Origin of the sequence: Streptomyces sp. NPDC002564 (genome assembly GCF_042889645.1) — a bacterium.
In the GTDB taxonomy this organism is placed as follows: domain Bacteria; phylum Actinomycetota; class Actinomycetes; order Streptomycetales; family Streptomycetaceae; genus Streptomyces.
On sequence record NZ_JBIARE010000011.1, the window covers coordinates 178192 to 235862 of the forward strand.

47 protein-coding genes (1 of these 47 running past the window's edge) are annotated in these 57671 nt (G+C 73.9%); 22 read left to right on the forward strand and 25 right to left on the reverse strand.

Features of this window, described 5'->3' with window-relative positions; all coding sequences use genetic code 11:
* Positions 1-199: 199 nt before the first annotated feature.
* On the forward strand, positions 200-1912 hold the full coding sequence (locus tag ACFYXE_RS31600; protein WP_389318472.1) for an amidohydrolase: 1713 nt from the start codon (positions 200-202) through the stop codon (positions 1910-1912).
* Between the two features lie 53 nt (positions 1913-1965).
* Positions 1966-2742 (forward strand): response regulator transcription factor, encoded by a 777-nt coding sequence (locus tag ACFYXE_RS31605; protein WP_389318474.1) that lies wholly within the window; start codon positions 1966-1968, stop codon positions 2740-2742.
* 45 nt (positions 2743-2787) lie between these two features.
* On the opposite strand, the gene ACFYXE_RS31610 is transcribed toward ACFYXE_RS31605, so the two are convergent.
* The 5 genes from ACFYXE_RS31610 to ACFYXE_RS31630 form a co-directional block, all read right to left on the reverse strand.
* Positions 2788-3096 (reverse strand): hypothetical protein, encoded by a 309-nt coding sequence (locus ACFYXE_RS31610; RefSeq protein WP_389318476.1) that lies wholly within the window; start codon positions 3094-3096, stop codon positions 2788-2790.
* Positions 3097-3228: 132 nt separating this feature from the next.
* The gene (locus tag ACFYXE_RS31615) at positions 3229-3897 is read right to left on the reverse strand and encodes a response regulator transcription factor (RefSeq protein WP_361174546.1); all 669 of its coding nucleotides are present in this window, start codon (positions 3895-3897) and stop codon (positions 3229-3231) included.
* 531 nt (positions 3898-4428) lie between these two features.
* The gene (locus tag ACFYXE_RS31620) at positions 4429-4833 is read right to left on the reverse strand and encodes a DUF5994 family protein (protein ID WP_389318479.1); all 405 of its coding nucleotides are present in this window, start codon (positions 4831-4833) and stop codon (positions 4429-4431) included.
* A gap of 29 nt (positions 4834-4862) precedes the next feature.
* Positions 4863-5882, reverse strand: a complete 1020-nt coding sequence (locus tag ACFYXE_RS31625) for an acyl-CoA desaturase (RefSeq protein ID WP_389318481.1) — start codon at positions 5880-5882, stop codon at positions 4863-4865.
* A 362-nt stretch (positions 5883-6244) separates the two neighbouring features.
* Complete coding sequence (locus ACFYXE_RS31630) at positions 6245-6649, reverse strand: ANTAR domain-containing protein (protein WP_389318483.1); 405 nt, start codon at positions 6647-6649, stop codon at positions 6245-6247.
* Positions 6650-6986: 337 nt separating this feature from the next.
* Between ACFYXE_RS31630 and ACFYXE_RS31635 the strand changes: the two genes are divergently transcribed.
* The gene (locus ACFYXE_RS31635; RefSeq protein ID WP_389318485.1) at positions 6987-8225 is read left to right on the forward strand and encodes a cytochrome P450; all 1239 of its coding nucleotides are present in this window, start codon (positions 6987-6989) and stop codon (positions 8223-8225) included.
* A 163-nt stretch (positions 8226-8388) separates the two neighbouring features.
* Entirely contained in the window at positions 8389-9264 is an 876-nt protein-coding gene (locus ACFYXE_RS31640; protein WP_389318487.1) for an alpha/beta fold hydrolase, read from the forward strand.
* A gap of 33 nt (positions 9265-9297) precedes the next feature.
* Here ACFYXE_RS31640 and ACFYXE_RS31645 read toward each other — a convergent pair whose 3' ends face one another.
* Positions 9298-10083 (reverse strand): SAM-dependent methyltransferase, encoded by a 786-nt coding sequence (locus ACFYXE_RS31645; protein WP_389318489.1) that lies wholly within the window; start codon positions 10081-10083, stop codon positions 9298-9300.
* Between the two features lie 440 nt (positions 10084-10523).
* On the opposite strand from ACFYXE_RS31645, the gene ACFYXE_RS31650 reads away from it, so the two are divergent.
* On the forward strand, positions 10524-11147 hold the full coding sequence (locus ACFYXE_RS31650; protein WP_389318491.1) for a hypothetical protein: 624 nt from the start codon (positions 10524-10526) through the stop codon (positions 11145-11147).
* A 7-nt stretch (positions 11148-11154) separates the two neighbouring features.
* On the opposite strand, the gene ACFYXE_RS31655 is transcribed toward ACFYXE_RS31650, so the two are convergent.
* The 3 genes from ACFYXE_RS31655 to ACFYXE_RS31665 are packed head-to-tail and all read right to left on the reverse strand — an operon-like array spanning position 11155 to position 15904.
* Positions 11155-12522, reverse strand: a complete 1368-nt coding sequence (locus tag ACFYXE_RS31655; RefSeq protein WP_389318493.1) for an MFS transporter — start codon at positions 12520-12522, stop codon at positions 11155-11157.
* A complete protein-coding gene (locus ACFYXE_RS31660) occupies positions 12519-14543 on the reverse strand; it encodes a PEP/pyruvate-binding domain-containing protein (protein WP_389318495.1) in 2025 nt (674 codons plus the stop codon). Before ACFYXE_RS31660 ends, ACFYXE_RS31655 begins: the two co-directional genes overlap by 4 nt.
* Positions 14540-15904, reverse strand: a complete 1365-nt coding sequence (locus ACFYXE_RS31665; RefSeq protein WP_389318497.1) for an acetyl-CoA carboxylase biotin carboxylase subunit family protein — start codon at positions 15902-15904, stop codon at positions 14540-14542. Before ACFYXE_RS31665 ends, ACFYXE_RS31660 begins: the two co-directional genes overlap by 4 nt.
* Before the next feature lie 352 nt (positions 15905-16256).
* On the opposite strand from ACFYXE_RS31665, the gene ACFYXE_RS31670 reads away from it, so the two are divergent.
* Entirely contained in the window at positions 16257-17552 is a 1296-nt protein-coding gene (locus tag ACFYXE_RS31670) for a PAS domain S-box protein (RefSeq protein ID WP_389318499.1), read from the forward strand.
* Positions 17553-17628: 76 nt separating this feature from the next.
* Positions 17629-18282, forward strand: a complete 654-nt coding sequence (locus ACFYXE_RS31675; protein ID WP_389318501.1) for a DUF6629 family protein — start codon at positions 17629-17631, stop codon at positions 18280-18282.
* Position 18283: 1 nt separating this feature from the next.
* Here ACFYXE_RS31675 and ACFYXE_RS31680 read toward each other — a convergent pair whose 3' ends face one another.
* On the reverse strand, positions 18284-19843 hold the full coding sequence (locus tag ACFYXE_RS31680; RefSeq protein WP_389318503.1) for a diacylglycerol/lipid kinase family protein: 1560 nt from the start codon (positions 19841-19843) through the stop codon (positions 18284-18286).
* 396 nt (positions 19844-20239) lie between these two features.
* Here ACFYXE_RS31680 and ACFYXE_RS31685 point away from each other — a divergent pair, with 396 nt between their 5' ends.
* Positions 20240-20725, forward strand: a complete 486-nt coding sequence (locus tag ACFYXE_RS31685; protein ID WP_389318505.1) for an SRPBCC domain-containing protein — start codon at positions 20240-20242, stop codon at positions 20723-20725.
* Positions 20726-20855: 130 nt separating this feature from the next.
* Positions 20856-21476 (forward strand): L-threonylcarbamoyladenylate synthase, encoded by a 621-nt coding sequence (locus ACFYXE_RS31690; protein ID WP_361174510.1) that lies wholly within the window; start codon positions 20856-20858, stop codon positions 21474-21476.
* A 65-nt stretch (positions 21477-21541) separates the two neighbouring features.
* On the opposite strand, the gene ACFYXE_RS31695 is transcribed toward ACFYXE_RS31690, so the two are convergent.
* The 9 genes from ACFYXE_RS31695 to ACFYXE_RS31735 form a co-directional block, all read right to left on the reverse strand.
* Entirely contained in the window at positions 21542-24778 is a 3237-nt protein-coding gene (locus ACFYXE_RS31695) for an amidohydrolase family protein (RefSeq protein WP_389318507.1), read from the reverse strand.
* 82 nt (positions 24779-24860) lie between these two features.
* A complete protein-coding gene (locus tag ACFYXE_RS31700; protein ID WP_389318509.1) occupies positions 24861-26636 on the reverse strand; it encodes an immunity 49 family protein in 1776 nt (591 codons plus the stop codon).
* Positions 26637-26708: 72 nt separating this feature from the next.
* Positions 26709-27407, reverse strand: coding sequence for an alpha/beta hydrolase (locus ACFYXE_RS31705; protein WP_389318511.1), 699 nt, complete (start codon positions 27405-27407; stop codon positions 26709-26711).
* Between the two features lie 46 nt (positions 27408-27453).
* Positions 27454-28278, reverse strand: a complete 825-nt coding sequence (locus ACFYXE_RS31710; protein WP_389318513.1) for a DUF1295 domain-containing protein — start codon at positions 28276-28278, stop codon at positions 27454-27456.
* On the reverse strand, positions 28275-29555 hold the full coding sequence (locus tag ACFYXE_RS31715; protein WP_389318515.1) for a class I SAM-dependent methyltransferase: 1281 nt from the start codon (positions 29553-29555) through the stop codon (positions 28275-28277). Before ACFYXE_RS31715 ends, ACFYXE_RS31710 begins: the two co-directional genes overlap by 4 nt.
* Complete coding sequence (locus ACFYXE_RS31720; RefSeq protein WP_389318518.1) at positions 29552-30850, reverse strand: class I SAM-dependent methyltransferase; 1299 nt, start codon at positions 30848-30850, stop codon at positions 29552-29554. Before ACFYXE_RS31720 ends, ACFYXE_RS31715 begins: the two co-directional genes overlap by 4 nt.
* Complete coding sequence (locus ACFYXE_RS31725; protein ID WP_389318520.1) at positions 30847-31596, reverse strand: DUF1365 domain-containing protein; 750 nt, start codon at positions 31594-31596, stop codon at positions 30847-30849. The genes ACFYXE_RS31720 and ACFYXE_RS31725 overlap by 4 nt, the downstream gene beginning before the upstream one ends.
* Complete coding sequence (locus ACFYXE_RS31730; protein WP_389318522.1) at positions 31593-32864, reverse strand: NAD(P)/FAD-dependent oxidoreductase; 1272 nt, start codon at positions 32862-32864, stop codon at positions 31593-31595. The genes ACFYXE_RS31725 and ACFYXE_RS31730 overlap by 4 nt, the downstream gene beginning before the upstream one ends.
* A gap of 186 nt (positions 32865-33050) precedes the next feature.
* Complete coding sequence (locus ACFYXE_RS31735; RefSeq protein WP_389318524.1) at positions 33051-33392, reverse strand: ArsR/SmtB family transcription factor; 342 nt, start codon at positions 33390-33392, stop codon at positions 33051-33053.
* Positions 33393-33592: 200 nt separating this feature from the next.
* Between ACFYXE_RS31735 and ACFYXE_RS31740 the strand changes: the two genes are divergently transcribed.
* From ACFYXE_RS31740 to ACFYXE_RS31765, 6 genes are all read left to right on the forward strand, one after another.
* Positions 33593-34591, forward strand: a complete 999-nt coding sequence (locus ACFYXE_RS31740) for a zinc-dependent alcohol dehydrogenase family protein (RefSeq protein ID WP_389318526.1) — start codon at positions 33593-33595, stop codon at positions 34589-34591.
* 142 nt (positions 34592-34733) lie between these two features.
* Positions 34734-36080, forward strand: a complete 1347-nt coding sequence (locus ACFYXE_RS31745) for an alpha/beta hydrolase family protein (RefSeq protein WP_389318529.1) — start codon at positions 34734-34736, stop codon at positions 36078-36080.
* A gap of 90 nt (positions 36081-36170) precedes the next feature.
* Complete coding sequence (gene gndA / locus ACFYXE_RS31750; protein ID WP_389318531.1) at positions 36171-37610, forward strand: NADP-dependent phosphogluconate dehydrogenase; 1440 nt, start codon at positions 36171-36173, stop codon at positions 37608-37610.
* Between the two features lie 414 nt (positions 37611-38024).
* Positions 38025-38525: a transglycosylase SLT domain-containing protein gene (locus ACFYXE_RS31755; RefSeq protein ID WP_389318533.1), complete on the forward strand. Its 501-nt coding sequence runs from the start codon at positions 38025-38027 to the stop codon at positions 38523-38525.
* A gap of 38 nt (positions 38526-38563) precedes the next feature.
* Positions 38564-39700, forward strand: a complete 1137-nt coding sequence (locus ACFYXE_RS31760; protein WP_389318535.1) for an LCP family protein — start codon at positions 38564-38566, stop codon at positions 39698-39700.
* Positions 39701-40016: 316 nt separating this feature from the next.
* Positions 40017-41618 carry a sigma-70 family RNA polymerase sigma factor gene (locus tag ACFYXE_RS31765; RefSeq protein ID WP_389318537.1) on the forward strand — a complete coding sequence of 534 codons (1602 nt, stop codon included), beginning with the start codon at positions 40017-40019 and terminating at the stop codon, positions 41616-41618.
* A 21-nt stretch (positions 41619-41639) separates the two neighbouring features.
* Here the strand turns inward: ACFYXE_RS31765 and ACFYXE_RS31770 are convergent, their stop codons facing one another.
* From ACFYXE_RS31770 to ACFYXE_RS31780, 3 genes are all read right to left on the reverse strand, one after another.
* Positions 41640-42752 carry a hypothetical protein gene (locus ACFYXE_RS31770; protein ID WP_361180756.1) on the reverse strand — a complete coding sequence of 371 codons (1113 nt, stop codon included), beginning with the start codon at positions 42750-42752 and terminating at the stop codon, positions 41640-41642.
* 161 nt (positions 42753-42913) lie between these two features.
* Entirely contained in the window at positions 42914-43429 is a 516-nt protein-coding gene (locus ACFYXE_RS31775) for a lytic polysaccharide monooxygenase auxiliary activity family 9 protein (protein ID WP_389318540.1), read from the reverse strand.
* A gap of 207 nt (positions 43430-43636) precedes the next feature.
* Positions 43637-44680 carry a helix-turn-helix transcriptional regulator gene (locus ACFYXE_RS31780; RefSeq protein ID WP_389318542.1) on the reverse strand — a complete coding sequence of 348 codons (1044 nt, stop codon included), beginning with the start codon at positions 44678-44680 and terminating at the stop codon, positions 43637-43639.
* A gap of 114 nt (positions 44681-44794) precedes the next feature.
* Here ACFYXE_RS31780 and ACFYXE_RS31785 point away from each other — a divergent pair, with 114 nt between their 5' ends.
* The 3 genes from ACFYXE_RS31785 to ACFYXE_RS31795 all read left to right on the forward strand — a co-directional run bounded on the left by ACFYXE_RS31785 (position 44795) and on the right by ACFYXE_RS31795 (position 46989).
* Complete coding sequence (locus tag ACFYXE_RS31785) at positions 44795-45193, forward strand: VOC family protein (protein ID WP_389318544.1); 399 nt, start codon at positions 44795-44797, stop codon at positions 45191-45193.
* Positions 45194-45397: 204 nt separating this feature from the next.
* Positions 45398-46141 (forward strand): FG-GAP repeat domain-containing protein, encoded by a 744-nt coding sequence (locus ACFYXE_RS31790; RefSeq protein WP_389318546.1) that lies wholly within the window; start codon positions 45398-45400, stop codon positions 46139-46141.
* 185 nt (positions 46142-46326) lie between these two features.
* Positions 46327-46989: a response regulator transcription factor gene (locus tag ACFYXE_RS31795; protein ID WP_389318548.1), complete on the forward strand. Its 663-nt coding sequence runs from the start codon at positions 46327-46329 to the stop codon at positions 46987-46989.
* A gap of 123 nt (positions 46990-47112) precedes the next feature.
* Here the strand turns inward: ACFYXE_RS31795 and ACFYXE_RS31800 are convergent, their stop codons facing one another.
* A complete protein-coding gene (locus ACFYXE_RS31800; RefSeq protein WP_389318550.1) occupies positions 47113-48495 on the reverse strand; it encodes a hydrolase in 1383 nt (460 codons plus the stop codon).
* Positions 48496-48718: 223 nt separating this feature from the next.
* On the opposite strand from ACFYXE_RS31800, the gene ACFYXE_RS31805 reads away from it, so the two are divergent.
* Positions 48719-50371: a PucR family transcriptional regulator gene (locus ACFYXE_RS31805; protein WP_389318552.1), complete on the forward strand. Its 1653-nt coding sequence runs from the start codon at positions 48719-48721 to the stop codon at positions 50369-50371.
* A gap of 135 nt (positions 50372-50506) precedes the next feature.
* Here ACFYXE_RS31805 and ACFYXE_RS31810 read toward each other — a convergent pair whose 3' ends face one another.
* Positions 50507-51271: a hypothetical protein gene (locus ACFYXE_RS31810; protein ID WP_389318554.1), complete on the reverse strand. Its 765-nt coding sequence runs from the start codon at positions 51269-51271 to the stop codon at positions 50507-50509.
* A gap of 286 nt (positions 51272-51557) precedes the next feature.
* Here ACFYXE_RS31810 and ACFYXE_RS31815 point away from each other — a divergent pair, with 286 nt between their 5' ends.
* Positions 51558-52988, forward strand: coding sequence for an FG-GAP-like repeat-containing protein (locus ACFYXE_RS31815; protein ID WP_389318556.1), 1431 nt, complete (start codon positions 51558-51560; stop codon positions 52986-52988).
* A gap of 67 nt (positions 52989-53055) precedes the next feature.
* Here the strand turns inward: ACFYXE_RS31815 and ACFYXE_RS31820 are convergent, their stop codons facing one another.
* Positions 53056-56067, reverse strand: a complete 3012-nt coding sequence (locus ACFYXE_RS31820; protein ID WP_389318558.1) for a BTAD domain-containing putative transcriptional regulator — start codon at positions 56065-56067, stop codon at positions 53056-53058.
* Positions 56068-56503: 436 nt separating this feature from the next.
* Here ACFYXE_RS31820 and ACFYXE_RS31825 point away from each other — a divergent pair, with 436 nt between their 5' ends.
* Together ACFYXE_RS31825 and ACFYXE_RS31830 are read left to right on the forward strand one after the other, a co-directional pair.
* Entirely contained in the window at positions 56504-57376 is an 873-nt protein-coding gene (locus ACFYXE_RS31825) for a hypothetical protein (RefSeq protein WP_389318560.1), read from the forward strand.
* Positions 57377-57392: 16 nt separating this feature from the next.
* Positions 57393-57671, forward strand: partial view of a PQQ-binding-like beta-propeller repeat protein gene (locus ACFYXE_RS31830; protein ID WP_389318562.1) — the 5' portion only. 2193 nt of this gene lie beyond the right edge of the window; 279 of the gene's 2472 nt are visible here — the first part of the coding sequence; it begins with the start codon at positions 57393-57395; its stop codon lies off the right edge, out of view.

Genomic DNA, 57671 nt, shown 5'->3' on the forward strand with positions numbered 1-57671 from the left:
CCTGTGGGGGGGTCTGTCTGCGGGTTGGTGGCCCACCCCCCGGGTTTCGGGCCCCCCCCCGGCGGCGGGGGGGGGGGGGGGGCGCCGGCGGCCCCCCCCCCCCCCCCCCCCCCCGCGGGTCCGCGGACATAGTCCTCGGGAGATCGTTCGCGGGCGGCCGTGGTGCGCCCGGTCCGCCCGGTCTTCGAAGGGGACTTCTGTGAGCTCTGCGGGCACGTATGCGGATCTGGTGTTTCTCGGCGGCCAAGTGGTCACGGTCGACGCGGAGTTCTCCGTCGCGTCGGCCCTGGCCGTGACCGGCGGGATCATCACGGCCGTCGGCGGCCGGGACGACGTCGCGCCCCTCGTCGGGCCCGGCACGCGGGTGATCGACCTGCGGGGTGCGACGCTGCTGCCCGGCATCAACGACTCCCACCTGCACGGCTGCGCCTTCGGGATGGCGACGCCGCCGCTCTCCCTCGACGTCGGCCACCCCGCCGTGACGTCCCTCGCGGAGGTGGCGCAGGCGGTGGCGCGGGCCGTCGGGCGGGTTCCCGCCGGGCAGTGGATCATCGGGCACGGCTGGGATCCCGGCTATCTCGGCGAGTGCGTGGCGGATCCGTCGCGGCTGCCCTCGCGGCGCGACCTCGACAGGGCCAGCCCGAACCATCCGGTCGTCCTGTACTCCTTCTCCGGGCACGCCACCTGGGTCAACTCCAAGGCCCTCGAACTCATCGGGATCGACCGGGACACCGCCGCACCGGCCGGCGGCGCCGTCGTCGTGGACGCCGCAGGGGAGCCGACCGGACTGCTCCACGAGGGGGCCCAGGCCCTCGTGCAGCACGCGCTTCCGCCGCTGAGCAGGCAGGAGCGGACGGACGCGGTCAGGTCGGCCCTCGCGACGCTCGCCGCGCTCGGCGTGACCAGCTACACCGAGCCGGGGCTCGGCCCCGGCGGCGACGGCATCATGCGGGGCGCGCTCGGCTCGCAGACCCTGGACGTCTACCGGCAGTTGCTGGCCGACGGCGAACTGACCGCCCGTGTCGGCGTCCTGCTGCTGCCCACCGGCATGGCGGGCACCGCCGGGGAGTTCGCCCGCACCCTCGCGGGCCTGGACCGCTCCGGTGCCGCCGACCCGCGTCGCCTCGCCGTCCACGGGGTCAAGATCTTCGCCGACGGCATCGTGCCCAACAAGACGTCCTGGGTGCACGATCCGTACGTCGGCGGTGGCTGCGGCTCCCTGTGCGTCGGCGGCGCGACGGACGCCGAGCGGACCGCGGAGATCGCCGCCATGGTCCGGCACGCCCACGCCGCGGGGTACCAAGTGGGCGTGCACGTCACCGGGGACCGGGCCTGCGACGCCGTCGCGGACGCCCTCGCCGACGCCGTGGCCGCGCATCCGCGGTCCGACGCCCGCCACTACCTCATCCACGGCGACCTGCTCACCGCGCACAGCATGGAGGTGCTGGCCGCGCACGGCTTCGGCGTCAACATGAACCCGACCATCAAATGGACCGTCGCCGACATGGAGGCGGACTTCGTCGGCGCCGAACGGGCCGCTTACGCCTGGCCCTACCGCGACGCCGTCGACGCCGGTGTCCGTGTCGCGAGCGGGTCCGACGCCCCCGTCACCCACCCGGACTGGCGCCAGGGCGTCGCCACCATGGTGCTGCGCGAGTCCAAGGCCACCGGCCGGGTCAGCGGCCCCGGGCAGCGCATCGGCCTGGCGGAGGCGATCCGGACGTACACCGTCGAGGCGGCCTGGCAGGATTTCGCCGACGACTGGAAGGGCTCCCTGGAACCGGGCAAGGTCGCCGACCTGTGCGTGCTCGACGGGGATCTGCTCGGCGCCGATCCGCACGGCATACCGGAGATGCCCGTCGTCCTCACCGTCGTGGGCGGACAGGTCGTGCACGACACGCTGTCCGGCTGACGTGCTCCGGGCTCGTGGTTGACGTACCCCGGACTCATGATCATCCTTGGCCGATGAGCGCGGCAGACATCCTGGAAGCGGCCGTCCGCGTCCGTGCGGCGGCGCGGAACGCCACGAGCGGCACGGCGGGCGCCGACGCCGTCCTCACGGCGCTGTCCGGAGTCATGGAGTACGACCACGCGTCCCTGTCCCGCTGGGACCCGGTGCGCAGGCGGCACACCACCCTGGCCGGGAGCTACCCCGCCGGGGCGACGCGCTACATCGAGACCCGCCTGCACCGTGACCCGATGTTCCCCGTGCTGCACAGCCCCGCCCGGGGCGGCCTGTGGCTCGGCGACGCTCCCCGCCACCTCCTCGCGGCCTCTCCGGGCTTCCAGGACGTGCTGGACCCGCTGGGCATCGAGGACGGGGTGGCGCAGTGCCTGTTCGACCCGGAGGGCCGGTACGTCGGCATGCTGAACGTCAGTGTCCGCGGGCCGCGGCGGGCGTCCGATCCGGCCCGCGCCGTGCTCACACTGCTCACCGAGGCCCTGGCCTCGGCCGTCGCTCCCCGCACCGGCACGCGTCCCGAACGGGCCCCGGACACCGGCGCCCACGGGTCCGCCGGGCCGTCGCCGTCGCGGCGCCCCGGCGGGCTCTCCCCGCGGGAGCTCCAAGTGCTGGCCGAGCTGTCGGCCGGCCGCACCAACCGGGAGATCGCCGAACGGCTCTACGTCACGCCGCGCACCGTCGGCACGCACGTCGAGCACATCCTCGCCAAGCTGGATCTGCCCAACCGTGCGGCAGCGGCGGCTCGGGCGGCCGCGTGGGGCATCGAGCCCGCACGCTGAGACACGGCGCCGGGGCGCGCGGTCCGGGCAGTCCGGGCGGTCCGGTCAGAGGTCGCTGTCGATGCCGGTGACCGCGGGGGGACCGAGCGGGGCGTCCGACTGCGCGACGCCCGCCTCCCGCAGCGCGCTCGCGACCAGACCGGTGGCGTTCAGCTCCGCCTCGTACTGATCGGCCGCGTCGACCTCGAGGCGGATCGAGAAGGTGTTGTCGTCGTTCAGCGTCAGCAGGTCCAGGCCTTCGCTCTCGCTCACGTCGGTGTGCCGTGCGGCCAGCTTCCGTTCGATGAGCGATCGGGCCGAGTCGTCGATGCCGGTGATGAAGGTACCGGGAACGGTGATGACGAAGGTGGTCATGGCGACTCCTCACATCGGACGGCGGGTACGTCCCGTCCAGCTTCCCTCTTTCGCCGCCGCGAACCCGGCAATGACGGTGCGCGGCGCCGGATCGCTCCGGTCGGCCGCTCCCGTCGTCGCCGGGGTGCCCGGTCAGTTCAGTGACATCGGCCGCCGTCGGACGAGGCCCCACTGGTAGGCGACGGAGACGAGCTCCACCCGGTTGCGGGTGCCGAGCTTGGCCATGATGCGGCAGGCGTGGGTCTTGGCCGTGGTGCGGGAGATGAACTGCTTCTGGGCGATCTCCTCGTTGGACAGACCCGTGCCGATCAGCGCGAGCAGCTCGCGTTCGCGCGGGGTGAGGATCTCCGGGCCGGGCTCGGGCACCCGGGCCCGCAGCACGCACTCGTCGATCACCCGCTGCACGATCCGCGGCGACAGGTGGGCCTCGCCGCGGGCGACGACGCGGATCGCGCGCAGCAGTTCCTCGGGCTCGGCGTCCTCGAACAGGAATCCGGAGGCGTGGGCCGAGAGCACCTCGAAGACCTGCTCGTCCGCGGCCCCGGTGGCCATCGCGAGGACCCGTACGCCGGCCAGGTCGGGCCGCGTGGTGATCTGCCGGGTCGCCTCGACGCCGCTCAGGACCGGCAGCCGGGGGTTCATCAGGACGACGTCGGGGCGGAGCCGCCCCGCGAGCTCGACCGCCCGTGCGCCGTCCTCCGCTTCCCCCACCACGTCTATGTCCGGCTGGGCGGCGAGCAACGTGGCGCAGCAGGTGCGCAGCAGGGCGTCGGTGTCTACGAGGAGCACGGTGATGCTCATGGCGTCTACTCCCTCGGTGGGCGGCTGGAGGAGCGGAGCCGCGCTGTGGAGGCGGGTGGGCGGTACAGGGGGCAGGTCGGCCGGCCTGCCCTGGGGGTGGGCCGGCCGCGGACCTGGTGTACGTACGCGAAGGGTCGTGGTCGTGGGGGTGTGCCGGCGGGATCTGCCGCCGCGATCCGGGGTGCGGGCTCGCTCTGGTGGGGATGTCGTCTCGCTCTAATGACGAACCAGAGGGCCAAGTTGTGAGGCGGCTCCCGCGCCGGCGCCCGCGGATCGGCCGAAACGCGCCCCCCGGCGGCCCGTGCTCCTTCCCCTCCCCACCGGCTCGCCGGGGCCGTCCCGATCCGCCGCGCTCGCCGAGCATGAAGGCGTGGGGACTGGGGACCTGGTGTGCAGGGCCGGTTCGGCGGCTGCGTTTCCCTGGGGGCTTGATCGGTCCAGGCTTCCCTGGTTCGGCAGTGAGCCGGGGAGGCCGCCCGGCCTCGTCGCCGGGAGATGCCCGGGGGGGTCCCGACAGCCGTCCGGCGCGGATCAGGACGGGCCGGCCCCGGAGGCCATCGAGCCCTCGCCCGGCCGCACGGCCGCGGTCTCCTCGGCGTGCGGCGGGACGACCTGGAGGTCCCACCTGCCGCGGCCGGGAGCGAGCAGGCAGATCGTGTACGGGCGCCGGTCGGCGCTGCCGCGGTGCAGGTTGAGCACCTGGTTGGCGATCAGCATGCGCCCGGGGAAGTCGTCCCACAGCGAGCCGTTCACGGTGACGTGCGCGATCTGCGACCAGCTGCTCGGCAACGCCTGGAGCAGGCGCGGCAGTTCGGCGACCAGGTCGGTCGTCCGGGGCCGCCAGACGCCGTCGATGCGGTGGGGGCGGCCGTCGCTCGGCGCCAGGGTCAGGCGGGTGAGGGGGGTGAGGGTGGCGGGGCTTGCGGGTGTGGTCATGGGGGTTCTCCTGCGGCGAGGGCCGGGCCTCAGGTGCGGCGCGCGGCGATGCGGTCCGGGGTGGGCCAGCGCACGTCGTACACCCAGCCGAGGCGTTCGAAGAGGCGGATGACGGCGGCCGAGGGGTCGATCTGTCCGCGGTCGACACCGTGCCGGGCGCTGGTGGGGTCTGCGTGGTGGAGGTTGTGCCAGCTCTCTCCGAACGACAGCAGGGCGAGCGGCCAGAGGTTGGTCGCCCGGTCGTGGCGGCGGGTGCGGAAGGGGCGCTCGCCGATCAGGTGGCAGAGGGAGTTGACGCTCCACGTCACGTGGTGGAGCAGGGCGATGCGGACGAGTCCCGCCCACAGCAGTGCGGTCAGGGCGTGCACCCAGGTGCCGCCGATGGCCCAGCCGAGGCCGAACGGCAGGGCGAGGGTGAGCAGGCACAGGGCGGGGAAGGCGCGGGCCACCGCCCGCAGGTCGGGGTCGGCGAGCAGGTCGGGGGCGTAACGCTCGGGTGATGTCGGGTCGTTGCGGAACAGCCACCCGACGTGCGAGTGGACCAGTCCGCGCAACTGGCCGCGCAGGTGCGTTCCGTAGCGGTACGGCGAGTGCGGGTCGCCGGGGCGGTCGGTGAAGGCGTGGTGGCGGCGGTGGGTGGCGACCCAGCCGATGACGTCGCCCTGGAAGCTCATGGAGCCCGCGACGGCGAGCGCCGTCCGCAGCGGCCGGACGGCGGTGTAGCCGCCGTGGGTCAGGCCGCGGTGGAATCCGACCGTGACGCCCAGGCCGGTGAGCAGGTAGAGGACGAGGGCGAGCACGACGTCCGTGGGGCCGATCAGCCGCCCCCACAGCAGCCAGCAGGCCAGGCCGAGGGCCACGAACGGCAGGACGACGATGGTGCCGGTCAGTGCGATGTAGAGGCGGTCCGCGCCGACGCGCGCGGGAGGCGGTGGTCCTTCGACGGGAAAGGGGCCCGACCCGTCGTACGGGCGGGAGGGCGCGGGCGCGGGTGCCCCGGGCGGGGCTTCGGCCGTGGGACGCGGAAGGGGGCTGGTGCTGGTGCTCATCGGGGGCTCCTGGGCATCGGTCGGTTCGGACGACCGGGGTCAGGGGCCTGGGGCGATGACGCATGCCGCGCGCCTGGGGGCGGGCTTGCCTCCCGTCCGGAAGAAGGGCGCGCGAAACCGAGCGAATCAGCCTCGGTCCCCTCAGCCTACTCCTCTAGCGTGCACATGGCGGTGCGCCGCGGGTGTGTGCCCGGCCATGGGGAGGCCGGATCGCACGGGAACGGCGGCTCCTGAGCGGCGGTCCTCACCGGGAACGGCGGCTCGTGAGCGGCGATCCGCAAAGGACGGACGGTCCTACGGGTCCCTGTCCTACGGGCCCCTGTCCTACGGGTCCCTGAAAGACAGGCGGTCGTACGGCGTACTCAGAGGGCGGGCGGTCGTACGCCGTCCTCCGTGGCGTGCGCCCGCAGGTTCCGCCAGAGCCGCCGGAACTCCCGCCGCATGCCCTCGGGCAGCGGCCGGTCCTCGGTCGTGGCGACCAGCGCCGCGGCCACGTCACGGAGCTTGATGTTGCAGTGCTGGGAGACGTCCACCAGCAGTTCCCAGGCGCGCGCCTCGGTACAGGGCACCATGGCCATGAGCATGCCGCGGGCCTGATCGATCACGGGCCGGCCGGCCAGGGCCTGGCGCAACTGCTCGTTCTCCGTCCGCAGCCTGTGGTTGTCGGCGAGCAGTGCCGCGTCCGACGCGGACGCGCAGGTGCCGTTGAACAGCGCGCCCGGCGCGGCCGGCGGAGGCGTCGCGCAGGGGGCCCGCTGCGGGCTCATCGTCCGCGCCCCTCGTCGCGGCGGCCGTGTCCCGCCCGCCGCGCGAGGCGGCCGGTGCCGGGACCGGCGGAAGCGGTGGTGCCGGACGACTGCGGCATGCACATGGGGCGGCTCCTCAAGAGCGGACGGTTCCATGCTGCCGGGGCCACGGGCCGCGTCGTCAATGTAGCCCCGCCGCGCGAGGGCGCCAAGGGCATCCCGGACAAGCTCTGGCCATAACTCGGGGACGGTGGCTTCCCGAGCCCGAACTCGGGTGTCAGTGTGTGCCTTTGAGTCCTCGCCCCGCCCCTGCCGACGTGTCCCGCGTCCGCCCTCGCCCGCCAGCGGAAGGTGCCCCGTGAACCTCCACGCCCCGCCCGTACGCCTCGACGTGACCGCAGCCGACCTGCACGGTGAGGCCGAGCGCCTGCGCGCGATCGGCCCCGCGGTGCGGGTCGAACTCCCGGGCGGGGTGGCCGCCTGGGTGATCACCCGGCACGGTCTCCTGCAGGACCTGCTCGCCGATCCGCGGGTCGTCAAGAATCCGGCCCACTGGCAGGCGTTGCGGGACGGGCAGGTGCCGCAGGGCTGGCCGCTCATCGACTTCGTGACCAACCCCGGTATGACCACCGCGGACGGCGACGACCACCGCAGGCTGCGCGGCCTGGTCTCCCAGGCGTTCGCCCCGCCCCGCGTCCGGGCGATGCGGCAGGGCATCGAGGCCGACGTACGGTCCCTCCTCGACCGGCTCGACGCGGCGGGCCCCGGGCCGGTGGACCTGCGCCGCCACTTCGCGTACCCGCTGCCCATGAACACCGTCGGCACCCTGATGGGCGTGCCGCCGGAGCGGTTCGACGACTTCCGCGACCTGTCGGCCGCTCTGGTCAGCGCCAGCACGACGCCCGAGCAGACGCTGGCCACCCGGCAGCGCCTCCACGCGCTCCTCACCGACCTCGTCGCCGCCCGGCGCGCCCGGCCGCGCGACGATCTCACCAGCTACCTGATCGCGGCCCGCGACGACGGCGACCGGCTCAGTGAACAGGAGCTCATCGGCACCCTCGTCCTCGTCATCGTCGCAGGCCACGGCACCACTCAGAACCTGATCACCAACGCCGTGCGGGGGCTCCTCACCCATCCCGGGCAGCGGGCGGCGCTCGCCGCGGGCGCACACGAGTGGAGCGCGGTGATCGAGGAGACCCTGCGCTGGGACTCACCGGTCGCCCACTTCCCGCTGCGGTACGCCGCCGAGGACATCCCCGCGGGAGACGTGGTCATCCCGCGGGGCGAGGCGATCCTTGCGTCGTACGCGGCGGCGGGCCGGGATCCGGGCCGGTACGGCACCGACGCCGCCGAGTTCGACATCGGCCGACCGCCCGCCCGGCACCTCTCCTTCGGGCACGGGCCGCACTACTGCACGGGTGCGGCCCTGGCCCGGCTCGAAGCGGGCATCGCCCTCCCCGCCCTCTTCGCACGCTTCCCCGACCTGCGGCTGGCCACCGCACCGGAGGCGTTGGAGCCGCTGCCCTCGTTCATCAGCAACAGCGTGCGGAGTCTGCCGGTCCTGTTGCGCGCGGCGGAGGGCGACGGGCCCGGGTGAGGCGTACGAGGCGGCCGTGACGCCCGTCTTCGAGCGCCGTCCCGGCGGCGGGGCGTGGCCCGGCCGCCGGGGAGCCCCTGACGTCCTCGACGGCCCTCACCGATGACTTCTGCCGGTCCGGACGGTCCTACCGGATGAGATCGCGCACGCTGAGGAGACCGTGATGACCACGCCAGACACCCGCACGCTGTCCGCGCCCGGCGCCACCCTGACCTATGACGTCCACGCCGGCCCGGCCGGGAGCGACGTGCTGTTCCTGATCGGCTCGCCCATGGACGCGAGCGGGTTCGCCACGCTGGCGTCGTACTTCACGGACCGGACCGTCATCACCTACGACCCGCGGGGCGTGAGCCGCAGCCCGCGCACCGACGGGGCCGCCGAGACCACGGTCGAGGAGCACGCCGACGACCTGCGCCGGGTCGTCGAGGCGCTCGGCGCGGGGCCGGTCGACGTCTTCGCGAGCAGTGGCGGCGCCGTCAACGCCCTCGCGCTGGTGGAGCGGCACGGGCACCTGGTGCGGACCCTCGTCGCCCACGAGCCGCCGACGGCGCAGGTCGTCCCGGACCGGGAGGCGATGCTCGCGGTCTGCGCTGACATCCACGAGACCTATCTGCGCGGCGGGAGCGGCCCGGCCATGGCGAAGTTCATCGCGGTGACGAGCCGCAAGGGCCCCTTCCCCGCGACCTGGGCCGACGAGCCGACGCCGTCCCCGGCCGACTTCGGGCTGCCGACCGAGGACGACGGATCGCGCGACGACCCGCTGCTCGGGCAGAACATCCGCGGCTGCACCGGCTACCGGCCCGACATCGACGCGCTGCGCGCCGCGCCCACCCGCATCGTCGTCGCCGCGGGCGAGGAGTCCGAGGGCCGGTTCACGGCCCGTGCGGCGGCCGAGATCGCGAAGTCGCTGGGCACCGGCCTGACGGTGTTCCCCAGCCACCACGGCGGCTTCCTGGGCGGCGAGTTCGGCCAGCACGGCGCGCCCGAGCCCTTCGCCAAGACGCTGCGGGACGCCCTGGCGGCCCCGGCCGCCGCGTGAGGCCTCCGGGAAGGGACTGCTCGCAGTGAGGGGCTACGGCACGCGGGCGACACCCACGTAGAAGCCGCTCAGTTCCTCGGCGGGCGCCGGGGAGTCCTTGTACCACTTGGTCGCCGTGACCAGTCCGGGAGCCAGCAGGTCGAGTCCTTCGAAGAAGGGCTCGATCTCGGCCCGCGTGCGCATGCGCAGCGGAATCTCCCCCTTCTTGTACGTGGTGGTCACCGACTTGACGAGGTGCGGGTGCTCGTCGGCGGTGCCGTGCGAGAACATGAAGTAGCTGCCGGACGGCAGCGCGTCGAGGAGGGTGCGGGTGAGCCCGTAGGGGTCCTCCGCGTCGGTGATGAAGTGCATCAGCGCGATCATCGACAGCGCGACGGGCCGGTCGAAGTCCAGGAACGTGCGGGCGTGGTCGAGGATCTCCGCCGGGCGGCGCACGTCGGCCTCGATGTAGTCGGTGGCCCCCTCGGGGCTGCTGACGAGCAGCGCCTCGGCGTGCCGCAGCACGATGGGGTCGTTGTCGGCGTACGCGATCCGTGCCGACGGCACGATGCGCTGCACGATCTGGTGCAGATTGGGCTCGGTCGGTATGCCCGTGCCGACGTCCAGGAACTGGTCGATGCCCTCGCTCGCCAGCCAGGCCGCCGCCCGGTGCATGAACGCCCGGTTGCGCAGGGCGTTGAGCCGCGCCTCCCGCGGCAGCTTCTCCGCCACTTCCTGGTCGACGGGGTAGTTGTCCTTGCCGCCCAGCAACCAGTCGTAGACGCGCGCCGGGTGGGCCCTGCTCGTGTCGATACGGCTTGCGGAGGACGGTGACGTCATGGGTGACTCCAGCGTGTGCGGGATCGCTGACCGATTCACCGAGTCCGGCGTCGCGTGCTGCGGATGAAGCGGTAGAGGGCCAGGCGATTATGCCATTGGCCCTGCTGTCGCGGTCAGTCGTCGGACGGGACCGGTCAGTCGTCGGACGGGACCGGTCCGGCGTACGCGTCGGGGCCGCCGCGCGCGTCCGGCCGACGACCGCTCCCCTGTCCCGTCGCCCCGGGATGCCCTGTGACTTGAGTGCCGGGCGGTGTTCACGGGTAGAGCGCGAGGGATCGACGTACGACAGGACAGGACAGGACAGGACACGACGGCCGGGGCGGTCTGCGGACGTCGCCGGTGCCACGGGACCACCGGCGCCCGGCTGTCATGAACGGGACATCCGCGCGCCCTCGGGGGTGCGCCGGGAGAAGGGCGACAACGCCATGTACAGATCCGCCTTGAAGCGACCGGTCCGGCTGAGCCTCGCGCTCGGCGCGGCCCTGGTGTCGACCGTGCTGTGCGCGACGGCCGGTGCGGCCGTGCCCGCGCACGAGAACGGCGGCGCGGCCCGCGGCTCCGCCGGGCGGGTGGGCGTCGAACGCGCCTGCCCCGTCGTCTACTTCGACCTGGGCGAGACCCTGGTGCACACCGCGGACGACGGCGGCACCAGCTACCACCCCGGTGCCGCCGCCTATCTGCGCTCCCTGCGCGAACGCCACATCAAGGTCGGCCTGCTCACCAACGTGCCGCCCTCCTGGGGCGCGACCGACGCCGAACGGGCCGCCCGGCTGCGGACCGAGGTCGACGCCACCTGGCGGGGCTCGGCCCCCTTCGCCTGGAAGGACTTCGGCGACCGGATCCTGACGCCCCGCACGGAGGCGGAGCGCAAGCCGGCGCCGGTGCTGTGGCAGCGCGCGAAGGACGTGTCGCGGGGCTGCCGTCTCGTCTACCAGGCGGAGACGGCCGAGGAGACCGACGTCGCGGCCTCGCTCGGCTACCTGGCGTACCAGGTCGACCGGCCCCACCGGCCCGCGTACCTCCCGGTCGGGCTGATCGAGCTCCTCGGCCACCGGCCGCGCTGACGCCTGCTCAGCCGCGCCGTCCCCCGCCGGGTTCCGCTCCGGGGGCGGCGCGGACGGCCTCGTCCGGCGCCTCCCGCGCCGCCGGGAGAGAATCCGGGGCGGCGGCCTCCTGGCTGCGTTTCACCGGCCGCGTGTGCAGCACCAGCTGGAACCCGCCGAGCAGGATCGCCGTCGCCAGCGCGCTGTGCAGCAGCAGGGCGTCCAGGTGTCCGGCGGAGACGTACGCGCCCACGGCGACCGCGGCCAGCGCGCACACCGCGCGGTCCACGATGCTCTCGACCGAAAGCAGCGTGGCGCGCGGGGCGTTCGCGGGCACGGCGTCGTTCACCAGCTTGCGCTGCACCGGGTAGGCGAAGCCGGTCGCGGCGGCGAACAGGCAGAGCAGCACCACCACGGACCACGGTCCGCCGACGGTCATGCCCGCCAGGGTGCCCGCGAGCACCAGACTGAGCAGGGAGACCCAGGCCACCGGTGTCAGCCGGCGGCTCAGCCACTGCGGGCGGGCCGAGCCCACCGCCTCCGCCACCGTCATCGCCGCGAGCACACCGCCGTGCGAGGCCTCCGCGATGCCGTGGTCGAGCAGGATCGGCTGGAAGAGGTTGACCTGGCAGATGCGGGAGAGCGTGAAGACCGCCACGCCCTGCACCATGAGCAGGGCCAGCCAGCGCGAGGAGGCGACGCAGCGCAGGGCCGCGCCCGCGTCCCGCAGGAAGGCGCCGCCCCTGCGCCCCCCGCCCGACCGGTCGGCCGCCTTCCCGCCGCCGTCCGCACCGGCGAGCCGCGGCAGCGCGACGGCACAGGCCAGCGAGCCCGCCGCGCTGACGGCACTGAGCAGGTACGGCGCCGCGTGGGCGAGCGCCATCAGCGGCCCGACCAGCGGCCAGCACACCACCTTCGCCCCGAGGCCCAGGGCCCGCGCGGTCCCCTCCGCCTTCAGGTAGTGCTCGTCGCACTTCTCCGCCCGCAGCCCGTCGTACAGATAGGCGCTCGCCGCTCCCGAGGTGAGCGAGCGGCCCGCGGCGATGGCGAGGAAGTGCACGAGGAAACCGGTGTACGAGGCGCTGAGCACCGGGGCGAGGTTGGCCGCCGTCATGACCACCGCGCCCGCCCGCAGGCAGTTGCGGGTGCCGATCCGGTCGGCGATCAGTCCGGTCGGGATCTCGAACAGGCAGAACGCCACGTAGTAGATGCTCTGGATGCCGAAGATCTCGGCGTCGGTCAGGCCCGCCGTCTTCTGGTAAGCGTAGAAGACCGGCATCCACCACAGCAGGTTGAACAGCAGCTGGAAGCCGTAGTTGAGCCGGATGATGCGGCGTGCGGTGTCGGTCAGGCCGCCGTCCGCCCGGGCGGCGGGGCGGCGGATGCGCGGGCTCACAGCGCGTAGGGGCGGATCTGGACCAGCCGGAAGTCGCCCTGCTCGGTCATGAGCCACTCGATGTCCAGCGGCTTGTCGACGTCGGCCCCGCCGCACTCGGACCCGCTGAAGTGGGACTGCAGGAGCCGCCCGGTCAGGGACAGGTCGGCGAGCCGGGCCCGGGTCGCCGCGGACAGCGGTTCGCCGAAGGAGCCGAGCGCGACCGTGCGGCCGCCGCCCTCCACCGTGTTGTACAGGTACTGCTGCGGGAGCACCGAGCCGTCCACGACCTGCTCCGGTGAGCCCGGCGAGCAGTTGAGGTAGACGTTGCGGAAGTCCTCGCCGCGGGTCGGGTTGCAGGTGACCAGGACGCCGCCGAGGGAGGCGGGCACGTACTCCTGGATGATCACGCCCATGTAGGTGTCGTCCAGGGAGATGCCGACCTGGTGGCGCAGCCGCACGCTGCGGGGCGAGACCAGCGAGGCCCACACCTGGCGTACGGCGTCGAGGAGTTCGTCGGTGCCGTGCACGGTGGTGACGGAGTCGTAGACGCCCGCGGCGGAGAACCCCGGCAGGTCCTCGGCGTTGGACGAGGAGCGCACCACGAGGCGGCCGCCCGGCGTCGTGGCGGCGGGGAAGGCCTGGCTGATCTGCCGGGTGACGGACTCGGGGACGGGCGTGTGCCGGATGAGGTGCTGGAGCTGCAGGCAGAGCGCGTCCAGGACGTCGGTGGCGTCCAGTTCGAGGGCCATCTTGAGCTTGCCGATGCCCTGCTGGAGAGGGGCGGAGGAAGCGAGGAAGTTCTGCTGCAGGGCGAAGGGGAGCGCGACGCCGGCCGGGGCGCCGACCGTCGAGGCCACGAACCGGGCCGCGGCGGCGCGCAGTTCGCCCGCGGCGGGCGCGTCCAGGCCGAACCGGGCGGCGAGGTGCCCGCAGAGGTTGTCGCGCGGCGGGCGCGGCTGCCGGTAGAAGGCGGTCAGGTCCGCGGTGCGGCTGTCGAGCACGTGGTGCAGCTCGCCGAGGTTGGCCGCCTTGGTGCCGTAGCGGTCCCGGTCGGTGCCGCGGAGCCGGTGCAGGGCGAGGACGGGGGTGTCCGCGAGCAGGGGCGGCTCCAGACGGATGCGCTGCTGGTGCCAGGACGGGGCCCGCAGGGCCGGTTCGTGGTCCAGGCGCTCCAGGGAGATCTCGTCCTCGCGCACCCGGTAGCTCACCCACGCCCCGTCCAGGGCGTCCCGCTCGACGAGCTGTTCCAGGTCGCGCACGATCGCGTTGGGTATCCCCCAGCCGGAGGCCAGGACGTTGGTGTGCGAGAGCGGCGTGATCGGCGCGGTGTTGAGGAAGCCGGCCACCCGGGGCACGTCGTCCGGCAGGCACGGCATGGCGACGATGTCGGCCCAGCCGAGTCCGGCCTCGGCCGCCGCGTACTCCTCGTGCGTACGGAAGTAGCGCAGCCGCCCGGTGGCCTCACCGGAGTTGAGCGGCGTCCTGGTCCTGTTGCCGAACAGTTCGTGGCTCAGGATGCGCGGCACGCGCTGTTCGCTGACCGCCGCGAGCTCCTCCTCCTGCCCGTGGTTGGCGGGCTTGAGGAGGACCGGCAGCCGGCCGTCGACCCGGACGCGTACGTACTCGTAGAACCAGGCGAGGAGGTCACCGTGCATGGTGTCGGCCTCGGTGGTCTCCAGGACGAGGAAGGGGCGTTCGCGGCCCTCTGCGTCCTGTTCGGCGTGCAGGGACAGCACACCGAGCAGGAAGCGGCGCCGGGGGTCCGTGTAGACGGAGGCGTTGAACGCGTCCAGTTCGGCGTCCAGCGCGCCGAGTTCCATGCCCAGGACACGGGTGGCGACGTAGTTGACGTGGAAGGGATGGGCCGCGGTGTCGAGCAGGTGCCAGGTGTCCTCGGAGCGGTCGACGACGACTTTGAGGTACTGGTGGCCGGCCAGGACGCCCGAGAGGGTGCGGAAGAGCGGCAGGGAGAGGTTCTCCCCGACGACCGTGCGGTCGGTGGCCGGTTCGGGCGCGCCGGTGAGCAGGGGGGCGGTCATCGGGAGACCTCCTCGGGCTGTGCGGCGGGCAGGACCCGGGGCAGGGCGTCCACCAGGGTCTCGAAGTCGCGGAGCACGGTGCGCGGGTCGGTGGCGGAGAGCAGGCACAGGGCCGCCATGGTGTTGGCGCCCGCGGCCGGGTCGTAGACCGGGACGGTGCTGCCGTCCGCGAGGGAGCTCTCGGCGACGACCGACAGGCGGCTGTCCCGGCTCAGCGGCACGCGGTCGGCGACCGCGGGGAAGTCCCAGGTCCTGCGGTCCTGCCAGGCCTCGCCCGCGCCGTCGACGGCGAGGACGACCAGGGAGCCCGCCGCCCCGCGCGCCTGCGCCGGGGCGAGGGCGCGCTCGGGCCAGTGGACCGGCCGGCCGAGGAGGTGGTCGACGAGCATGCCGATCAGGTCGAGGTCGAAGACCTCCTCGATCTGCGGCACCGTCATCGCGCCGCCGAAGCGGGCGGCCGTCTCGATCAGCCACATGCGGCCGTCCGCCCCGAGCTTGATCTCGGTGTGGATGCCGCAGTCGCGCAGGCCGAGCGCGTCGACGGACTCCCTGGCCAGGGCCACGACCCGGTTCTGGGCGTCCGGGGACAACTGCGCGGGGGTGATGCCCGCGCGCTCCGTGAACGGTTCGACGGTGGGCATCCGGCCGCTGACGCACACCGGGTGGAACACGCCCCGCGCCACGACGCCCTCGACGCTGACGTAGTCGCCCCAGCCGGCGTCGTCGAACCACTCCGCGGCGGTGCCGGTGACGATCTGCTCGACCACGAAGTCCGCGTCGGCCTCGGCCACGTGCAGTTCCGCGTAGCCCAACTGGGCCGATTCGGCCATCACGTCGCGCGACCGGCGCCAGGCGGCGGACACCTCGTGCGGGGCGCGGATGATCTGGTGGGCGGTGGAGCCCGCGCTCCAGGCCGCCTTGAGGAGGAGCGGGAAGGGCAGGAGGGTGGCCGCCTCGTGGAGGTCCGCCTCCGTGGCGACCGGCCGGAACGCGGGCTGGGGCAGGCCGTGTTCGTGCCAGGTGCGCCGCATCAGGCGCTTGTCGCGGGCGAGCGCGGCGGCACCGCCCGCGCCCGGCAGGCCGAGCGCCTCGCACGCCTCGGCGACGGCGACGACGGCGTACTCGGAGCAGGTGAACACCGCGTCGGCGCCGACGGCCCGGGCCCGCGCGACGATCAGGGACACCAGGTCACCGCGCTCCGCGTCGGTGGGCGTCACCACCGAGGCGCAGAGTCTGCGGGCGTCACCTGCCACGGCGGGAGGAAGAGCGCTGAGCGCCAGGAGGTGCACCTGCGCCTTCGCGGCCGCCCGGGAGAGGACGTGACCGAGCGGCGGACCACCCTTGGCATGCACTAACAGCACCTTGCTCACTGAAGTTCGTCTCCGTTTCGTCCAGTTGGTACGGGTCGCCGTACGGATCGGTGTCACGCGCCGGGCGCGGAGGGACACCGGGGATGAGGGCGGGGCGTGTTCACCCGCTCTTCCAAGGGGAACAGGCGTCGCACGCCCGTCGCCCCGCCACGGCGGCCCGGCGTTCAGGCAAATGCCTGAGTCCGACCGCGGGCACGTGCCGCGCGCACCTGCGGCCGCCCACGAACTCCCCCGCCCCGCCGGGCCACTTCGGCCGAGAACCAGGCATGCGCGAGCGGAGGACGGGATACGCATCGCGTGGTGACTGTGCGTCAACCACACGTATACGGACGGAGAAACAACTGTGGACGATTCCAGCCTCAAGGCTCTCCTCGAGGATCTGCCGGTGTTCTGGTGGGAGGTCGACCAGCCGTGGCAGGTGCGGGAGAGGGGCGGCGGCGCCTTCGCCGACACCGGCACGGCACAGCGGTTCCTGGACCGGATCCGGCAGGAGATCGCGGACCCGGGCCGGCCGCCGCGGGACGGCCGCTGGCTGGCCCGGTTCGACGGCCGGACCTTCGACGTGAGCTGTCCGCCGGACGCGACGCGCGCGCACCGCCGCACCCGCGGCCTCGCGGTGGAGGTCGACGTCCACCCCGAGGCCCCGCGCCGGTACGCCGCCTTCGCCGACCTGGTCGACCTGGCCCCGGCCGCCGCGTTCATACGGGACCGGCACGGCCGGTACCTGTGGGCCAACCACGCCTACGCGCACCTCTACGGCACCACCGCGCAGGAGCTCACCGGCCGGCGCATCGAGGACTTCGACGCCCCCGAGGAGGCCGTGCAGTTCCGCGCGCTCGACCAGGAGATCCTGCGCCGCGGCACGCCGGTCCGCCACACCCTGGACTACCGCCGCCCGGACGGCAGCGCGGGCCACGCCGTCGGCCACCGCTTCCCCGTCCGGGAGAACGCGCAGACCTGCGTCGCCGGGATCTACGTGGACATCACGGACCACCTGCGCGCCATGGTCCAGCGGCAGGAGGCCGAGGAGCATCTGCAGGCGCTGCGCGACCACACGGGACTGCCCTGCGCGCTGCTCTCGGCCGGCGGCCGCGTGATCGAGGCGAGCGCGGCGGCGGCCGAGCTGTTCGACCTCGCCCTGCCCGACCTGGTCGGGCGCCGGGGGCACACGCTGCTGGCGCCCGCCCCGGGCCTCGACCGGCTGCACCGCAGATGGCGGGGGCTGATAGCCCGGCGCACCAGACGGGTGGAGGCCTCGGTGCTGCTGGGCGGTACCCCGGGGCTGCAGCGCCGTGCCCGGCTGCACCTGACGACGGTGGGCCACACCGCCGACCGGGCCCGGCACGTCTGGGCCGTCGTCACGCACCAGAGCCTCGCCCACGAGGCCCGGCCCGCGCTGACCGCCGCGCAGATCCGCATCCTCACCCTCCTGGCAGAGGGCAGCAGCAACAGCGACATCGCCACCTCGCTGAAGCTGTCCCGGCAGACCGTCGACTACCACCTCGGCCGGCTGCGCCACCTCCTGGGCGCCGCGACCCGCCCCGCGCTGGTGGCCCGCGCCTACGTCCTCGGCATCCTCTCCCCCGGCGCCTGGCCGCCGCGCTCGGCCACGGCGGCCCATCCCCTGAGCACGGTCTGACGCGTCTGCCGCAGGGGCGTGCGCCGGAGCCCGATTCCGGGCGACGTGCCGCTCCGGGGGCCGTACCGTGGCCGCCATGTGCTGGAGTGCGACGGCCGACCTGATCGCGGGCGCGGGCATCGCGGCCGTCGGGGCCGCATCGGTGACCCTGGCGGCCCGCCGCCCCCGTGACCTTCCGCTGGCCGCGCTGCCGCTCCTGCTGGGCGCCCACCAGATGGTCGAGGCCGCCGTCTGGCATCAGGACGGCGGCACCGGGCCCGCCACCGTGGCCTGGGCGGTCATCGCGCTGCCGCTGCTGGCGCTGTGGGTCCCGGCGGCCGTGCTGTGCGCGGCGCCACCGGGCGCCCGGCGCAGACTGCTGGTCCCGCTCGCCGTGGGGGCCGCGACGGCGGCGGTACTCGCGTACGCCCTGGCCACCCGTACCGTGACGGCTGAGATCCGCGGGCACACCGTCGGCTACTCGCTGGGACTGCCGCAGGCGGAGCTGGTCGTCGCCGGCTACCTCTTCGCCACGATCGGCTCCCTGCTCCTGTCCGGCGACCGGGGCCTGGTCCTGTTCGGCGTCCTGGTCGCCGTCGGGGCGGCGGTGTCGTTCGCGCTGTGGCGGCAGGAGTACATCTCGACCTGGTGCGCGGCCGCCGCCGTCTGCTCGGTGGTCCTGCTGCTGTGGGTGGCGCGGCGCCGCCCGCCGGTCCCCCGGTCCCGGCGGACGGCTCCCGCGGCCCGGTGAGTCAGCGCAGCCACTGGTCCTGGTCGGCGGGCCGGTACAGGGTGAGCGCCTTGGGGAGCTTGTCGAGGACGAGACGCCGGTAGGTGGCGTCGGTCACCTCTCCGTCGTAGGCGAGGTGCGGGTCGCCCTCCAGCACCTCCAGCTCCAGCCTGCGCACCTGGGCGGTGGTCAGGACGCGGGAGTTGTGCAGGGTGCCCGTCAGGACGGCCAGCAGCAGCCGGGTGCGGGCCAGCGGGGTGCCGGCCTCGACCGCGCGGACGTCGAGGAGCCCGTCGTCGAGCTGGGTGCGGTAGGTCGGGGCGAAACCGGCCGGGTGGTAGATCCCGTTGCCCGCGAAGAGCAGCCAGATGCGGCGCGGACGGCCGTTGATGACCACCGAGAGGGGGCTGCCGGTCGCCAGGACGTTGGCCAGGCCGATGACCAGCGCGGGCCACTTCCCGATGCGCTTCTCCAGCCGCTCCCTGGCATGCACCAGGTCCGAGTACACGCCGATGCTGAAGGTGTTGAGGAAGAGCCGCCGCTCGCCGTCGCCGACGGTCGCGCCGGCGGGAGCCGCCCCGACGGCGTCGTCCTGCGGGCCGTCGGGCCGCTGGTACGCGGAGGCCCGCCCCACGTCGGCCGTGACGGCGTCGCCCGCCGCTATGGCCCGCGCGACGTCCTCCAGCGTCAGGTTGCCGAGGTCCACGGCGAAGTGGTTGAACGTGCCGCCGGGGAAGACCGCCAGCGGCACCTGATGGCGTGCCGCCGTCTCGCTGCCCGCGTTGACCGTGCCGTCGCCGCCGCACACCCCGAGCGCCCCGCCGTCGGCGACGGCCCGCTGGGCGGCGGCGTCGAGCAGCGCCACCAGGTCGTCGCCCTGCTCGAACACCGTGATCTTCGCCTCGGGCAGCAGGGTGCGCAGGGTCTCTGCGGTGTCCCGGCTCCAGGCGACGCCGGAGGACGGGTTGACGACCAGGTGCAGGCCCTGGCCGTCCTTGAGGGTGGGGGCGGGCCTGCGCGGCGGGGCCGCGGCGGCGGCCGCCGAGGGCTTCACGGGCCACCAGCGGGCCGTGAGCAGGGCCGCTCCGACGCCGATCGCCGCTCCCGCGGCGGCCCGGCCGCGGTGGTCCAGGCCCTTCTGGCCGCGTACGTAGGCCAGTCCCGCCGCGAACGGCAGGACGCCCAGGCCGTGCCGGGGCGACTCCATGACGACGGCCGAGGTGAAGGCCGTCGCCGCGGCGATCGGGCTCGCGGGCAGGGAGGCGGTGCTCGGGCGCGGGAACACCGAGGGCAGGCCGTCCAGGACGGGGCGGGCGCTGCGGGCGGCCGGCTTGGCCAGGGCGTGGTTGACGGCCGTGACGATCGCCACCGATCCGATGCCGCGCAGGGCCGCCCGGCGGGCGGTCCGGTCGCCCGAGAGCGCCAGCGCGGTCGCGACCCCCAGCCATACCGCCTCGTGCTCGGCCGCGGCCCGCAGCACCCGCGCCGTGGCGCTGCCGCGAGCCGGGCGCACCATGGCAAGGGAGGCGGTCAGCCGCTTGCCCGGTCCCGGTACCTTCCACCGACGATCAGGTCGCTTCATGCGCTCGCCACACCTCTGCACTTGTTAAGAATTCGCAGCGCGCGGCCGGAGTGGACCGCAGTAGAGCCTCACCCTACCCGCGTCCGCACCCGGTATTCGGTGGGGCGGAGCGGGGGCCCGCAAGAGGGCTCCGACCTGCGGATTCGCGGCAGTCTCGGGCGGGCTCGCGGCCCGGTCGCCGACCCGGGCGGGCCGCGTTAACGTGCAACCACATGCTGGTGGGTGAGGTGGGCGACGAACGGGACGACGCGGTGGACGGCCGGCAGGCAGCGGCGCGGGCGCGAGCGGGCCGTCCGCGCCCACGGTGACGGCCTGCCGCGGGCGCGGCGGCCGCGCGACCGGACCGGCCCTGCGCCCGCCCCCGCAGAGGACACGCCCCGCAAGGAGAGACGACCCATGAGCGTCATCACCATCGACAAGGATCTCGACAGTCACACGCTGACGCTGACCGCCGACTTCGCCGCCGCGGTCGAGCAGGTGTGGCAGCTGTGGGCCGACCCGCGGCAGCTGGAGCGCTGGTGGGGTCCGCCGAGCTTCCCGGCGACCTTCGAGGCGTTCGACCTGACGCCCGGTGGCGACGTCACGTACTACATGACCAGCCCCGAGGGCGAGCTGCACCGCGGGTGGTGGCGGGTGGCCGCCGTGCGGGCGCCGACGGGCCTGGACTTCACGGACGGGTTCGCCGACCAGGACGGGCAGCCGGACGTCGGCCAGCCGGTGACGACCATGCAGCTGCGCCTCACCGAGCACGACGGCGGGACCCGCATGGAGCTGCTCTCCGCCTTCGACTCGCGCGAGCAGATGGAGAAGCTGCTGCACATGGGCATGGCGGACGGCCTGAACGAGGCCGTGGGGCAGATGGACGCCCTGCTCGTCCACTGAGCAGGCGGGGGACGCGGTTGCCGGGGCAGCTTCCGTGCCGTGCCCCCGGGCGCCCGGTCTCAGCAGGCCGGCCGGGGCGCCGGGCGGCCTGCTGCCGGGCGTCCCCGCCCAGGTCACCTAGACTCGACCAATGGCCAAGTACTTCGACGTGCACCCCGACAACCCCCAGCGGCGCAGCATCGCCAGCGTGGTCGACGGCATCCGTTCCGGCTCGCTCGTCGCCTATCCGACGGACTCCTGCTACGCGCTCGGGTGCCAGCTCGGCAGCCGTGACGGCATGGACCGCATCCGGTCGATCCGTCAGCTCGACGACCGCCATCACTTCACCCTGATGTGCGAGAGCTTCGCGCAGATGGGGCAGTTCGTGCACCTCGACAACGACGTGTTCCGTGCCATCAAGGCGGCCACGCCCGGCAGTTACACCTTCATCCTGCCCGCCACCAAAGAGGTGCCGCGGCAGATGATGCACCCCAAGAAGCGCACGGTCGGTGTCCGCATCCCGGACCACACCGTGACGCAGGCCCTGCTGGCCGAGCTCGGCGAGCCGCTGCTCTCCAGCACGCTGCTCCTGCCCGACCAGGAGGAACCGCTCACCCAGGGCTGGGACATCAAGGAGCGCCTGGACCACCTGGTGGACGCGGTGATCGACTCCGGTGACTGCGGTACGGAGCCCACCACCGTCATCGACTTCTCCGACGGCGAGGCGGAGATCGTGCGGCGCGGGGCGGGCGACACCTCGCGCTTCGAGTAGCGGACCTTCGCGGGGGGGCGGACCCGCGGGGAGCGGACCTTCGCGGGGAGCGGGCCGTCGCCGGTTCAGGCCGGCGGCGCGCAGCACCCGTCCCTGCGCATCAGCCGGCCGACCTCCAGCCAGTGCCGTTCGTCGGCCCCCGCGCCGCCGGCCCCCGGCGTGCCGGGACCGCGGCCGGTCCGCTTCCCGAACGCGTCGGTGATGTCCTTCGTCGCGTACGGGGTGCCGCCCCTGAGCACCGACACCGTCCGCACCATGTCGGCGAAGTCCGTGAACGGGTCCCCGTCGACCACCGTCACGTCGGCGATCTTGCCGGGTTCCAGCGTGCCCAGGTCCCGCTCGAGGCCGAACATTCGGGCCGGCAGTACCGTCGCGGTGCGCAGGGCCGCCGCCGGGGAGAGGCCGCCCAGGTGCAGGGCGCGCAGTCCCAGGTGCAGGGCGAGGCCGACCGGGACGAGGGGCTGGTCGGTGCCGAGGGCCACCAGGCCGCCCGCGGCCAGGACGCGCCGGTAGATGTCGGTCTCCCTGCGGAGGGTGGCCAGTTGGGCGACGCTCGGCGGCCGTCGCGCCCCGGCCCTGACCGCGGCGGCGTCCCACGGCGGCATCACCGCGGTGACCCGCGGGTCGTCCGCGAGCCCCGGCTCGGCCCCGAGGAGCGGCGCCGAGGTGAACGGGGTGGCGATCAGCGAGAAGCGGGCGCCGTCCGCGCCGTAGATCTCGATGACGTCGTCCCAGGCACGTCCGGTGGCGGTCGTGGCGTGGCCGTACTCGGCGCGCTGGGTGGCCTGCAGATGGGTCGTCAGGTCCTGGCCGAGCTGGATCCCGGGCGAGAGCAGATGGCTGCCCGCGCGCACCCCGAGCCGCTCGTGCGCGAAGCGCGCCGCCTCCTCCATCACCCAGCCGGGAGCACGCACATAGGTCTTGACGAAGTCCCAGTCGAGGGCCGCCCCGCGCTCCAGGGAACGCCTGAGCGCCGCCCTGCCGCGGTGTGCGCGGCCCATGCTGTACGCGACGCGGGAGCCGTCCAGGAGTTCGCCGGTCGTGAGCAGGCGGGGCCCGGCGAGTTCGCCCGCCGCCACCGCCTCGCGGATCCGGGCCTGTTCGTAGGCGAAGCCGCCGAGGGACACGGCCGTGGTGATCCCGTAGGTGAGCTGGCCTGCCGTCTGGCGGCCGCCGTACGTGGTCTGCCACGGGTGCGTGTGCGTGTCCCACAGGCCGGGGACGACCGTGTGCCGTGCGGCGTCGATCCTGCGGACGGCGGGGGTGGCGCGCGCCGGGCGGTGCGGTCGTACGGACGCGATGCGACCGCCGCGGACCACGAGGTCGACGTCCTCGCGGGCCTCGTCGCCGGTGCCGTCCCACAGGCGTCCCGCGTGCACCACGGTGTCGGCGGGCGTTGGCCTGCGTCCGTCCACCGGCATGGGCACCGTCCGCGGGCTCGCGCCGTCGACGTCGATCAGGCGCAGTCGGCCGCTCGACAGGTAGAGGAGATGGGCCGCGTCGCCCGACCACGACGGGTGGTCGGCGGGTTCGGCGGTGAGCCGGCGCAGTGTGCCGGTCGGGGTGCCGTCCGCGTCCACGGGGAGCAGGCACAGCGCCGACTCGACGATGACGGCGAGGTGGCGGCCGTCCGGTGACCAGACGGGTCCCGAGTCGTACCGGTCGGAGAGCGAGGCGTGCGGTGCCACGGCGTGCAGGCGGTCCGCGCCCGTGGTGCTGTCGACGATCCGGATGAGGTTGTAGCCCTCGCGGAAGCGGAGGTTGAGGCGGTTGCGGTCGCAGAGCGCGAGGTGGCGGCCGTCCGGCGACCAGCTGGGTCTGCCGGGCAGCCCGCCGCCGCCGAGCGGGGCGGCCAGGGCGCGTTCGGTGCCGGACGCCAGGTCGCGCACCATCAGCCGGCCGGTCATGTCCAGGGTGGCGAGGCGTGCGCCGTCGGGCGAGAGCGCCGGGTGGACCCGGCCGCCGGTCGCCAGGGCGGTCTCGGCCCCGGTGGCGAGGTCGTGGCGGTAGACGCCGAGCAGACCGTCGCGGTCGTCGGCGTACACGAGCGAGGCGCCGTCCGGTGCCCAGGCCGGTCCGAGCAGGTAGCCGGTGGCCGCCGCCCGGCGCAGCCGTCGCGGTGGCCGGCCGCCCGAGGCCGCGCCCAGCCAGAGGGAGTTGAGGGCGGCGAAGGCGATCCGCCGTCCGTCCGGGGAGAGCGCGGGCAGGTGGATGCCGCGGGTGGGGCGGGCACGGCCGAGCCCCAGGTCGTACTCCTTGGTCCGGTGGCGCGGGCGCTCCACCGGCAGGGTGGCGGCGAACGGGATCACCTCGGCCGCCCCGGTGTCCTGCCCGCTCGGGCCCGGCGGGCGTACGAGCGTCGGGCGGCCGTCCAGCGTGAGCAGCAGTTCCCCGTCCCGGGTCCAGCGTGGCGGCACGGGCGCCAGGTCGCCGCCGTCGAGGGCCACCGGCTCGCCGTCGACGACGAGGGCGCAGGAGGCGCTGGGGGCCGGTGTGGTGCGCAGGTAGGCGAGGCGTCGGCCGTCCGGGGCCAGGGCGGGGGTCATGACCTGCGCGGTGCCGGTCTCGGTGTGGGCGACGGTGACGGCGCCCGCTCCCCCGGCGGGCACGGCGGCGACGGTCCGGGAGTCGAGCGTCGTGCCCTGCGGTGTGGTGACGGGCGTGCCCCGGACGAACAGGATCCGTGTGCCGTCCGGCGACCAGGTCGGGTCGAAGTCCTCCCAGGGTCCGTCCTGCAGCGGCCCGTCCTGTCCGGGCCTGCCGGTCACGCGGGTGAGCCGGCCGCTCTCGAGGTGCAGGACGTGGATGCGGTACGAGGCGCCGCGCACCGGGTCGCCGCCGCGCTCGGAGGCGAAGGCGAGCCGGGAGCCGTCGGGCGACCAGGCGGGCCCTCGGTCGTCCCAGGGCCCGTCGGTGAGCTGTCGCAGCCCCGACCCGTCGGGGCGGATCGTCCAGAGGTGGAAGCCGCCGCCCTGGTACGCGCAGAAGGCGACCGACCTGCCGTCGGGGGCGTGGACCGGCCGGTTCGGTTCGAGTCCGGCCGGCGTGAGCGGCGTGGCCTCGCCGCCGGTGCGGGGCAGGGACCACAGCGTGGCCTGCGCCTCGACGATCAGTCGGTCCGCGGCGGGCGAGAGCGTCGCCGAGCCGTTGGTGACGCGGGTGAAGGAGAGGGGCACCGTGGTGCGGGGCCCGGCCGGCGCCGGGGCGGTGCCCAGTGCGGCGACCGCTCCGGACGCGCCCGCGGCGACGAACAGCTGACGTCGGGACAGAGGCAACACGGTGTCGTGCCGGTCACGGTCCATGACACAGCACACTCGCCCATCGCGGCCGTCGTGGACAACACCACTCCACGTCAACACGCGGGTTTACCCCGATGCCGTATCCCTACGTCGGGAACTCCCCGAGCCAGGCGCGTGCGACCAGGTGCTTGGGCAGGGACGGCGCCGTCGTGTCGACCGGGAACTCCGAGTCGTGTCCCAGGCAGGCCATCGCGAGCGGGCCGAGCGCGGCGCGGCCGTGGCGGGTGGCGTCCCCGGAGGCGGCCGTCCGGGCGGCCCAGTAGCTGTCGTGGTGGGAGAGGGCCTCGGCGAGCGCTTCGGCGAAGGCCGGCCGGTCGCCCGCGATCAGCCGGTGGAAGACGGCGATCGGCTGATAGTCGATCAGGTTGAGGAAGTCGCTCGGGGTGCCGGTCGCGACGTGCGGGTGGGAGGCCTCCATGGTGGCGATCAGGTGCTGGACGACGTCGTCCATGGGCCGCCTCAGCCAGAAGGCGCGCAGTGTCTCGATCCAGTGGAAGACGTAGGCGTCGCAGGACGCTGCCCGGCGCAGGTCGTCCATGGGCACGTTGCAGAGCATCGTCAGGCGGTCCTGCTCCCGGCAGACGACGGCCAGGTAGAAGGCGTCGAGCCAGGCGCGGGCGTCGGCGCCCGGCATGGGGCGGGTCACGGGCAGGCTCAGGACCTCGTCGGCGACGCGGCAGTCCACCGTGCCCGCCGGGGAGGCCGCGGCGGCGAAGAGCGCCGACCCGGTCTGCATCGCCCACACCCACGCCTCCCAGGTCTCCAGGGCCCCGGCGTCGGGGTCGGCGGCGAGGCGCGCGTCGCTGAGCCGCTTCGTGGCGGCGAACGTGGCGGCGAGGGCGCCCGGACGCCCGGCGAGGCGGGCGACGTGTTCGGCCGTGGTGTCGCTGCCCAGTTCGTCGGTGGCGCCGTGCGCCGTGGCGGTCGGGGCGGCGGGCGGCGGGGCCTGCGGCGCGGGCGGGCTCTGCGCGTGCAGCCTCTTCATCACGTCCATCAGCTCGGGCGGCGGCACCACGGAGAAGGAGCGGGTCTCGTCGTCGATGACGGTGAGCGAGGTCAACTGCCCCTGGTACCACCAGTACAGCCGGGGGGACAGGGCGCCGGGCCCGTCCTCGTAGGCGCCCAGCGCGTACGCGCTGAGGTCGTTCACGGCGTCCACCACCGTGCCGTCCTCGATCGGGTGGAACGCCAGCAGGTTCCGGCCGGGCAGGGCGACCAGCGCGCCGGCGTCCGGCAGGTCGTTGCCGGTGGTGGCGCGGGCCAGTTCGGGCAGCACGAGTGCCTTGCTCGCCACGAACGGGGAGTCGCCGTAGACGGACCACAGCCGCGCGCCCTGCGGGCCGGTGACCTCCTCGTGCTCCACGAGTTCACGGATCAGGTTCTCGTGGCCGGCCGCCCAGAGCCGGTCCAGGCCGGCGCGCGCCACGTCGTGGTCGTCGAGGATGCGCACGGAGACGGGGGTGTCGAGGGCGAGCGCCAGGAGCAGCCCGTCGGCGACCGGCCGCGTGTAGCGGAAGGAGTCCGCCGCGTCGCCGGGGAAGGCGTCGGCGGGCAGCAGGCGCAGGTAGGCACCGGCCAGCAGTTCCGCCGGGCTCTCGTCGCCCCGCGAGGCGTTGTCGAGCGCGGTGAAGTGCTGCTGGACCAGGTCGGGCCAGTGCGCGTCGGACACTCCGCGGCACTGGTGCGCGAGGTTGGACAGCGGGTAGCGGCGGCCGTCCGCCGAGACGACGGCGTCGCCCTCAAGCCGCGGGGGTATCCCGAGCCGGGCGAGGAAGTGATCGGCTGTCAGGTTTCGCAGGTGTTCGGCCTGCGGGAAGGTCAGCATCGGCAGGTGCGGGTCGGATGCGTGGTGTTCGTTCACACCGCGACTCTACGAACCATGACCGCCGGACGGAAAAACCGGGCGACGGCCGACCGCCCGGTGCCCCGCGCCTCAGGGTTCCTGCGGGTGTTCCTGCGCGACCCGGCCGCGTTCGACGGCGTCGGGCAGCGGCGCGAGGCCCAACAGCCCGCCCACGGTGTCCGTGGTGAGGGAGTGCCAGGCGCCCGCCCTGCGCAGCATCGTGTGGCCGGTTCCGTGCAGCCGGAGCAGGCGCGCGGTGGCGCCCGCTGCCACCGCCCGTGACACGAAGTCCTCGGAGGCCGCCGGGTCGGTCGTGCGGTCCTGGTCGCCGTGCAGCACGACGACGGTGCGTTCCCGCAGGTGCGCGACCGGCTCTCCCTTCGGGCACCAGGGGGCGAGGCCCACCACGGCGCGGACCGACGGGTGCCCGGCCGCGCGCAGGGCGGCGCGGCCGCCCATGGAGTGGCCGACCAGGACGACCGGCACGTCCGGGTACCGCGCCGCCAGGTCGTCCACGGCGCGCCGGGCGTCCTGGGCGGCGTCCGCCCGCTCGCCGTTCCAGCCCCGGCAGCGGTAGCGGACCCGGCCCACCAGCACGCCCCGCGCCCCGTACGCCCGCCGGACCCGGCGCGCGAAGGGCCGCATCCGCAGGCCCGGCAGATTCCATCCGGGAGGCTCCGTGAGCCCGGACTCCCGGCCGCCGTGCAGGAACAGCACGGCGGCCGCGGGCGAGCCGGGGCCGCGCGGAAGAACCAGCGGCGACCGGATGCGGTCGGCGGACTCGGGCACGAGTTCTCCTCTGGACGTCAGGGCGTCGGTTCGGCCGGACCGGCCATCATGACGCATTCCGGTCGGGGCGGTCCGTGCGGGGCGGCAGGGGGAAGAAGCCGCTGGTGCGCCTGCGGTAGGCGGCGTAACCGGGCCGCTCCGCCATGTGGCGTTCCAGGAGCGCCTTACCGCTGCCGCGGGTCAGCAGCAGGCTCATCACCAGGGGTGCGACGACGGTGGCCGCCGCGGCGGCCGGTGCGTCACAGGTGATCAGGAAGAGACCCCACCAGACGCAGAAGTCCCCGAAGTAGTTCGGGTGCCGGGTCCAGGACCACAGCCCGCGGTCCATGACCAGGCCCCGGTGGCTCGGGTCCGCCTTGAAGCGGGCGAGCTGCCAGTCGCCGACGCCCTCGAAGACGAGGCCGACGAGCCAGAGCGCCGTGCCGACCGCGGCGAGGACGGACATCGGGCCGCTGATGTAGTAGGCGGCCTGGACGGGCAGCGACACCAGCCACACCAGGGCGGCCTGCAGGAGGTAGACCTTGCGGAAGGCGTACGCGGCGCGGCTGCCCGGCGCCTTCGCCAGCATCTGTTCGTAGCGCGGGTCCTCGCCGTGGCCGCGCCCGCGCCGGGCGATGTGCCCGGCCAGGCGCAGCCCCCATACGCAGGTGAGCACGGTCACCAGGACCTGCCGTGCGCCGTCGCCCTGCCCGGCGGCCACGGCCAGGCTCGTCAGGGCCACGGCGGCGAAGGCGAGCCCCCAGGCGACGTCGACGATCCGGTGCAGGCCCTTGCGCAGGGCCACCGCGAAGGTGACGAGCAGGACGGCCAGGGCAGCGCCCGCCGCGGCGGCGAGGTTCAGGGCGAAGTCGCCCCAGGCGAAGCCGTTCACGTGGCACCGCCGGGGGTGCGGTACCAGTCGGCGGGAGTGGGCGGCAGTCCCGAGCCGCCGCGCAGGTCGGGGCGGACCGCGAGGATCTGGTCGACGCCCATGCGCCGGGCCTCGAAGGCGAGGCCGCCGCCGACCAGGTAGAGCCGCCAGACCCGGGCCGTCTCCTCGCCGACCAGGGCGACGAAGGAGCTCCAGTTGTCCTCCAGCGTGCGGTGCCAGGCGGCGACGGTGCGGACGTAGTGCTCGCGCAGGGACTGGACGGAGCCGATTTCGAGGCCGGTGGCCTCCAGCAGCGACACCGTCTGGCCCAGGGGCCGCATGTGCATGTCGGGCGCGATGTAGGACTCGATGAAGGCGCCGCCGCCGGGCGCCACCGCGCCGCGGGACATCTGCTGCACGAGGACGCGTCCGCGCGGGCGCAGCGAGCGGTACAGCTGGGCCGCGAAGGCCTCGTACTCCTCGTCGCCGACGTGTTCGCCCATCTCGATCGTGGACACCGCCTCGTACTCGCCGCCCTCGATGTCGCGGTAGTGCCGCAGTTGCACGTCGACCAGTGCGTGCAGGCCGCGCTCGCGGGCCCGGGCACGCACCGCGTCGCGCTGTTCACCGGACAGCGTCACCGCGGTGACCTGGACCTTGTGCTGCTCTGCCGCGTACAGGGCGAGTGCGCCCCAGCCGCAGCCGATGTCGAGCAGCCGGGCGCCGGGCCGCAGGTCGAGCTTGCGGCAGACGAGTTCGAGTTTGTCGCGCTGGGCGTCGGCCACCGTGTAGTCCGGGTCCTCGCGGGTCCAGTAGGCGCAGGAGTACGCCATGGTCGGGTCGAGGAGCCGTTCGTAGAAGGTGTTGGAGAGGTCGTAGTGGTGGCTGATCGCGGCCCGGTCGCGCGAGCGGGTGTGCCGGGCGCCGTGCAGTGCGGCGCGCGAGGCGGGCGGGACGGGGCGCGGACCCACGGCGCCGAGGCGGGCCGCCGTGGCGCCCGCCCTGAGCAGGTGGCGTGCGGTGGGCCTGGGCCGTTCGACCGGGCTCTCCCACAGGGCGCGCAGGCCGTCCGCGAGGTCGCCCTCGATGTCGAGGTCGCCGGTGATGTACGCCTCGGCCAGGCCCAGTTCACCGGGCTGCCACAGGAGTCGGCGCAGGGCGCGGCGGGAGCGCAGGATCACCAACGGGGCGTCGGGCGGGCCGCTCTCGCTGCCGTCCCAGGCGCGCAGCCGCACCGGGGGCGGCCCGCCGAGCACCTCGTGCAGGAGGGCGGTCAGCCGCTGTGCCGTCGTGGTCATCGCTGGGCTCCGTTCCGTGCCGCGCCGGGTGCGTCGTCGGCGGGCGTGTCGTCGGCGTGGGTGAGCAGGAACTGGTGGACGTCCAGGTACCGCGAGCGGAAGCCGGCCTCGGAGTAGGCCAGGTAGAAGGTCCACATCCGCCGGAACGTGGCGTCGAAGCCCAGCTGCCGCACCTCGTCGGCTCGTTCCCCGAAACGTTCCCGCCAGAGGCGCAGGGTCTCCGCGTAGTGCGGCCCGTATCCCTCGCACGCCGCGACGCGCAGGCCGGTCCGTGTGGTGACGGTGTCCTGCACCGCTTGCACGGAGGGGATGAGGCCGCCGGGGAAGATGTACTTCTGGATCCAGGTGTGGGTGCCCGCGGAGGCGAGCATGCGGTCGTGCGGCATGGTGATGGCCTGCAGGGCGATCCGGCCGCCGGGCGCGGTCAGGGCGTCGAGGCGGCGGAAGTAGGCGGGCCAGTACTCGGCGCCGACCGCCTCGATCATCTCGACGCTGACGACCGCGTCGTAGCGTCCCGTGACCTGCCGGTAGTCGCACAGGTCGATGTCGACGCGGCTCTGCAGCCCGGCTTCCCGTACCCGTCGGCGGGCCAGGGCGAGCTGTTCGGCGGAGAGCGTCACGGAGCGGACGCGGGCGCCCCGCTCGGCGGCCCGTACCGCCAGCTCGCCCCAGCCGGTGCCGATCTCCAGCAGGTGCGTGCCCGGGCCCACCCGGGCCAGGTCGAGGAGCCGGTCGATCTTGCGGTGCTGGGCGGCGGGCAGGTCGTCCCAGCCGGCCGGCAGCGTCTCGAAGAGGGCGGAGGAGTAGGTGAGCGTGTCGTCGAGGAAGAGCTTGAAGAGGTCGTTGGACAGGTCGTAGTGGCGGTGGATGTTGGTGCGCGATCCGTTGAGCGTGTTGCGCTGGGCGTCCGGCTGGCGGGGCGCCCACAGGCCGCGCAGCCGCTGCAGCGGCGCGGGCACGAGGGTCGAGGCGTTCCCCGCGAGGACGGTCAGGACGCCGACGAGGTCGTCGGCGTCCCACTCGCGGGCCATGTAGGACTCGCCGAAGCCGATCAGGCCCTGGTCGGCGATCCGCCGCACGAAGGCGTCCGGGTCGTGCACGCGCAGCAGCGGCCCGCCCTGGCCCAGGCGTTCGCCGCCGGCCGTGACCACGCTCAGCGGCAGCCGCCGGAACGCCTGCGTGAGGATCGCCCGGGCCGCCGTCCGCCGCCAGGCCGGCACCTGCGGCACGGTCGTCACGTCGGTCCACCGCGCGGCGTCCGACGCGCTGTTGGATGCGGATACGGAAGTGGTCACTGCATTCCTTTCTGCGGGCGATGGCCCGGTCTGGGGACGACGGGCTGTCCGCGCAGCCACAGCCGGATGCCGTGCCGGCGGATGGCGAGACTCACGGCGAGGGTCGCGAAGGGGCGCCGGGCGACCGCGCGCAGCAGCGAGCGGGGGGTCGCGGCGTGGCGCTCGCCCCGCACGGTGGCGGTGAAGGGGCGGGCCCCGGACTGCTCCAGGTGCACGGTGAGGGAGAGGCGTTCGCCCGGCACGGGCAGTCGCATCCGGTAGGCGCCGTCGACGGCGAAGAAGGGGGAGACGTAGAAGTCCTTGCCGGTGTCGGCCCGTCCCCCGGCGTCCGGGTACAGCAGGTAGCAGTGGCGCTCGCCGTAGGTGTTGTGGACCTCGGCCACCACGCAGCGCAGCGTGCCGTCGGGGTCGTGGCACCAGAAGACCGTCAGCGGGTTGAAGACGTGCCCGAGCACGCGCGCGTTGCCGAGCATCAGCACCTGCCCGCCGTCCAGGTCGATGTCGTGCGCCCGCAGATAGCGTTCGAGACCGGTCCGGATGCCGGGGTCCCGTCCGGCGAAGTGGTCGCGGCCCAGGAAGCGGGCCAGCGGGCGCAGCACGGCGGGCAGCGCCGGGAGCCGGTCCAGGTCGACGAGCCACAGGTAGGTGCGGTGGGTGAGCGCGTAACGGCGCGGCAGGGTGCGGACGTGGGTGATCTCGCTCGGGTACAGGGCGGGAGCCGTGGGATGCCGTGCGGGCGGGGTCATCGCCACTCCACCCCCAGCGCCTGGGCCGCCCGGACACCGGAGCGGCAGCCGTCCTCGTGGAATCCCCAGCCGTGGTACGCCCCGGCGTAAGCGGTGACCGGGGTGTTGAGCGCGGGCAGTCGGTCCTGGGCGGCCACCGACTCCTCGGTGTAGACGGGGTGTTCGTAGCGCATGCGGGCCAGGATCCGGTCCTGGGGCACGTGCCCGTCGTCGCCGAGGGTGACCACGTAGGTCTCCGGCGCGTCCAGGTGCTGGAGCCGGTTCATGTCGTAGCTGACCCGCACCCGGTCCTCGGTGGAGGCGCAGGACGGCAGCAGGTAGTTCCAGGCGGCCCGCGCGCCCCGGCTGCGCGGCAGCACGGTGGTGTCGGTGTGCAGCAGCGTCGGGTTGGCGGAGTAGCGGAAGGCGCCCAGGGTACCGGTCTCGGCCTCGGTGGGGTCGGTGAGCAGGCGCAGGGCCTGGTCCGGGTGGGTGGCGATCACGACGGAGTCGTACGTCGTGACCGTGCCGTCGTCCGTGGTGATCTCCGCGCGGCCCCCGGTCCTGCGCAGGGCCCGCACCGGCGTCGACGTGTGGACCGCGGCGAGCTGCTTCCCGATCGGGTTCACGTACTCGCGGGAGCCGCCGGTCACCGTGCGCCAGGTCGGCGAGCCGGTCACGCTGAGCATGCCGTGGTGGTCGAGGAAGCGGAACAGGTAGCGGGCGGGGTATTGCAGGGCGGTGCCCGGCGGGCAGGACCAGACGGCCGCGACCACGGGGATCGCGAAGTGCCGTACGAAGTAGTCGGAGAAGCGGTGCCGGGCGAGGAACTCCCCCAGCGTGCCGCCGGTGGCGTGGTCGGGTGCGGCGAGCAGGGTCCGCGCCGCCCGGTGGAAGCGCGGGACCTCGGCGAGCATGCGCAGGTAGGCGGGGCGCAGGGCGTTGCGCGGCTGGGCGAACAGGCCGCGCGGGCCGCGGGCGCCCGCGTATTCGAGGCCGCAGCCCTGGCACCGGACCGACATGCTCATCTCGGTCGGCTGGGTGGCCACGTCGAGTTCGCGGAAGAGGCGAAGGAGCTGGGGGTAGGTCCGTTCGTTGTGCACGATGAACCCGGAGTCGACCTGGCGCACCAGTCCGTCGGCCGCCGATATGTCGTGCGTGTGGGCGTGGCCGCCGGTCCTGTCGTCGGACTCGTACAGCGTGACGTCGTGTGCCCGGCGCAGGATGTGGGCCGCCGTCAGTCCGGCGATCCCGCTGCCGATCACCGCTGTACGCGGTCGTCGCTCCATGCCGCTCCCCTCCTCGATGCGGGCGCGAACGCCCCTCGTGGAGTAATTCGGAGCCGAGGCTGGTGCGGTTTGGTGCCAACTCGGTGACCGGGGTGAAGCCCTGTGACCTGGGTGTACGGGAGGGGCGTGGGCGTCCGTGACGCGGTGGCGGTGCCCGGGTGGCGACGGTCGTGCGCGGCGGGCGCGTCACGCGCGCGGGTGCCGCCCCACGAGGGCCGTGAGGAGGCCCGGGAACGCCGCGTCCATCTCGTCGCGGCGCAGGGCGTTCATGCGGGAGGTACCCACGTAGTACTGGCGGATCAGGCCCGCCTCGCGCAGCACGTGGAAGTGGTGCGTGGCGGTGGACCTGCTCACCGGGAGGTCGATCGTGCCGCAGGCCAGGTCCTGGTCACCGGCGTACAGCTCGCCGACGATGTGGCGGCGGACCGGATCGACCAGGGCCTCGAGCACTTGCTGGAGGCCGATGGAGTCGAGGTCGGGGTGGGCGGGGACGCGGTCGCTCCCGCCCCTGGACCGTGTGCTGGCCATGCGTCGCCGACCTCCTGCCGTGGGGTGCGTGGTGCGGCTGTCCGCCGGGAGCGACGGCCGCGTCGTGCGACTGCGGTCAAAGTATCACCGCCGCCGAACTTTGACCGACATCGAACTTTGACAGCCGTCGAACTGTGCGCTTGGGTGAGGTCGGCGACGCGGTCCACGCGCAGCCGTCATCGGTCGGAGGGGGATGCGTGATGGCCACAACGGTGCGGTTCCACGAGCACGGCGGGCCCGAGGTACTGCGGCTCGAAGAGGTTCCGGTCGGCGATCCCGGCCCCGGGGAGCTGCGCATCCGGGTGGACGCGATCGGGATCAACCGCGCCGAGGTGCTGCTCCGCGGCGGGCACTACATCGAGCCGGTCAAGGAGTTCCCGGCCCGGCTCGGCACCGAGGCCGCGGGCGTGGTGGAGGCCGTCGGGCCGCGGGTGACCGGGTTCGAGGTCGGCGGGCCGGTCAGCGTGGTGCCGGCGTTCTCGATGAACGACTACGCGGTGTACGCACAGCAGGCGATCGTGCCCGCGGCGGCGGTGCTGCACCGCCCGGAAGGCGTCGGCGCGGTCGACGGCGCGGCCGTCTGGATGCCCCATGTCACCGCCTACGGCGCACTGGTCGAGGTCGGCGGCCTGCGGGCCGGGGACACCGTCGTCCTCACCGCCGCGTCGAGCAGCGTGGGCCTGGCCGCGATCCAGCTCGCCCGGCGCGTCGGCGCGGTGCCCATCGCCACCACGCGCGGCCGGGCCAAACGGGACGCGCTGCTGGCGGCGGGGGCGGCCGCGGTAATCGTCACGGACGAGGAGGACGTCGCCGACCGGGTGCGGGAGCTGACGGGGGGCCGTGGTGCGGAGTTCGTCTTCGACGCCGTGGCCGGACCCGGCGTCGTGGACCTGGCCCGCGTGGTCGCCCCCGGCGGCACGCTGTTCCTGTACGGCGCGGTGAGCGGCCGGCCGACGCCGTACCCGGGGTTCGAACTCGGCATGCCCGCCCTGAACATGCGCACCTACACCCTGCACGAGACGACCCGCGACGCACGGCGCCTGCGGCGTGCCGAGGCCTTCGTCTCCTCCGGGCTGAGCACCGGGGCGTTCCGGCCCGTCGTGGACCGCACCTTCCGCCTCGACGAGATCGTGGAGGCCCACCGCTACATGGAGGCGGGCGCGCAGGTCGGCAAGATCGTCGTCACGGTCGACCACTGAGCAACCGACGACCTGGCCGGTCGGGGCGGCCGACGTCATACCAGAAGCTGACGTCGGCACCGCGCATACGTCCACGGTCTGGCGGCACGCGATACCGAGGGCCGACGTGACGTCAACACGCCCTGTTCTAGCGTCACTTGACATGACGAAGACGCACGGGACGACAGGGCCGACAGAGCCGATGGACGCGACGACGAGGGGCGGCGGCGCGGTGAGAGGCGGCGGGGCGGTGCGAGGCGGCGGGGCGGCGACGGGCACCGGGGCGGACCACGTGCGGGTCCCGCGGACGCCGGGGCTCCGCGCCACCCGACCCCGGCGGGGCCCGGTCACCGCCCTCTCCCTCGCCGTCGTCCTCTCCCTCGCGGGCGGCGCCACCGCCTTCGCCGCGGGAGCGGACGACACGACCGGCGGGACGTCGGTGCGCGACGCCCCGCGGGAGAAGCTCCGCCTGCCCCGCCCCACCGGCCCGTTCGCGGTCGGCCGCGACACGCTCCACCTGGTCGACCGGGACCGTCGCGACCCCTGGGTGCCGTCGGCCGGCGCGCGGGAGCTGATGGTGGACCTCTCCTACCCGGGACGGCACGGCGGCGGCCGCCCCACCGCGTACACCTCCCGGCGGGAGGCCGAGCTCCTCCTGGCGTACGGCGGGCTCGACCGGCGCATCCCCGCCGCCGCGTACAGCGCCACCCGCACCTTCGCGCGCGCCGGGATCCGACCCGCGCCGGGCCGCTTCCCCCTGATCGTCCTCTCCCCCGGCTTCACCGCGCCCCGCTCCACGCTGACGCACCTCGCCGAGGACCTGGCGAGCCGCGGCTTCGTCGTGGCCACCGTCGACCACGCGTACGAGTCCATCGGCACGGCCTTCCCCGGCGGGCGCATCCTGACCTGCGAGGCCTGCGAACCGGCGGCGGAGCCCGGCGGGGGCCGGCGCGTCACCGAGGGGCGGGCCGAGGACCTCTCGTACGTCATCGACCGGCTCACCGGCCGCGGTGCCGCCTGGCAGCGCTCCGGGATGATCGACGCGACCCGGATCGGGGCGGGCGGCCACTCCATCGGCGGGGCCGCCGCGCTCGCCACCATGACCGCCGACCGCCGGGTGCGGGCCGGCGTGAACATGGACGGCAGCTTCCACACGGGCCCCGCCGGGATCGACGGCCGCCCCTTCCTGATGCTGGGCACCGAGGTCCAGCACACCCCCGGCATCGAGGACGGCAAGAACTGGGACGAGACCTGGCGGGAGCTGGACGGCTGGAAGCGCTGGCTCACCGTCGCGGGCTCCGGGCACTACTCGTTCACCGACGTGCCCGTGCTGGCCGGGCAGGCCGGTGTGGTCGACCCCCAGGTGCCGCTGTCCGGCGAGCGCTCGGCTCAGATACCGCGGGCGTACGTGGGGGCGTTCTTCGCACGGCACCTGCGCGGCGTGCCGCAGCCCCTGCTCGACGGGCCCACCCCCGGGAATCCCGAGATCACCTTCCGCCACCACGCATAAGACACGCCGCCCGGGAAGCAGACTCGATGCGCGGCATCCCGCCGCACTGAACAATGGGGAAACCACCTCTTCTTCTCAGGAGCGTCAGGCATGAGCACTACAGCCCAGATCGGCGTCACGGGCCTCGCTGTCATGGGGCGCAATCTCGCCCGCAACTTCGCCCGCAACGGCTACGCGGTCGCCCTGCACAACCGGACCGCGTCCCGGACGCACGACCTGGTGACGGAATTCGGCGAGGAGGGCATCTTCGTCCCTACCGAGACCGCCGAGGAGTTCGTGGCGGCTCTCGAGCGCCCGCGACGACTGGTGATCATGGTGAAGGCGGGCGAGCCGACGGACGCGGTGATCAAGGAGTTCGCGCCGCTCCTCGAACCCGGCGACATGATCGTCGACGGCGGCAACGCGCACTTCGCGGACACCCGCCGCCGGGAGAAGGAGCTGCGCGAGCAGGGCATCCACTTCGTGGGCACCGGCGTCTCCGGCGGCGAGGAGGGCGCGCTCCACGGCCCGAGCATCATGCCCGGCGGCAGCGCCGAGTCGTACGCGTCGCTGGGCCCGATGCTGGAGAAGATCTCCGCGAAGGCGAAGGACGGCGCCCCCTGCGTGACGCACTGCGGTCCGGACGGCGCGGGCCACTTCGTCAAGATGGTGCACAACGGCATCGAGTACGCCGACATGCAACTGATCGGCGAGGCCTACCAGTTGCTGCGGGACGTGGCCGGGTACTCCCCCGCGCGGATCGCGGACATCTTCCGTACGTGGAACACGGGCCGCCTGGACTCGTACCTGATCGAGATCACGGCCGAGGTCCTGTCCCATGTGGACGCGGCCACCGGCAAGCCCTTCGTGGACGTCGTCCAGGACCAGGCGGAGCAGAAGGGCACAGGGCGCTGGACGGTGCAGATCGCCCTCGACCTGGGCGTGCCGGTGTCGGGGATCGCGGAGGCGGTGTTCGCGCGCTCGCTGTCCGGGCACGCGGGGCTGCGCGCCGCGTCCAAGGGGCTCGCGGGTCCGGCGGCCGGCACGCTGGACGAGTCGGCGGCCGCCGCCTTCGCCGATCAGGTCGAGCAGGCGCTGTACGCCTCGAAGATCGTGTCGTACACGCAGGGCTTCCACGAGATCGCCGCGGGCAGCGAGGAGTACGACTGGCACATCGACCTCGGCGCGGTGGCCCGCATCTGGCGCGGCGGCTGCATCATCCGGGCGGCCTTCCTCGACCGGATCACCGCCGCGTACGAGGCCGACGCCGAGCTGGTCTCGCTCCTGTCGGACAAGGGCTTCGCCGACGAGATCGGGGCGGCGCAGGACGACTGGCGGGCGGTCCTGGTCGCGGCGACCACGCAGGGCGTGCCCACGCCGGGCTTCGCCGCAGCCCTCGCCTACTACGACGCGCTGCGCTCCGAGCGGCTGCCCGCCGCGCTCACCCAGGGCCAGCGGGACTTCTTCGGCGCGCACACCTACCGGCGGGTCGACCGCGAGGGCTCGTTCCACACGCTCTGGGGCGGTGACCGCTCCGAGGTCGACGCCTAGGAGGACACACGCAGGAGGGCAGCGGCCCGGGCTCCGACGACCGACGTCGGGACCCGGGCCGTTCCCTGTGCCCCGTGCCTGCGTCCCCGTGGGTCCGACACGGCGGGGTCAGCGGTGGCCGAGCGGCGTGACGCGGGCCACGCCGGGCGCTCCGGGCCTGTGAGCCCACTCATAGGGGCCACGTCACATGCTAAGGACGGTAGTAGTGGCCTGCGGGCCGCGCCCGGGGGCCGGGAGGCAGATCCGCGGCCCCACCTGCGGCTCCCTCTGCGTAAGCGGGTAGTACGTCACACCTTTGCGCCCCCGACCGGCGGGCGCTAACCCTGGCTGAAGTCTTCGGCTCGCCGGGATCGCACCGGGCATCGCAGCCCGCACCGAGCGAGCCACCACACACCCCAGAGGAGTGACACCCGCATGCGCAGCACCCGGACCTCGACCCGCACGACCCGACTCCGCCGGATCTCCTTCGCGGGCCTGGCCACCACCGGTGCGGCGGCCGCCGCCCTCACGCTGGTCCCCACCGCCGCCCACGCGGCCGAGCCGGCCAAGGCGGCCGCCGCGGCGCCGCAGGCCCAGGCCGGCGACAAGTCCTACGCCAACAACCTCGACGGCTGGATCCGCCAGTCCCTGGACATCATGAAGTCCAAGGGCATCCCGGGCTCCTACGAGGGTCTGCACCGCAACATCATGCGCGAGTCCGCCGGCAACCCGAACGCCCAGAACGGCTGGGACGTCAACGCCCAGAACGGCACCCCGTCCAAGGGCCTGCTCCAGGTCATCCAGCCCACGTTCGACGCCTACCACGTCGACGGCACGGCGAACAGCCTGACCGACCCGGTCGCCAACATCACCGCGGCCGCCAACTACGCCGCCGACAAGTACGGCTCCATCGACAACGTCGACTCCGCCTACTGAGTCACCGCTTCACCCAGCTTCACGAAGAGAGGCAGCGCATGCCGCACCAGAGCGGGAACGAGTACCCCGCGCACCAGGTCGCAGGCCCCGCGGTGCCCGACTACGGGCCCGCGCGCGTCCGCGGCTCCCGGCGCAAGCCCCGGAAGAAGGCCCTGCGGTACACCGCCTGGGCCGCCCTGGGCACGGTCCTCGTCGCCGGCGGAGGAGTGGCCTACGCCTGGCAGCACCTCAACGGCAACATCCAGGGCACCGACGTGAACGCCGCCCTCGGGCACGACCGCCCCGCCGAGCAGGCGGACGGGTCGATGAACATCCTGCTGCTCGGCTCCGACTCGCGGGCCGGGACGCACGGCCAGTACGGCGAGGGCGTGAGCGGGGCGCGGGCCGACACGGCGATGGTCCTGCACGTCGACAAGACCCACAAGAAGGCTTCGGTCGTCAGCATTCCGCGCGACACGATGGTCGAGCGGCCGCAGTGCGCGCAGTCCCACGGCGGCAGCGCGTCCGGCGCGCAGCAGGCCATGTTCAACTCGTCGTACCAGGTGGGCGGGCCGGCGTGCACGGTCAAGACGGTCGAGAAGATGTCCGGCCTGCGCATGGACCACTACCTTGAGGTCGACTTCAAGGGCTTCCAGAAGCTCATCGACGAGCTCGGCGGCGTGGATATCACCACCCACAAGGCCATCAAGGACCACAACAGCGGCCTCGCGCTGACCGCGGGCAAGCACACGCTCAAGGGCAAGCAGGCCCTGGCGCTCGTGCGGACCCGGCACGGCGTGGGTGACGGCAGCGACCTGGGGCGGATCCAGCTCCAGCAGGCCTTCATCAAGGCGCTCATCCACCGCGCCAACGCCGTCGACCCGCTCAGCAGCCCCGCCAAGTCCTACGACCTCGCGGACACCGCGACCAAGACCATCAGTGCCGACTCGGACCTGGCCTCGGCCGACAAGCTGATCGGCCTCGCCAAGGAGCTGAAGGGCATCAGCCCCGACCGCACCGACATGGTGACGATGCCGGTCACCTACGACGCGCAGGACTCGGGGCGGGTGCTGCCCCTGGACAAGGCCTCGCACCAGGTGTGGAGCGCGCTGCGACACGACCGGTCCATCCCGAAGGACGCCACCCGGCAGTCGGTGGGCGACCGGACCGAGTCGCCGGTCTCGGCGGGCTCCTGAGGTCCGCGGCCGGCCGGGCCGACGACTCCCGGCCGGCCGCGCCGCACGGCAGGCCACGGCGATGACGTCCAGGAACCCGGTGAGCCTCCGGGCGGACGGCCCGACCTGACTTCTCACCCTCACGTAGAGGGTCAGACTTCACTCGATACGGTCAGCAGACCCGCTCCCCGGACGGCACCCCTGTCGTCGGGAGCCGGGCCCCCGGGCATAGTGGACCGTCGCCGACAGAAATCGCGCGGTTTCTGTTATCGAGGTGGGCGCAGGGCGTCTCCCCTGTGTCGGAGGAGAAACCCCCCACACAGAAAGTGGACACAGCGTGAGCAGCGAACGCCACATCGCGATGATCAGGGCAGCTCAGGACGGGGACCAGCGGGCGCAGGACGCGCTGGTGGCGGAGTACCTGCCGCTGGTCTACAACATCGTCGGGCGGGCCCTGAACGGCCATACGGACGTGGACGACGTCGTGCAGGAGACCATGCTCCGCGTGCTGGGCGGCCTGGACGGTCTGCGCGACCCCGGGCAGTTCCGCAGCTGGCTCGTCGCCATCACCATGAACCAGATACGCGGCCACTGGCGGGAGCGCGCGACGGGCGCGATACCCGCCGGCGGCGGTCTCGGGGACGGCTACGACGTGGTGGACCCGGGCGCCGACTTCGTGGACCTGACCATCACCCGGCTCGGCCTCTCCGGGCAGCGGCGGGAGACCGCCGAGGCCACCCGCTGGCTCGACGAGGACGACCGGGCGCTGCTGTCCCTGTGGTGGCTGGAGTCCGCGGGCGAGCTCACCCGGGCCGAGGTCGCCGACGCGCTGGAGCTGACCCCGCAGCACGCCGCCGTGCGGGTGCAGCGGATGAAGGCGCAGCTGGAGACGGCCCGCGTCGTCGTCCGCGCGCTGTCGGCGCAGCCGCCCTGCACGGGTCTGCGGCAGATGACCGCGGGTTGGGACGGGATACCGTCCGCGCTCTGGCGCAAGCGACTGGCCCGCCACGCCCGCGACTGCGGGGCCTGCGAGGGCCACTGGTCCAACCTCGTGCCCGCCGAGGGCCTTCTGGTGGGTCTCGGCCTGGTCCCGGTGGGTGCCGCGCTCACCGGCATGACCGCGGTGCCCGATCTCGGCGAGGTCGGCGCGACCGCTCCTTACGCCGCCCACGGCGCCGCTCCGGTCTCGGCCCGGACGCAGGCCCGCCGCGATCGCGCCAAGCGCCGCCGCAGAGCCACCGGCGTGGCCGCCGCGGTCGTCGCCCTCGGCATCGGCGGCACCGCCGTGCACCTGCTCACCGGCCCGGACGCGGACGAGACGTCGCCGTCGACCGCCGCCGCGCCCGCCTCCCCCACCCCGCGGGAGCCGTCGAAGAGCGCCTCGCCCTCGTCCGAGCGCTCGGCGTCCCCCAGCGCCAAGCCCTCCCCCAGCAAGTCGAAGGCGAAGAACAAGAAGAAGAAGCCCGAGCCCGGTCCGTCGCGGACCAGGACCAAGCCCGCCGAGCCGAAGCCGACCGCGAAGCCCCGGCAGCCCGACCCCGCGCCGCCGAAGCCGAGCGGCACCGCCGAGCAGGTCGTCGCCCTGGTCAACACCGAGCGCGCCAAGGCGGGCTGCGGTCCGGTCGGTTCCAACGCGAAGCTGGCGACGGCCGCCACCAAGCACTCCGCTGACATGGCCGCCCGCGACTACTTCGACCACACCAGCCCTGACGGCAAGGACCCCGGCGACCGCATCACCGCGGCCGGCTACCGCTGGAGCACGTACGGCGAGAACATCGCCCGCGGGCAGCAGACCCCGGCGTCCGTGATGGATTCGTGGATGAACAGCCCCGGCCACCGCGCCAACATCCTCAACTGCGACTTCAAGGAGCTGGGCGTGGGCATCCACAACGGCTCGGGCGGCCCGTGGTGGACGCAGGCGTTCGGCACGGCGCGCTGACCTGATGGCCGGGCGGTCCGCTCAGCCGACCTGCTGGGTGTGGAACTGTTCCAGGCGTCGCTGGGCGAGCAGCAGCGTGCCGCGCTGACGGCCGGGCACCTGGCGGCGCAGGGTGACCAGGGCGGGGCCGAGCGCGCGGACCGCCTCGGGGTCGCGGATGCGGTCCCAGAGGTGATGGGCACGGTCGGCCGCGGCCTCCACCTCGGCGGAGTCGAGTGCCTGTCCCGCCGTGATGCGGGCGGCGGCCACCGCGAGCCAGGTCTCGCAGCTGCGCGCCGGATCACCGGCGAACCGCGCGAGGTCCGCCCGCACCTCCATCCAGTGGATGACCTCCTTGGAGCCCGGGCCGTGCATGCGCAGCGCGCTCTGCTCCCACGACGCGGCCAGCGACGCCGCCTCACCGTGCCGGCCCGCCTCGACGGCCGCGGTGATCGCGGCGTGCGGGTCCATGCCGTTGTCCTCGGCCCGGGGGCGCGGCGGGACGGGTGCGGCGGTGGGCGCGGCGGCCGGGTCGTGGGCGAGCAGCAGGTCCTGGGCGTCGTCGGCGACGCTCTGGGCGGCGGCGTGCTGGTGGAGCTGGGGCAGCGGCGGGCGGTGACCGCTGCGCAGGATCGTCGCGAGGGCCTTCATGTACGCGGGGGTCGCGGGCGTCCGACGCCGGGCCGGCGGGGCGATGCGGCCGTAGAGCGCGACGCCCGGGCCCGCGTCGAGCGGCTGCGCGGTGAGCGCCTGCCAGCTCTCCTGGTCCGTGTGCAGGTCGGCGAGGACGCTGGTGCTGCCCGCCGGGCGCAGCCGCAGTTCCTGCGTGATCCAGTGCCAGGGGAATCCGGTGTAGCGCACGGTGGCCGTGGTGGTCCGGGCGAGCCCGACGTGCAACTGCCGCTGGCGTCGGTCGAGATGGACCTGTCCGACGAGGTACACCGTCAGGGGCCCCGGTGTCATGGCCGCCGCCCTGAGGCGGGTCAGGAGCGTCTGCGGATCCAGCGGGTCCGCGAGTTCCACGATGCTCGCGGTCGGCGTGCCCGCGAGCGTCTCCGGGGGCACCGCCGCGAGGACGGGAAGCACGGAGGCGGCGTCCACGAGGCGTCCCCTGCCCACCGGGGCAGCCGCGATGAGCAGCACGGTTCCAGGCATGGGCGCCTCCCTCTCGATCATCACGTCAGCACCGTATCCGCATCTCCCGTCCGGCGCCCCCATCGGGCGGTCTTCGGGCGGGCTCGGGCGGAGTTCACGGCTGCCCCGGACACGGGGCGGCGGGCGGGACGGGGAGAGGGAGGCCTCCCTGCCGGGCGGACTCAGCGGATGTTCACGTCGATGCAGGCGTAGAAGGCGTTGGAGGTGTCGCCGATGTTCCACACGGCGAGGACCTTGTGGCGGCCGGTGGCGCTGCCGAGGTTCACCTGGTGCGAAACGGTCTGCGGGGGCTGCTGGTTGCCGCCGTCGATGGTGGCGACCTTGGTGCCGTCGACGAAGTACTCGTAGTTCGCCGTCCGGTGCCGGGCGGTGAACGTCCAGGTGAACGTCTGCGTCCGGCTGACGTCGCTGACCCGCCAGCCCTTGCCGTCGTTGTCGAGCTCGGCGAACCTGGCATTGCCTCCGCTGCAGCTGCGCAGGCCCTTGGGGCCCTCCACGCTCTGCGGCTCGTACTTGATCTCGCCGCACTGCACGGTGCCGGCGGCGCACTGCGCCTGGCGGCTTGCGGGCGCGTTGACGTATCCGTGCGCGCTCGCGGAACCGGTCGGCAGGGTGAGGGCGAGCACCGGTGCGAGACCGGCACCGATGGCGGCGGCTGTCTTGCGTTTCTTGTCCATTCCTACTCCTTCACGGCATGTCTTCATGGGGGTGTGCGGCGTGAAGTGCTCTCGTGGGGCGGGCCTGAGGGTGGAGTGTCGTGCGGGGTGTGGCCGGTCGGTGGGGCCAGATGGTCGCGACGGCCACTTGGTCCGGACCATAGACTTTGGCGCGGCCCGGTCAAGGTCGGTTTCGCGCCAGGCCTTACGCGGAGGGCGTCCCAGGCCTTACGCGGAGGGCGTCCGCCGGGCGCGGGACGCGAGACGGTCGGCGAGCTCGCCGATGAGTCGGCGCAGCTCGTCGGGGCGCTCGACGACGAACGGCCGGTCGAGCGCGGCCAGTACGGGCGGCAGCCAGTCCAGGCGTTCCGCCCGCACCTCGGCCCGCCACCAGCGCTCGCCGCCCGCCTCTCCCGTCGCATCCGCCCCTTCCGCCTCGACCGCCACCGCCGCCTCTTCCTCGGACTCCCCCGCCTCCTCGTGCAACACGGCGACAGCGGCCGGAAGATGGGCGCGGAGGTGCCGGGCCGTCGCCCTGATCCGCAGGGTCACCTCGTGCCGGTACCCGGCCGTGGCGAAGCCCGCCAGGACGCGGTCCCGCGGGCTGCGGCCGACGGGCGCCTCGAAGGAGCCGGGCAGGGTGCGTGCCTCCGTGACGCGGTCCAGGCGGAAGGTCCGCTCCTCGCCGGTCACGGGCTCCGCGCCGGTGACGTACCAGCGGCCCGCGTGCGCGACGATCCCGTACGCGTGCAGCACGCGTCGGCTGCGGCGGCCCTCGCGGTCGGTGTAGCCGATCGAGACCGGCCTGCCGTGGCGCACCGCGTCGGCGACGGTGAGCAGGGTGTCGGCGTCGGGGGCGGGGAGCTCGCGGGGTTCCCCGGTGTGGGCGACGGTCTCCAGGAGCGCGTCGAGGCGGTGGGCGAGATGCCGGGGCAGCACCCGCCGGATCTTGGCCGCCGCCGTCTCGCCGGCCGTGGGAAGTCCCGTCACCGGCCCCGCGCGCCGGACCGCCGCGAGGCCCAGGAGGACGGCCAGCGCCTCCTCCTCGCCCAGCATGAGCGGCGGCAGCCGGTAGCCGGAGCCGAGCCGGTAGCCGCCGTGGCGTCCGCGCACCGATTCCACGGGCACGTCGAGGTCGATCAACTGCTCCACGTACCGCCGTACCGTGCGCCCTTCGACGCCCAGCCGGTCGGCGAGCTCGGCCACGGTGCGGATGCCGCCGGACTGCAGCAGCTCCAGGAGGGTCAGCACGCGGCCGGTCGGTCGGGACATGGTCACCAACCTAGCGCGGATACCGGACCGATTCCGTCCGCTATTTTCCCTAGCCTGCGGAGTGCATCGACCAGCACGACGACTTGGGCGGCCGCGGCCGCCGGGGAGATCTCCATGGACTTCGTCTCGATCCGCATCATCACCGGCGACGTGCCGCGCCTCGTCGGCTTCTACGAGCGGGCCACCGGCGTGCGGGCGCGGTGGGCCACCGACGACTTCGCCGAAATCGTCACGCCCACCGCCACGCTCGCCCTCGCGAGCACCCGCACCGTTCCGCTGTTCGCCCCGGGTTCGGCCCGTCCCGCGGACAACCACAGCGTCATCACCGAGTTCCTGGTGGACGACGTGGACCGTGTCCACCGGGAGCTCGCCGACCGGGTGACCGACGTCGTCGCGGGGCCCACCACCATGCCCTGGGGCAATCGGTCGCTGCTGTTCCGCGACCCCGACGGGAACCTCGTCAACTTCTTCACCCCGGTGACCGAAGCGGCGAGGGAGCGGGTCGCCCGGTGACGTCGCACGCCGTCGCGCGTTCCAGTCACGCATTCCAGGCACCCGGCATTCCAGCAGGTCAGAGGGCATTCTCGCGTTCCAGCGTCCCTAACTGACCGGCATTCATGGCCTGCGGAGCACGGCACCCCGCAAGCTCGGACCGTGCCCGTCCGCCGGCCTGGCCCACGGGCACGGATCAGCGGTATCGACTTTGGGAGTTCGTACATGCTTCGCAAGCGCTCATGCCTGATCGCCGCGCCCGTCGCGGCGGTCGCCCTGACCCTGACCGTGGCCGGCCACCAGGCCAGTGCGGCCGGAGCGCCCGCCTCGGGCGGCGCGGACCGGTCCGGGACGGCGGCCGCGGCGGCCCCGTGCCTGTCCGGCACCACGACGCTGCTCGGCGACCTGGACGGGGACAGCTATCCGGACAAGATCATCAACCCCGGTCACACCGGCACCAGGATGACGGTCCAGTGGGGCACCGCGACCGGCGCGTTCGGCGAGAAGCAGTCCGTCGGCAAGCTGGTCGGCGCCAAGCCGGGCGAGGTCGCCACCGCCGCGGTCGCCGACTTCCAGAAGGACGGCAAGCTCGACATCGTCGTCAACATCGTCAAGCCCTCGGGCGTGGACGACCCGAACACCGCCCGCGTCTCCGACTTCCGGCCGGGGCCCCTGAAGCGGACGAACCTTGGTTCCACCCGCACCCGGCACCTCGATATCGGCGACGTCCGCGAGGCGAAGGAGCTGCGCGTCGCCAACTACGGCGGCGACGTCTACCCGGACCTCGCCATCCTCAACAACGCCGGCGACGGCGTGCTGGAGCGCGAGGTGCGGCTCTCCAAGGCCACCACCGGCCCGGGCGCGTACGACGCGGACCAGAACAGCAGGTACGGCGACTCGGGCACCCCGGCCGAGCCGCCGACCATGCCCACCGACGGCTGGAAGCACTTCTACACGTCCTGCTCCTGACGTCCCCCGGGTGCCGCCCCCGGCCGTCCGGAGCCCGGCGGCGCCCGGCCGGCCGGCTCCCGGGGCGCACCCGTAGCCCCCGTTCTCCCCTGCCGGGTCCCGCCCGCGCCCCCGTCGGGCGGGACCCGGCACGGTGGCACGCCGCTGTCGCGCACCGTGCCGCCACAGACAGTGAGGAAGATCGCTTGTCCACCTCGCCCCTGGCCCTCGTGGGCCCGCCCACCGCCCTGCCGTCACCGCACCGGGTACGGGTCGCCGTGAGCGCCCCCGACCCGATCAGCCGGGAGGGCGTGCGCAGCCAGTTGCGCCGTCACCCCGAGGTCGAACTGTGCGAGGGCCCGGGCTCCGCCGACGTCGCCCTGCTCATCGAGGACACCCTGGACGAGGCCGCCTTCACCCGGCTGCGGCGTGCCGTGCGCAGCGAGGGTGCGCGGGGCGTCCTCGTCGCGGGCACGGTCCGCGAGCACGAGCTCCTCGACGTCATCGAGTGCGGGGTCAGGGCCGTCGTCTGGCGCCGGGAGGCGACCGCGCAGCGGCTCGTGCAGGCGGTGGTGACCGCCGCCAAGGGGGACGGCGATCTGCCCGCGGACCTCCTGGGGCAGCTCATCGGCCAGGTGCGGCGCCTGCACCGGGGCGACGAGCAGCCGAACGTCCTGTCGAGCTTCACCAAACGCGAGCTGGACGTGGTGCGCCTGGTGGCCGAGGGCTTCGACACGTCGGAGATCGCCACGAAGCTGTCGTACTCCGAACGCACCGTCAAGAACGTGATGTACGGCCTCACCACGCGCCTGCACCTGCGCAACCGCGCGCACGTGGTGGCGTACGCCGTGCGCGAGGGCTATATCTGAGGGCCGCCGCGTGTGAGGGCCGCCGCACCGCGTGCCGGGACGGGCGGGCAGGACTGGACACCTGGTCCCGGTGGCCCGCTCCCCCCACGGCGCGGGCCACCGGACCGAGGTGCCGGAGTCCGGTCACACCGTGAAGCGGACCGACTCCAGCTGTTGGTACTGCTCGATGGGGCTGCCGTGGTACTTCCAGTTCCCCGGATCGGTGCACACCTCGCCCATCCAGTCCCGGCCCTGCACGAAGGCGTCGCTGCACGCCGAGCCGTCGACGACCTTGAAGGTGTAGGCCTCCAGGGCGGGGTCGTCGCTCTTGGTGCTGCCGAAGACCATGTCCTTGCCGTCCTCGGCGTTCGACCAGGGGATCCCGGTGCGCCAGCCCTCCCCCACGAACGCCCCGGTGCCGCTGACCCCCCGGGTGCCGGACACCGCGATGTTGAGCGCCTTGATCGGGGTGCCCCCACCGGCCGCCCCCGCCTCCTCGCCGTCGCAGACGGGGGCCTGCCAGGCGTCGCCGACGTAGGCGCGGTAGCAGATGTGCCGGCCCTCGCCGAGCTCCCCGACCGCGTCGGCCGCCGTCCGCTCCGCGGGCTCCTCGTCCCCGCCGCCACCGCCGCCCCCGCCCTCGGGTTCCTCGGGTCCCTCGTCGCCGGACGTGTCCGGCTTCTCCTCGGGCTCCTTCGGGGGTTCTGAGGGCGCGGCGCCGGCCGGGGGCGAGGGGCTGTTCGGCACGACCTTGCCCGCCTCCTGCGGCTTCTCCTGGGCCATCGTCTGCATCTGGGGCCGGTAGGTCAGCCAGACGGTCACGAACGCGATCGTCACCGCGAGGACCAGGCCGAGGCAGGCGGCCGGCCAGCCCGGCAGGACCCCGCGCTGCACGAAGGTGCCCGGCACGTCCATCGGCTCGGTGCCGGAACGGCGCACGGCCAGGGAGTAGGGCAGTTCCTGCCGGGACCCGAACCAGGTGACCTGCCGGGGCCGCAGCGTCGCCCGCACGAAGGCGGCCCGGCCCGGCTCGATCTGGAGGGTGCTCGGCTCGATGTCGTACGACAGCCGGTCGCCGGTGTCGTTGCCGCTGAGCGAGGCGGTCACGCCGGTATTGCCCAGGTTGTCCACGGCGAGCTGCGGCCGCCCCCGGAACCATCCCTTCACCGTGGGCGGCACCATCTCGGCGCGCACCTCGGTGAAGGGGGTGACCGTGAGCTGTCCCTCGGGGACGGAGACCTCGCCCGGGTGCTGGGCCGGGGTGATCCGCAGGGCGAAGGGATGCGGGCCCGCGAGCACGTCCGATGTCCTGGGCGGCGCGAACGTCACCTCCGCCGTGCCGATCGTCCCTGGATAGAGCCGCAGCACCGACGGCTCCACCGTGGTCCAGGGCGCGAGGTCGCCGACCGGGTCGAGACGGTATGCGTCGACGACGTCGCCGGTGTTGCGCACCCGCAGCCGCACGGTGGTGCTGCTCCCGGGGTCGACGGTCGCGGAAACAGGTTCCAGGGAGGTCCAAAGGCTCACCCCATGACGCTAGGAGACCCCACCGCACACGTCAGGAGCCCACCGGGCAGACCCGGCTGCCCCGACGGGCAGCCCGCATGCCCTCCGGTCCGCCCGGGGCGGAGGGCATGCGGGCCCCTTCGTCCAGGGCTGCGGAAACCGCCGCGTAGCCTCGTACTCGCGTACGAAAACACTCGACCTCACCGGCCTTCACCGGCCCTCACCTGCGGAGATGATCAGGCACATGTCCACGCACCCCGCCCGCGGCCTGAGCCGGGTGCTCGAGGACTTCGGCTCGGCCCTCCTCGACCTGCTGCACGGCGACCCGGCGACCGCCGGGGAGCTCGGCGGCGTCGGCATCCACGATCCGTACGACGAGCAGCACTACCCGGAGCGGGCGATCGTGCTCGGCGTCGGCGTGCACGGGCCGGAGCAGATCGCCCGGCTGCTGCGCGAGCTGCGCGACGCGGGGGCCGCCGCGCTGGTCGTGCGCGGGCCCGTCGACACCACGGAGCTCGAGGCCGTCGCCGCGGAGACGGGGATCGCCCTCCTGGCGCTGACCCGCGGAGCGTCCTGGGCCCAGCTTGCGGCGATGCTGCGGACCCTGCTGGCCGAGGGGGACGTGGGCGAGCTCGGCGAGGGGCACACGCTGGGCGGGGTGCCGTCCGGGGACCTGTTCGCCCTGGCCAACGCGATCGCGACGCTTCTGGACGCGCCGATCACCATCGAGGACCGGCGCTCCCGCATCCTGGCGTTCTCCGGGCGGCAGGACGAGGCCGATCCCGCGCGGGTGGCGAGCATCCTCGCCCGGCGGGTGCCCGAGCGCTATCGGCGCATCCACGAGGAGCACGGCGTCTTCAAGGAGCTCTACCGCAGTCCGGGCCCGGTGCACATCCCGCCGCCCGCGCTCGGCGACGAGGTGGCGCTGCCCCGCACCGCGATCGCCGTGCGGGCCGGTGACGAGATCCTCGGCTCGGTCTGGGCGGCGCTGCGCGAGCCGCTCACCCCGGAGCGGGAGCGGGCGTTCCGGGAGGCGGCCAAGCTGGTCGCCCTGCACATGCTGCGCTACCGGGCGGGCGCCGACGCGGAGAACCGGCTGCGCGCCGACCTGGTGACGACCGCGCTGGAGGGCGGGCCCGGGGCGGTCCGGGCGCTGGGCGGGCTGGGGCTCGCCGACGAACCCCTCCTGGTCCTCGCGATGGGCCTCGCCCCCTCCGCCGACGGCGACCACGCCCAGGTGGCGGCCGAGCGGCAGCGTCTGACCACCGCGCTGGCCGTCCATCTGACGGCCGTGCGGCCACGCTCGGCGGTGGCCCTGCTGGGGGACGTCGCCTATGCCCTGTTCCCCGTGCCGGACGGCTCGGTGGCCGCGCGCGAGCGCGCCGAGCAGGTGGCGGAGAACTTCCTGCGGCGCACCGGGGACCGTCCCGGCGCGGTCGTCGGCATCGGCTCGGTGGCGCCCGAACCGGCCGCCCTGGCCCGCTCCCGGACGAACGCGGACCGCGCCCTGCGCGTGCTGCTCGACGGCCGGGGCGCGCGGCGGGTGGCGTCCATCGCGGACGTCTCCGTCGACGCGCTGCTGCTGGAGATGCGGGACCTCGCGCTCGCCAACCGCGACGAACTCTCGGGGCCGCTGGCCCGGTTGGCGGCCTACGACCGTCGGCACAACGCCCATCTGGTCGAGACGCTGCGGGCGTGGCTGGACGCGTTCGGCGACGTGATCGCCGCGTCGGCGAGCGTGTTCGTCCACCCGAACACCTTCCGCTACCGCATCCGCCGGGTCGCCGAGGTGGGCCAGATCGACCTGCGCGACCCCTCCGAGCGGTTCGCCGCGATGCTGCAGCTGCGGCTGATGGGGCGGTACGAGGGGGGCGCGGGCTCGTCCGACACCGCATGACCGGCGCCGGGCCCTGTCCGTACGCCCCCCGGTCCTGCCCCAAGACGCCCGGAGACGCCCGGAGACCGCTCGACGCGACACGGCGGGCGGAAGGGGGACCGGCTGCCCGGCGGGACGCGAGGCAGCCGGGGAGATTCAGCGCACCACGACGTTGTCGCCGGTCGAGGTCGACGGCCCCGTGGTGGTGTTGCCGTAGTACACCCAGCGCCACATGCCCGTCTTGGCGGCCTTCACGGTCGTCCGCAGGGTCCCTGAACCGTTCGCGTGCACCTTCTTCACCGTGGTGTAGGAGGTGGCTCCGGCGGGCTTGAACTGCAAGGTCACCAGGCGGTCCGCGTAGGAGCCGTACTTCCTGGTCTCCCAGTTGGCCCGGGTGACCTTCCCGGTCACCGTGATGGTGCTGCCCTTGGCCGCCGGCTCGGGTGAGGCGTTGACGGTCAGGCGGGAGTTGCGCTTGACGTAGGCCGTGAGTCCCTCGTCGTCGACGTCACCGCCTCCGCTCCGGAAGGACACCTCGCCCGCGACCTTCCAGGCCCCTGCCTCGCTGTTGACCATGTCCCACACGCTCGGGTCGAAGTACATCGTCTCCTTCATGTCGCAGGCGCCCGAGCCGTCCTGCACGCAGTCGTTCGTACTGATGGAGTGCCACAACCGATCGATCGTGTTGCCGCGGTACAGGAACACATCGGTCCACTTCACCTTGTGGGCGGCCGTCACCCTGAAGGAAGCGGGAACCGCGACCTCGTTGGACACCCCGATCACGATCGGCTTGCCGCCGTTCACCTGGACGCGGGTGAACGAGGCACCGCCCTCGGCCGCGCCGGCCGGAACTGCGGCCATGCCGGTGAACAGTGCGGTCGCGCCACCGGCCACGACAGCTCTCCAGAGCTTCTTTCCCACGTGTTTTCCGATCTCTGTATCGCAAGCGCCGGAGACTCGTTCCCCGGCGCGTTTCTCAGACATCCGGGATCAACGCAGGGTTGTCCCCCCGTGGATCACGATCAGGCATCGTCGCGGCGTCGCCTCGTGGCATCGCCAGGCGGCGCGGCGACGGCCCCTCGGGGCGCAGGGTGGTTCGGCGGCCTCCGAACGTCCGGATCATGTAACGGAGTTCGTAGAACGCACAACCATCACCCTCAGGGGCCTGTCACCTCCTGCGTCACACCCGTTCCCGACAGGAGGACCCGTGCCCCGCCGCACCCTCATCAGTGCCATCGCCGTCGTCGCACTGACCGCGCCCCTGGCCGTTTCCGTCACCACCGGCACCGCGGCCGCGGCCCCGCAGCCGCCCCGCACCCCGGTCACCGACTTCAACCACGACGGATACGCCGACCTCGCCGTCGCCGCGCCGAACGGAACCGTCGACGGTGTCGAGAACGCCGGCTACCTCTCCCTCGTGTACGGCACCGCTTCCGGGCCCGGCACCGCACGCCACCAGCGCATCAGCCGCGCCACCCCGGGCGTTCCCGGCGAGCTCCAGGGCTCGTTCGCCTTCGGCTACCAGACGGTGCCCGCCGACCTGAACGCCGACGGCTACACCGATCTGCTCGTGACCGGCGGCGACGACAACGGCAACAAGGCGACCGTCCTGTGGGGCTCCGCCTCCGGGCTGACCGGCGCGGACACCCTCCTGCCCCACGCGAACTCCGAGTTCGCCACGGGCGACTTCAACGGCGACGGCAAGCGCGACCTGGTCGTCAACGACGTGCCGAGCGATGACCCCGACGTCTCCGGCATGACCATCGAGTACGGCCCGTTCACCCGCGCGGGGAAGCCCGCGTCCAAGGACAGCATCGTCACGAGCGACGGGCCCACCGGGCTGCGCTCCTTCATCACGGGCGACCTGACCGGCGACGGCGTCGACGACATCGTCAGCACGCACGGCTTCGAGGAGATGACACACGACGCCCGCTTCTTCAAGGGGAGCCGCACCGGCGTCAGCCACAGCTCCACCAAGCTCGGCACGGCCTACAGCGGGACCGTCGGAGACGTCGACGGCGACGGGTACGGCGACCTGATCACCCGCGACATCGGCAGCGTCACCGAGGTGATCGACTCCGCCCCGGGCAGCATCACCATCCAGTACGGCAGCGCGGCGGGACCGACCGACGCGCGCAAGAAGGTCATCACGCAGGCCACCGCGGGCGTCCCCGGGGCCAGCGAGGACGACGACGCGTTCGGCGCCTCCCTCAGCGCGGGCGACGTGAACGGCGACGGCCGGGCGGAGGTCGCCGTCGGTGTCCCCGGCGAGAGCCTGGACGCGAGTACCGGTACCGGTGCGGTCGTCCTGCTCAAGGGCGCGTCCAAGGCCGACGGCGGCATGAGCGGCAAGGGCGCCGTCGCCTACAACCAGACCACCGCCGGAGTACCCGGCGTCTCCGAGAGCGGCGACGACTTCGGCCGCCAGGTACGCCTCACCGACCTCGACAAGGACGGCCACGCCGACCTCACCGCGACGGCCCCCGGCGAGGACGGCACCTTCACCGACTCAGGCGCCCTGTGGAACCTGTACGGCGCCCCGGGCGGCCTGACCACCACCGGCGCGACCACGCTCGCGCCGGCGAAGCTCGGCGACCCCGAGAAGGACGCCAAGTTCGGTCAGCAGCTCGCCGGCTGACCCTCGCGCAGTCGGACTGTTCCGGCCGGGTCGCGCCAGGAGTCGTGGGGATACGCACCAACCTCGGCTACGCCGACCCGGCCAGGGACCGGGCGATGCGGAACTGCCGCTCGGCGTCGGCCGGACGGCCCGCCGCCTCGTAGGTGCGTGCGAGCCTGCGGCGGACCTCCATCTCCAGAGGCCTGCTGGTGTGCTCGGTCAGTGTCGCCAGGGCTTCCAGCTGGAGGGCGATGGCCACCGGCAGGTCTCCGCGACCGTGTTCCGCCGCACCGAGCAGGGACAGGCTCGTCGCGTGCAGCTGCAGATCGCCGACCTCCCGGGCCAGCTCCGCCGCGCGCCGCGTCAGGTCCCTGACCTCGGCATGCCGGCCGAGGGCCAGGTGCGCCTCGGCCGTGAAGCACAGGGTCTTGCTGATCATCCGGGGACGACCGATCTTCTCGGCGAAGGCGAGCGAGGTGGCGTAGTACGTGAGCGCCTTCTCGTGCCGCCCCTCCTGGTCGTGCAGGGCGCCGAGCTGGCAGCTGGACATTCCCGCGAGCCAGTCGTCGTCCAGCCGGGACGCCAGCCCCATGACCTCGCTCAGATGGGCGGCCGCCTCCGGAAGGCGTCCCAGCGCCCGCGCCGCGGCACCCATGACGGCCATCGCCCGGGCCTGTTCGCGCAGGTCGCCCCGCGGGCGGGCGATGCTCAGCGCGTCGGCGCACCAGGCGTACGCCTGCCGGAAGCGCCCCTGATAGATGTCCGCTATGGCCAGGCAGTTGCGCAGGGAGGACGGCATCCGCCGGTCCTCGGCCAGGTCGGCGCCGGGCAGCGCGAGCTCCAGGGCGGCGCGGCACTCGTGGAAGCGGCCCTGGCGCACCAGCGGGTCGACCAGCGACTCGGCGATCCAGCAGGCCTGGTCGCGCTGCCCGGTGGCCGCCGCGAAGGCCACCACGTCGAGCAGTTGGCCTCCGGCGGCCTCCAGCCACGCGTCGGCCTCCCGCCAGTCCGCGAAGGGAGCGCCGGAGACGTCGGGGCCGGTCGGGTAGCCCTCGGGCCCCCAGTCGCTGGCGATGCGCCCGGCGGCGATGTAGAGGTGCAGTACCGCGGCGCGGTCCGCCGCGGCCTCCTCGGGCACGTCGGTCGCGAGACGGCGCGTGTGGTCGCGTACGAGATCGTGCAACCGGTAGCGGCCAGGTCTCGGCTGCTGCAACAGGTTCGCGTCGACCAGCCGTTCCAGCACGTCCTCGGCGTCCCGGAGCGGGCGGCCCAGCATGGCGGCGGGGGCCAGCCCGTCGAACTCGGCGGTCGGGGCCTGGGCCAACGCGCGGAAGCCACGGCGCAGTTCAGGGGCCAGCAGGTCGTAGGACATCCGGAAGGCGGCCTCCACGCTGCGGTCCTCCGCCCGGAGCTCGCCGAGTCGGCTCTCGCCGTCCGACAGCCGGCCGACCAGGTGGGCCACGGTCCACGACGGCCGGTTCTGCAGCCTGGCCCCGGCGATCCGCAGCGCCAGCGGGAGGCCGCCGCAGCGGCGGGCGAGGTCCTGCGCGGCCGCCGGCTCCTGTCCGGCGCGCTCCTCACCGAGGAGACACGTGAGCAGGGCGACCGCGTCACCGGTCCCCAGCGGCTCCACGGTCAGCCGACGGTCGGCGTCGAGGCCGGACAGGCGCTGGCGGCCCGCCACGAGAACACGGCTGCCCGGTCCCGCGGGCAACAGGGGACGTACCTGCTGCGCGCTGTGGGCGTCGTCCACGACGAGCAGCAGCCGGAGGGAGCTGGTGGCCGCACGCCATGCGGTCACCAAGTCGTCTAGTTCATCCGGGAGTTCGTCATCGACACCGTTGACGGAGCGGAGCAGTTGGTGCAGGGCGCGCTGCGGGCGCAGCCTCTCGTGCGGGGCGCCGTGCGTGTGCAGGTCCACGAACAGGCAGCCGTCCGGATACTGGTCGTGCAGCGTCCAGGCGGCGCGGACCAGCAGCGCGGTCTTGCCCACGCCTGCGGTGCCGTCCACGGCGGCCACGGAGACGGCGCCGGCGGGCACCGGTGCGGTGAGCCGGGCGAGTTCCGCCTCCCGGGCGACGAGCCAGGCGGTGTCGCCGGGGAGCTCGTTGCGGCGGGGCCGCTGCGGGGGAAGGGGGCCTCCGGAGGGCAGTGCGGGGGCGGGGGTCGGTAGGGCAGCAGATGCGGGTGTCAGTAGGGCTGCAGGTGTGGGTGTCGGTGTCGGTGCCAGGGGTGGGAACCCCGCGGTGGGGGTGCTTGCGGAGCGCGGCTGCGCGGACGCGCCGAGCAGCAGTCGATCGTCCCGGCGCAGCACGCCCTGATGCACGCGGCGCAGCTCCTCGCCGGGCTCCACGCCCAGTTCGTCGCGGAGCCGGTCCCGCGTCGCCCGGTAGGCCGCGAGCGCTTCGGCCTGCCGCCCGCCTCCGTACAGGGCGCGCATGCGCAGGGCGGCGAGCGGTTCGTCGTGCGGGTGCGCCATGGGCGTGGCCAGCAGCTCGTCCAGGGCCTCCGCGTACCGGCCCAGGAGCACCAGGCACTCCACGCGCTCCTGGTGCAGGGTGCGCCGCTGCCGGGCAAGGCGTTGCCGCTCGGCGTCGGCCAGCGGGCCGGGCAGACCGGCCAGCGGCTCCCCGCGGAACAGGTGCAGCGCCCGCGTGCAGGCTTCCAGGGCGGCGCCGAGATCGCCCGACGCCCTCGCTCCGCGCACCGCACCGTTCCGGTCCGCCAACTCCCGCAGATCCGTGCGGACTTCGCGGGGCACGAAGCGGTAGCCGCCGCGCTCCCCGCGGATGACGGAGGCGGTGGGTGCGGTACCGGGCGCGTCCAGCGCCTTGCGCAGGGGGTAGACGTAACTGGGCAAAACCCGGCGGCCGGTGCCCGGCGGTTCGAGTCCCCAGACGTCGTCGAGGAGTTGCTGGTGGGTGACCAGCGTCTCCGCGCGCAGGATCAGCGCGGCGAGGACCGCCTGCCGCCGTACGGGTCCCAGGTCGAGCAGCGTCCCGTCGCGATGAGCGGCGACCGGGCCGAGCAGGGCCAGCCGCAGCGGCCACCCCGCGCCGCCGGGGTCCTCAGCTCCGGCCGCACCGGATACACCAGGCACACCGGACGCACCGGTCACATCCGCAGCACCGCCCCCACCGGCCGGACGCCCGAGCCCTCTGCCGGAGCCGCCCACGTCCGGCGCGGCTGACGCGCTCGGTATGCCTGGCACCGCTGGTGCGTCTGGTGTCGCCGGTACGTCCGGCCCCCCTGGTGCGCCCGGCTCGCGCACGCGCGTGTGCGCCGTCGGCGGTGTGCTCGTCTCGTTCGTCTCGTCCATCGTGAACTCCCCCGTGATGTCCGTGCGTTGCCGCGGTTCCCCGTATTCCCCGCGGCGGCCGTGCCCTCTCCTTCATCAGGATTTCATCGGCATTGCAGTGTCTCGCGAGAGGGTTCGGCGCGTCGTGTCCGGTCCCGGTCGATCTCCGCTCCGGCCTGCCCCGGGACGGGTTCCTGCCGGTCCCGGGGGTGTGAATCGTAGGAAAGCGAGTTGCCCCGTGAGTGAGAACCCGCAGGTGGATCCCCGGCAGGGCTTCGCCGAGCCCTATCAGGGCCCCGGCCAGGCGCCGCATCCGGTCGCCGGCCAGGTACCGCCGCCCCCGCCCGGCCACGCGCCGCCGCCCGTCCCGCCGCAGGCGCCGGGCGCGCCCTCGGCCTGGTCGCAGCCGGTCCCGCCCGGCGGCCCCGGCACCTCCGGCCCCGGCGGCGGCCGTTCGCGCGCCTGGCTGATCGGTGGCGCCGTGGCGCTCGTCGCCGCCGTGGTCGTCGGCGTGGTCGTCGTCACGTCGGGGGACGACGCCAAGGACACCGCGTCGGGCAAGCCTGCCGGGGTGCCGGGCGGCGCCGCCAAGCCGAAGGGGCCGTCGGACGAGGCGCCCGCCGGGGGCAAGGCGTACTCCAAGGCACCCAAGGGATGCGAGCTGATCAAGGCGTCGACCATCGCGAAGATCGCGCCCGGCGGGCAGTGCACGCCCGGCCTGATGGACGACAAGGATCTGGCCTCGATGATCACGAGGATGCCGAGCTGGGAACCCGCGGGAACCGGCGACTTTCAGAGCCTGGACGTGAGCCTCACGGTCGGGACCTCGGCCAAGACCCTGTACGACATGGACAAGAAGGTCGCCATGAAGGAGATCGGGCCCACGCACAAGGTCACGGACTCGGGGCCGGTCGACGGGCTCGGCGAGGAGGCCTTCGTCGTCCACTCCGTCGACGACTCGCTGGTCTGGGTGAAGGTGATCGTCCGCGACGGCAACGCGAAGGTCCGCACCGAATTCGTCTACAGCACGACGAGCTCCGACAGGACGCAGGAGCAGACCGAGGACGACGCCATCACCGCGGCCCGTGACGTGCTCGGCTCGCTGAGCTGACCGCCGCGGCGACGACGTGTACACCCACCCGCACGACGGCGGCGAAGGCGGCGAAGGCGGCGAAGGCGGCGCTCCCGGGGTCACGCCCGCGTCCGCGCACCCGGAGCACTCGGCGCTCCCCGGGAGCCCCGGGAGCCCCGGGAGCCACGAGAGCCCCGGGCACCCCCTGCACCCGCCTGGGCCGCAGCCGCCCGCCGCCCCGACCCGCCCGCACACCACCGTCCAGCGCCCTCCGGCCACGCCGACCCGCCCGCTCACCGCCCACCCGCAGCCGCAGTCGCAGTCGCAGTCGCAG

Excerpts from the sequence above, each read along its gene's own strand:
- gndA (WP_389318531.1), top strand. The coding sequence starts at position 36,171 with ATGAGCACTACAGCCCAGATCGGCGTCACGGGCCTCGCTGTCATGGGG.
- ACFYXE_RS31775 (WP_389318540.1), bottom strand. The coding sequence starts at position 43,429 with ATGGACAAGAAACGCAAGACAGCCGCCGCCATCGGTGCCGGTCTCGCA.
- ACFYXE_RS31755 (WP_389318533.1), top strand. The coding sequence starts at position 38,025 with ATGCGCAGCACCCGGACCTCGACCCGCACGACCCGACTCCGCCGGATC.
- ACFYXE_RS31695 (WP_389318507.1), bottom strand. The coding sequence starts at position 24,778 with ATGGACCGTGACCGGCACGACACCGTGTTGCCTCTGTCCCGACGTCAG.
- ACFYXE_RS31680 (WP_389318503.1), bottom strand. The coding sequence starts at position 19,843 with ATGAAGCGACCTGATCGTCGGTGGAAGGTACCGGGACCGGGCAAGCGG.
- ACFYXE_RS31790 (WP_389318546.1), top strand. The coding sequence starts at position 45,398 with ATGCTTCGCAAGCGCTCATGCCTGATCGCCGCGCCCGTCGCGGCGGTC.
- ACFYXE_RS31805 (WP_389318552.1), top strand. The coding sequence starts at position 48,719 with ATGTCCACGCACCCCGCCCGCGGCCTGAGCCGGGTGCTCGAGGACTTC.
- ACFYXE_RS31725 (WP_389318520.1), bottom strand. The coding sequence starts at position 31,596 with ATGACCCCGCCCGCACGGCATCCCACGGCTCCCGCCCTGTACCCGAGC.
- ACFYXE_RS31740 (WP_389318526.1), top strand. The coding sequence starts at position 33,593 with ATGGCCACAACGGTGCGGTTCCACGAGCACGGCGGGCCCGAGGTACTG.
- ACFYXE_RS31625 (WP_389318481.1), bottom strand. The coding sequence starts at position 5,882 with ATGAGCACCAGCACCAGCCCCCTTCCGCGTCCCACGGCCGAAGCCCCG.
- ACFYXE_RS31615 (WP_361174546.1), bottom strand. The coding sequence starts at position 3,897 with ATGAGCATCACCGTGCTCCTCGTAGACACCGACGCCCTGCTGCGCACC.
- ACFYXE_RS31760 (WP_389318535.1), top strand. The coding sequence starts at position 38,564 with ATGCCGCACCAGAGCGGGAACGAGTACCCCGCGCACCAGGTCGCAGGC.
- ACFYXE_RS31780 (WP_389318542.1), bottom strand. The coding sequence starts at position 44,680 with ATGTCCCGACCGACCGGCCGCGTGCTGACCCTCCTGGAGCTGCTGCAG.
- ACFYXE_RS31645 (WP_389318489.1), bottom strand. The coding sequence starts at position 10,083 with ATGACGTCACCGTCCTCCGCAAGCCGTATCGACACGAGCAGGGCCCAC.
- ACFYXE_RS31610 (WP_389318476.1), bottom strand. The coding sequence starts at position 3,096 with ATGACCACCTTCGTCATCACCGTTCCCGGTACCTTCATCACCGGCATC.
- ACFYXE_RS31630 (WP_389318483.1), bottom strand. The coding sequence starts at position 6,649 with ATGAGCCCGCAGCGGGCCCCCTGCGCGACGCCTCCGCCGGCCGCGCCG.
- ACFYXE_RS31730 (WP_389318522.1), bottom strand. The coding sequence starts at position 32,864 with ATGGAGCGACGACCGCGTACAGCGGTGATCGGCAGCGGGATCGCCGGA.
- ACFYXE_RS31735 (WP_389318524.1), bottom strand. The coding sequence starts at position 33,392 with ATGGCCAGCACACGGTCCAGGGGCGGGAGCGACCGCGTCCCCGCCCAC.
- ACFYXE_RS31640 (WP_389318487.1), top strand. The coding sequence starts at position 8,389 with ATGACCACGCCAGACACCCGCACGCTGTCCGCGCCCGGCGCCACCCTG.
- ACFYXE_RS31785 (WP_389318544.1), top strand. The coding sequence starts at position 44,795 with ATGGACTTCGTCTCGATCCGCATCATCACCGGCGACGTGCCGCGCCTC.
- ACFYXE_RS31745 (WP_389318529.1), top strand. The coding sequence starts at position 34,734 with ATGACGAAGACGCACGGGACGACAGGGCCGACAGAGCCGATGGACGCG.
- ACFYXE_RS31620 (WP_389318479.1), bottom strand. The coding sequence starts at position 4,833 with ATGACCACACCCGCAAGCCCCGCCACCCTCACCCCCCTCACCCGCCTG.
- ACFYXE_RS31690 (WP_361174510.1), top strand. The coding sequence starts at position 20,856 with ATGGCCAAGTACTTCGACGTGCACCCCGACAACCCCCAGCGGCGCAGC.
- ACFYXE_RS31675 (WP_389318501.1), top strand. The coding sequence starts at position 17,629 with ATGTGCTGGAGTGCGACGGCCGACCTGATCGCGGGCGCGGGCATCGCG.
- ACFYXE_RS31685 (WP_389318505.1), top strand. The coding sequence starts at position 20,240 with ATGAGCGTCATCACCATCGACAAGGATCTCGACAGTCACACGCTGACG.
- ACFYXE_RS31660 (WP_389318495.1), bottom strand. The coding sequence starts at position 14,543 with ATGACCGCCCCCCTGCTCACCGGCGCGCCCGAACCGGCCACCGACCGC.
- ACFYXE_RS31715 (WP_389318515.1), bottom strand. The coding sequence starts at position 29,555 with ATGACCACGACGGCACAGCGGCTGACCGCCCTCCTGCACGAGGTGCTC.
- ACFYXE_RS31605 (WP_389318474.1), top strand. The coding sequence starts at position 1,966 with ATGAGCGCGGCAGACATCCTGGAAGCGGCCGTCCGCGTCCGTGCGGCG.
- ACFYXE_RS31770 (WP_361180756.1), bottom strand. The coding sequence starts at position 42,752 with ATGCCTGGAACCGTGCTGCTCATCGCGGCTGCCCCGGTGGGCAGGGGA.